Origin of the sequence: Mesorhizobium sp. LSHC412B00, assembly GCF_000503035.1 — a bacterium.
GTDB lineage: Bacteria > Pseudomonadota > Alphaproteobacteria > Rhizobiales > Rhizobiaceae > Mesorhizobium.
The window spans coordinates 174,178-230,181 of the sequence record NZ_AYWB01000007.1 but is presented as its reverse complement, the minus strand read 5'-3'; the positions used below and the strand labels follow the sequence as shown (position 1 = coordinate 230,181).

Sequence of the window (56,004 nt, the reverse complement as noted above, 5' to 3'; positions counted from 1 at the left end):
CCGAGCGAAGGGCCGCTCAACCAGATGCTCGGCCTGATCGGCATGGGACCACAGCCCTTCCTGTCGTCGCCGCGCTCGGCGCTGATCTCGATCATCTTCCTCAATGTCTGGCAACAGGTCGGTTACTTCACCGTTTTGGCGATCGCCGGGCTGACGCAGATCCAAGGCAGCCTCTACGAGGCGGCGAAGCTCGATGGCGCCAGCCGCTTCGAGCAGTTCCGCTTCATCACGCTGCCGCTGATGCGGCGCACGCTGTTGTTCAGCGCCGTCATCGCCATCATTAACGCCGTGCAGGTGTTCGAGCCGGTTGCCCTGATCACGCAGGGCGGGCCGGTCGGCTCGACCAATGTGCTGACCTACCACATCCGCCGCGTCGGCATCGAGCGTGCGCAGGGTGGACTGGGTTCGGCCATGGCGGTGATGCTGATGCTTTCGCTGATCGTCGTCGTCTGCGCGCTGTTTGCCTTCGCCAACCGGAAGAACGACGAATGAGTGCGGAATCGTCGAGCCGGCTGTCGCGCAGACGCCTGTCCGGCCGCAAGGCGCTGCTGGCGACGCTGATGCTGCTGGTCGCCGTCGCCTCGGCCTTCCCGCTGGTATGGATGGTGCTGTCGAGCCTCAAGACGCCGGCCGAGAGCATGCAGGTGCCGCCGGTGTGGATCCCCCTTACGCCGAGCTTTGACGCCTATGAGAAGGTGTCGGGCGTGGTCAATGTCGGCCGCTCGATGTGGAATTCTCTGGTCATCGCCTCGATCACCACCGCCGGCATTCTGCTGACCAGCATGATGGCCGGCTACGCCTTCGCCAAATACCACTTCCCCGCCAAGTCGCTGCTGTTTTCTGTGCTGATCGCCACCATGTTCCTGCCGCCGATCGTGACGCTGATCCCGCTCTATCGCCTGGTCGGCTCGATCGGCCTCAACGCCAGCCTCGCCGGCATCATCGTGCCCAATCTCGCCAATGCTTTCGGCATCTTCCTGATGCGCCAGTTCATCTCCGGCGTGCCCGACGAGCTCATCGACGCCGCGCGCATGGACGGCGCCTCGGAGTTCTTGATCCTCTACAAGATCGTCGCGCCGAGCGTCGCCCCCGCAATCGCGGCTCTGGCCCTCTTCGCCTTCGTCTATCACTGGAACAGCTATCTGTGGCCGCTGACCGTGCTGCAGGGCAATGCCGACGCCTATCCGATCGTCATCAGCCTGAGCCGGTTGCTGAGCTACAACAGGGGCGCGGTCAACACCGGCCTGGTGATGGCCGGCGCGACGCTGGCCGTGCTGCCGCCGCTCATCCTGTTCGCCGTCCTGCAGCGCTTCTTCGTCGATTCCATCGTCGGCTCGGCGATCAAGGGATAGCTGCACCAAGCCTTCAAGCGCTCGGCCTGGTTCCGCCACAGATCAGATAGTAGCACTCGTCATAGCGCATGTAGTCAGCCGCGCCCTTGTCCGGCCATTCGCCCGTGTCGAAACGGATTTTGAGTAGGCTTCTGCACTGCGCCACCTTCGCTGCATTGCTGTCCGGGAACAGGGTGACGAGCAGGCCTTGCGGAGCGCCGAAGGAAACCGCCGAGAGAACGAGGCAGCCGAGGCTGGCAGCAAGGAAGAGAGACAAGTTGCGCATTGTTACCGAATACGGCTGGGCCGATGCTCTGACAATGAACAACCCATATCATGATTAACACATGCATAGCAGCGTTTTGCCCAGTAAAGCGACCGAAGAGTACTTGGCGCCCCGCCGCTGCCAGGTCTGCTGCGGCGGCGGTAGCGCCTTCGGCAGGTCAATCCCTTAGGGCAGCGTCAGTCCCCCACTCCGTCTCGGCTTCGCCGAGCCACCTCTACCCCCATGTTCATGGGGGAGAGGAAACGCCAACCGCCGGAGTCACTGCATCGAAAGACTTGGGTTTCATTTCCCATCAAAAAGCTTGGGATTTCCTCTCCCCCACGAATGTGGGGGAGAGGTGGATCGGCGAAGCCGAGACGGAGTGGGGGACCGCCCTAGGCGGCTGGCCTCTACATCCGCATCAGCCCCTCACCCAAACCGCGCCGAAGTCCATGTCCCACCCGCCGCATTCGACTCCACCGCCGCAGCAACAAACTTCACCCCGCGCGCGCCATCCACAACGTCGGGCACCTGCGCCGCACGCGCCGGATCGACCACCCCACCAGAGCGATGGGCGCGAATGATATCGGCGGCGTCGCGGTAGAAATTGGCGAAGGCCTCGATATATCCCTCCGGATGCGCCGCCGGCATGCGCGACACGCGCTGGCTCTCAGTGGTCGAGCCATGGCCGCCGCGCACCAGCGTGCGGGTCTCCTCGCCGTAGATGGAGAAGCGCAGTTCTTCCGGCCGGCCGCCCGACCATTCGAGCCCGGCTTTGTCGCCATAGATGCGCACCGAGAGATCATTGTAGTGGCCGGGCGAGGTCTGGCTGGCCAGGATCGTGCCGCGCGCGCCGCCGGTCCAGCGCAGCAGCACATGTGCATTGTCGTCGAGCCGACGTCCCGGCACGGCGGTGAACAGATCCGCCGACACCGCCTCGGCCTCGCAGCCGGAGATATAGCTCGCCAGGTTGAAGGCGTGCACGCCGATATCGGCCAGCACCGCCGACTGCCCGGCGCGCGCCGGATCGGTGCGCCACTCCGCCTGCTTCTGGCCCTCGGCGTCGATCGGCTTGGTCAGCCAGTCCTGGATGTAGGCGCCATGCACGGACACGATGCGGCCAAGCGCGCCCGCCGCCACCATCTCGCGCGCCTGGCGGACCATGGCGTAGCCGGTGTTGTTGAGCGTGACGACGAAGCGACGCTTTTTCTCCCGCGCCAGCGCCACCAGCGCCTCGGCCTCATCCAGCGTCGTCGACAGCGGCTTGTCGCAGATGACGTTGATGCCGGCCTCCAGAAAGGCCGTGGCGATCGGCGCGTGCAGATGGTTGGGCGTGACGATGACCACCGCCTCGATGCCGTCCGGCCGAGCAGCTTCCGCCTTTGCCATGACATGGTAATCGGCATAGCTGCGCTCCGGCGCGATGCCGATCTCGGCGGCCGACGCGGCGGCGTTTTCCGGGTCCGACGACAGCGCGCCGGCGACCAGCACGATCTGGTCGTCGAGGCGCATGGCCAGCCGATGCACGGCGCCGATAAAGGCATTGCGGCCGCCGCCGACCATGCCGACCCGCAGCCGCTTGCCGGCTGATCCGTCCGATGTTGCGTAGACCATTTTCAAGCTCCTCCCGGCACACCGCTTTCGAATACGATTTCCAATTTTCATATTGTAAAACGATCGTATCGCGCTAGCCTGAAATCATGAGTGGGGCAAGCAAGGCATCCGGACGGTCCAGCACCGACGAGGCGGCGACGCGCAAGCGCGGACGCTCGCTGGCCGCGCTTGGCTACATCCAGCCGCAGACCTATGAGGAGCTACGCGCGGTGCTGTCGTCGGGCACGGTGCATTTCCCCAAGCGGCTGCGCCAGGTGGCAATCTTCCTGTGGCAGCATCCGAGCGACGTCGCGCTCGGCACCATCGCGCAGGTTGCGGCACAGGCCGGCGTGCAGCCCTCGACGCTGGTGCGCTTTGCCCAGATCTTCGGCTATTCCGGCTTTTCCGATTTCCAGGGCCTGTTCAAGGAGCACATCAAGGGCTCATGGCCGGAAGGGCGCGGCGAACCGCGCACCGAGACCGAGCCGAATCTGCATTTCCTGCACGGCATGGTCGGCGCATCGCAGGCCTCGCTGGGCCGCATCGAGACCGGCTTCGACGTCGAGAGTTTCGACAAGATGGTGGCGCTGCTGGCGGCCGCCGAGCTGATCTATGTCATCGGCTCCAAGCGCGCCTTTCCCGTCACCGCCTATCTCTCCCTGACACTGTCGCAGCAGGGCGTGCGCAATGTGCTGGTCGACAATGTCGGCTCCTCCGCACTCGACCAGATCGGCTGCATCAGCGGCCGGGATGCCGTGCTCGCTGTCTCGTTTAGCCCCTACAATTCGATCACGCCCGATCTCGTCGCGGTGGCGCATGAGCGCAAGGCGCGTATCGTCACCGTCACCGACAGCACCTTCAGCCCGCTGATCCCGCTCTCGGACAGCTGGCTGGAAGTGGTGGAATCTGACTTTGCCGGCTTCCGCTCACTGGCGGCCTCGCTCGCCGTTGGGATGGCGCTGGTCCATGGCGTGGCGGCGCGGCGCGACGAATGAGGCGTCACTGGTCCAATTGACAATCGGGAATTGCCGTTCCATATTTCTCAAAATAGAAACTTTATTCCCGGGAGGAGGAATGGAGATCCGGCTTGGCGGCAAGGTGGCTCTGGTCACCGGGTCGACGCAAGGCATTGGCCGCGCCATTGCCGAGACGCTGGCGCGTTCCGGTGCCGCCGGGCTGTTGGTCACCGGGCGCGAGAGGGCGCGTGGCGAGGCCGTGGCGGCCGAGCTTTCGCAATTGGGCACGCCGACCATCTTCGTCGCCGCCGACCTTGCCGATCCTGACGCCCCCACCCTTCTGGCGCAGGCCTGCATCGAGCGCTTCGGCCGCATCGATGCGCTGGTCAACGCCGCCGGCCTGACCGATCGCGCCTCTTTCCTCGACGCCAGCCTCGACGACTGGGCGTCACTGTTTGCCGTCAATGCGCGCGCGCCGTTCTTCCTGATGCAGGCGGCGATTGCCGACATGAAGCAGCGCGGCCAAGGTGGCGCCATTCTCAACATTCTGTCGATCAACGCCCATTGCGGCTCGCCGGAGCTTGCCGTCTATTCCGCCACCAAGGGCGCGCTGGCGACGCTGACCAAGAACGCCGCCAACGCCCACCGTTTCGACCGCATCCGCGTCAACGGCATCAATGTCGGTTGGACGGACACGCCGGCCGAACGCATCATGCAGGCGGAGACTTTGGGCAACGGCCCTGGCTGGCTCGAGAAGGCCAACGCCGCGCAGCCTTTCGGCCGGTTGCTGACGCCGGACGACATCGCCAGCCTCGCCGTCTTCCTGCTGTCCGACGCCGCCGGCCCGATGACCGGCGCGGTTGTCGACCAGGAGCAGGCGGTGATCGGAGCGAACCGGTGAGCGCTTCCATCGAAACGCTTGGGCCGGCGCTGCTCGATCGCTTGCCGGCATCGGTGCAGACACCGTCCTATGACCGTACGCTCCTGGCGCCCGGCATGGCGCATCTCGGCGTCGGCGCCTTCCACCGCTGCCACCAGGCCGAATACACCGACGATCTCATCTCGCTGCGCTTCGACCGCTGGGGCATCGTCGGCATCAACATCCGTCCGCCCAGCCTTGCCGACACGCTGGGACGGCAGGGCGGGCTGTACACAAGGCTGATCCGCGAGAACAGCCACATCGAGGCGCGCGTCATCGGCAGCATCGTCCGGGTGGTCGACAGTCAGGACAGTGCGGCACCGGCGCTCGGCGTGCTGATCTCACCCGATATCGAGCTGGTGACGATGACGGTGACCGAAAAAGGCTATTGCCACATCCCGTCCAGCGGCGAACTCGACCTTGGCCACCCTGATATCGTCCACGACCTCGCCAACCCCGAGACGCCACGCAGCGTGCCCGGCCTGCTGGTGCGGGCGCTGGAGCAGCGCCGGGCCACGCATGAGCGACCCATAACGTTTCTCTCCTGTGACAACATCCCGACCAACGGTACTATCCTGAACAATGTCGTGCGGACGTTTGCCGAACGGCGGAGCAAAGGGCTGGCCCGCTGGATAGAGGCCAATGTCGCCTTCCCCGCGGCCATGGTCGACCGCATCGCGCCGGCGGTGACGCAGGATGACCTCGATAGTGTCGAGCAATGGTTCGGCTACCACGATGCCGCCGTCGCTGTCGGTGAGCCGTTCCGGCAATGGGTGATCGAGGAAAAATTCGCCGGCCGCATGCCGCGCTGGGATCTGGTCGGCGCCACCTTCGTCGACGATGTCACGCCGTTCGAGCATCTCAAGATGCGGGTGCTGAACGGCGCCCAGACGACGCTCGCCACGCTCGGCGTGCTGGCCGGGCTCGAGCACACATCGGATGCCATGGCCGACCCGCTGCTGTCGGACTTCATCCGGCGCATGCTGGTCGAAGAGACTGTGCCGACGCTGATGCCGGTGCCGGGCATCCTGCCGCTCGCCTATGTCGAGCAGAGCCTTGCCCGGCTGAAGAACACCGCGATCCGCCACCGCAACCACCAGGTCGCAACCGACGGTTCGCAGAAGATCGTCCAGCGCCTGCTCAACCCGATCCGCGACCGGCTTGCGATGGGCCAGAGCATCGGCCTGCTGTCGGTGCCGGTCGCCGGCTGGATGGCCTATCTGATCCAGGCCTCGGAACGTTTCGGCAGACGCTGGCCGGTGTCGGATCCCTATGCCGGCAAGGTCGCCGCAATCGCCGACGCGACGGGTCCCGATGCCAGCGCGCTGGTGTCCGCCATCCTTGCCATCGACGGGATATTCGACCCCGGCCTTGCCGCTGACGGGACGTTCCGCGCGGCCGTCACATCGGCGCTGGGCGACCTGCTGTCGGACGATCCGATGGCGGCTGTCCGGCACAGTCTCGAACAAGATGAGGTCGCGAGGTTGAAGCGATCCAAACAATCGGCATTATAGTCGTCGGGTCTAGGGAGGCAGAATGAAACTAGGAGTGCTTACAGCACCGTTTGCGGAGACGCCGCTTGGCGAGGTCGCCGGCTGGGCGCACTCGGCCGGCTTCGAGGCGCTGGAAATCGCCTGCTGGCCGAAGACCTCCGGCGCTACGCGGCGCTATGCCGGCACCAGCCATATCGACGCCGCCTCCACCTCGCCCGCGCAGGCCAAGGACATCGTCGCCTCGCTGACGGAAAAGAAGCTGACGGTCTCCGGCCTCGGCTACTACCCCAACCCACTGCATCCGGACCCTGCCCATCGCGAGGCCGTCATCGGCCATCTGAAGAAGGTCATCGTGCTGGCCGCCAACATGGGCGTGCCGGTGGTCAACACCTTCTGCGGCGGCGATGCCTCGAAGACCGTGGACGTCAACTGGCAGGACGCGCTGAAAGTCTGGCCCGAGACCGTCGCCTATGCGCGCGATCACGGGGTAAAACTCGCCTTCGAGAACTGCCCGATGATCTTCAGCTATGACGAATGGCCGGGTGGGCACAACATCGCCTATTCGCCGCTGGTCTGGCGGCGCATCCTCGAAACCTGGGGCGGCGAGGTCGGCATGAATTTCGACCCCTCGCACCTGGTCTGGCAAATGATCGACCAGGGCCGCTTCATCAAGGAGTTCGGCCCCTACATGCTGCATGTCCACGCCAAGGATTTGATGATCGATCATGATGGTTTGTATGAGCGCGGGATTCTTTCCGCCGGGATAGGCTGGCAGGTGCCGCGCATGCCGGGATTGGGCGATGTCGACTGGAGCGGCTTCTTCTCCGGCCTCTACCGCGCCGGCTATGACGGCTCGGTCATCATCGAACATGAGGACAGGCGGTTTGAAGGCAACGACGATGCGGTGAAGCGGGGCTTCCTGCTCGCCCGCGACGTGCTGCGCCCCTTCGTCAAATGACGAGGTGAATGACTTGGTCCGATCCTGCCGAAGGGTCTGGCCCTGAGACGAAAAACAACAATGTGGAGGAGTACTGACATGAAGAAAATACTGACCATGGTCCCGTTGCTTGCGGGCGCTGCCTTGCTGGCATCGATGGGCGTGTCGTCGGCCGAAGCCAAATATACGATCGGCATTTCCAACACCGTGCAGGGCAATGGCTGGCGCGAGGAAATGGTCTGCGCCATGAAGGCGCAGGCGCTGGCTTCGGGCGAAGTGACGAAGCTCAACATCGCCCACCGCAACACCGATGCCGCCGGCCAGCTCGAAGACATCCGCAATCTGATCAGCGCCAAGGTCGACGCCATCGTCGTCAACCCCGCTGATCCCGCCGGCATCAAGGCGGGCCTGGAAGAAGCCACCAAGGCCGGCATCGTCGTCGTTGCCGTCGACCAGGCGGTGACCGAACCGTCGGCCTACATCATCTCCAACAACCAGGAACAGTATGCCTATCTCGGCGCCAAATGGCTGTTCCAGCAGATGGGCGGCAAGGGCGAAGTGTTCTACATGCGCGGCGCCGCCGGCGCCTCGGCCGATAGCGATCGCGACAAAGGCTTCAAGAAGGCGCTGGCCGAAAACCCCGGCGTGAAGGTGGCGCAGGAAGTCTTCACCGGCTGGCAGCAGGATCAGGCCAAGCAGCAGATGCTGTCGTTCCTGGCCACCGGCACGCCGTTCAACGGCGTGTGGACGTCGGGCATCGACAACGTCATCGTCGACGCGCTGGTCGAATCGCAGGCGCCGCTGGTGCCGGTGGTCGGCGCCGACAATGCCGGCTTCGTCGGCCAGCTGAGCTCGGTGAAAGGTCTCGTCGGTGCAGCCGTCACCAACCCCGGCTCGATCGGCGGCGCGGGCGTGACGCTGGCGCTGCAGATCCTCGATGGCAAGAAGCCGGCGCAGCAGACAGTGCTGGTCGACCCGCAGCTGTGGGACAACGCCACCGACGAAGGCAAGGCCAAGCTGAAGGCAGCCGCCGACCCGTCGCTGAGCCCGGAATGGCCGGTCTCGATCTCGATCCCGGAGTGGACGACCTACACGAAGGACCAGATCGTGGCCTGCAAGGGGCCGGGGGAGTAAGCCTGGTTTGAATGAACTGGCGAGGACGGCGAACGGCCGTCCTCGTCACACAGACTAGCGCTCTACGGCGCCCCCTCTGTCCTGCCGGACATCTCCCCCACAGGTGGGGAGATTGGCTGTCATCTCGGCTTTCGCTAATTTTCTACGTCGCAAGACGAGGGGCGGCGCCGGAACTGCCAATCTCCCCCCAAGTGGGGGAGATGTCCGGCAGGACAGAGGGGGACGCCGTAGAGCGCCGACATTAGTTTCTGGAACCGTCAATTTTGACAACAAACCATTTGACCACCAGCCCCCTCCTCGACGCCACCGGCGTCGCCAAGAACTACGGCGCGGTTGCAGCGCTTCGCAACGCGTCGCTCTCCGTGCTGCCGGGCGAGGTCCACGCGCTGATGGGCGCCAACGGCGCCGGCAAGTCGACGCTGGTGAAGATCCTGACAGGCGCCATTCCGGCGAACGCCGGCCGCATCCTGATCCGCGGCGAGGCGCGCGACATTCGCTCGCCCGCCGCCGCGCGCCGCGCCGGGCTGCTGCCGGTCTACCAGGAGCCGTCGCTGATCCCCGATCTCGACGTTCTGTCCAATCTCAGGCTCACCGGCACGCCGGTGGAGCCGTTCCGCGCCTGGGTGCGCGAGCTCGGCATCACCGACCTCGATCTGCGCGACACCGCGCGCGACATCCCGCTGGCCGTGCTGCGCGTGCTCGACCTGGCGCGGGCGCTCGCCGTCGAGCCCGACGTGCTGCTGCTTGACGAGATGACGGCGGCACTGCCCGCCAACCTTGCCGAAAAGGTGCTGGAAGTGGTGCGCCGCCAGGGCGATGCCGGCCGCGCCGTGATCTTCATCTCGCACCGCTTCGTCGAAATCTCGGCGCTGTGCGACCGCGCCACCGTGCTGCGGGACGGCGAGACCGTCGGCGTCGTCGACATCGTGCCGGGCGTGGAAGAAAAGATCGTCGAGCTGATGCTCGGCACCCGCGTCGTGAAAACCCATGTCGCTGCCCGCAGTGCCGCCGAGAAGGCCGCGCCCGCAGCTGCCCGGCCGCGCATCTCCGTGCGCAATCTCCGCGTCGGTGCCAAGCTCAGTGACGTCTCCTTCGATCTTGCCGACGGCGAAGTCGCCGGCGTCGTCGCGCTCGAAGGCCAGGGCCAGGACGAGTTGTTCGCCGCCCTTGCCGGCTCGATCCGGCCTTCCGGCGGCACGATCGAAGTCGATGGCCAGCCGGTGAAATTCGCCCACCCGATCGACGCCATCCGCGCCGGCCTAGCCTATGTGCCGGGCGACCGCTCCGAGGCGCTCGCCATGCAGCGCTCGGTGCGTGAAAACATCGCCCTGCCCTTCAGTGCCGCGCTGCGCAACTGGGGGCCGATCAACATGCGCCGCGAGCGCGCGACCGTGCTCAGCGCCATCGAGCGGCTGCAGATCGACACCCGTGCACAAGGCGAAGTGCAGCGCCTGTCCGGCGGCAACCAGCAGAAGGTGACCATCGCCCGCTGGATCGCGGCGGATGCCCGCACCATCCTGTGCTTCGACCCGACGCGCGGCATCGATGTCGGCACCAAGCAGGAGATCTACAAGCTGCTGCGCGAACTCGCCGGCAACGGTAAGTCGGTGCTGTTCTACACCTCGGAACTCGAAGAGGTGCAGCGCGTCTGCGACCGCGTCATCGTCATCTTCGGCGGCCGCCTCGTCGACATTTTTCCGGTCGAGGAGGCCGACGAGCCGGCGCTGATGCGCGCCGCCTACGGCCTGCCGCGCGGCGCCAAGGCCGATATCGGCATATTGGCTGATCCGACCGCGAACACTTCGGCTTCGCCGGAGGCCGCGCCATGAGCCATTTCCTGCGCCGCCAAGGCTGGGTCGTCGGCCTGTTCGCCCTGCTCATCGTCCTGTTCATCGCCACCAGGATCATCCAGCCGGCCTATGGCAGCAATGATTTCGGCTCGCTCGCCCGAGCCGTTCTGCCCTATGCCTTCGCAGTCGCCGCGCAGACGGTGGTCGTCATCGCCGGCGGCATCGATCTGTCGGTCGCCGCCATGATGGCGCTGACCAGCGTCACCGCGGCGTCGATGATGAATGGCGCGAGCGAGGAATACGCGCTATTCGTGGTGCCCTTCGTGCTCGCCATGGGTTTCGTGCTCGGCGCGCTCAACGGCCTGCTCATCGTCGTCACCCGCGTGCCCGACATTGTCGTCACCCTCGCCATGCTGTTCGTGCTGCAGGGCGCCGCCCTGCTGGTGCTCGACGCGCCGGGTGGCGGCATCGCCGAATGGCTGAAGGCGCTGATCTCCGGCACGGTACCGATCCCCGGCCTGCCCGACGCCGTCGATGCCTGGGTCCCGAAGGCGCTGCTGGTGCTGATCGTGTGCCTCTGCGTCATCTGGATACCGCTGAGGCGCTCGCGCCTCGGCCTCTCCATCTACGCCATCGGCTCCAGCGAACTGGCGGCGTTCCGCTCCGGCGTGCCGGTCAAGCGCACTCGCATCATCGCCTATGCGCTGTCCGGCCTGTTCGCCGCCTTTGGCGGCCTGGCGCTGACCATGAGCACCGGCATCGGCGCCCCCATCCCCGGCCCCTATCTGCTCGCCAGCGTCGCCGCCGTGGTGCTTGGCGGCGTCGCGCTCGGCGGCGGCAAGGGCGGCCTGCTCGGCCCGATCGTCGCCGTCTTCGTGTTGCGCCTGGTGCGCACGGATTTGACGCTGCTTGCCATCGACCCGAATGTCACCGCCATCATCGAGGGGCTGATCATGGTGGCGGTGGTGATGTTCGGCGCGTTTATCACGATGCGGGGGCGNCCGCCATCATCGAGGGGCTGATCATGGTGGCGGTGGTGATGTTCGGCGCGTTTATCACGATGCGGGGGCGGCAATGATGGGAGGGCTGTCGCAGAGAGACGTCGGCGTTCCTTCGCGCCCCCCTCTGTCCTGCCGGACATCTCCCCCACGAGGGGGGAGATCAGGTGTCATCGCCGCTTTCGCCAGCCTTCAACGGTGCAAAAAGGAGCGAGGCGCTGAAGCTGCCAATCTCCCCACAAGTGGGGGAGATGTCCGGCAGGACAGAGGGGGGCGCCGTAGAGCGCTAGCCTCGCAAAACGCCACCCCAAGAGCCGCCCCATGAGCACCACCGCCATCACCCCGGTCCCCTTCGGCCGCCGCATAAAGCGCTTCATGGCCGATCGCCCGCTCATCCCGCTGATCGTCCTGCTCGCCATCCTGGTTATAATCCTGCAGATCCTGCGCCCCGGCATCGTCAACGAGCGCTGGATCGCCAACACTATTAAATTCGCCATACCGCTGGCGATCCTGGCGGGATGCCAGACCATGACCATGCTGACCGGCGGCATCGACCTGTCGGTCGGCACGGTGGCAACGATGAGCGCCTTCATCATGGCGACGCAAGTGGTCAACCAGGACCCGGCGGTGGCGTTCCTTTTGGCGATGATGCCGGCGGTGCTGATCGGCCTCGTTAACGGCATCGGCGTCGGCGTCTTCCGCGTCCACCCGCTGATCATGACGCTGGGCACCAGCCTGATCGGCACCGGCTGCCTGCAGGTCTACCAGCGCACGGTGATCGCGTCGGGCGCAAAAATCCCCGACTTCCTGGCTTGGCTCGGCACCGGCGTGACATGGGGCTTCCCCAACGCGCTGCTTTTGTTCGTGCCGCTCGCCGCCCTCATCGTCTTCACGCTCGCCCGCACCGGCTTCGGCCGCCTGCTCTACGCCGTCGGCGACAATGAGCGCGCGACCCGCCTGTCGGGCGTGCAATACTGGCAGGTCATCACCGCGCTCTACGTCACCTCCAGCGTGCTCGCCGGCATCACCGGCCTGCTCTATGTCGGCCTGATCAAGGCGCCGTCGCTGTCGCTCGCCGAACCGCTGGTGCTGCCCTCGGTCGCCGCCGCCGTCATCGGCGGCACCTCCATCTTCGGCGGCCGCGGCGGCTACACCGGCACCATCATCGGCGCCCTGATCCTGACCGTGCTGACAACACTGCTGACCATCCTGCAGATGCCGGAGGGGGCACGGCGGATCTTGTTCGGGCTGATCGTGCTGTTCGTGACGGCGGCGTATTTGCGGATTGTGGAGGAGCGGTAGGGGCTGGCGCCCGACGCTGCATTGGGCGAAGCTTCCCCATCCAAGGTTCAGGCCAAGCGCACGGGAGCAAGTTCCCCCTCACCCGGATTGCCAACCGAATTGCGAAGGGCAATTCGGGGCAATCCGACCTCTCCCCGAGGGGAGAGGAGGGCGCCAGCGTCAACGCCAGCCTCTTCTCCCCAGCGGGGAGAAGGTGGCCGCGAAGCGGCCGGATGAGGGGGCTGGCGCAGCCATAGGCGATTATCATCGCCCCAGACGAGCTTACCCCACCGAGAACGCGAGGGAGCGCCCCCTACTTCAACGAAATCGCCATCCCGCTCAGATCCGCATTCACCTGCAACCCCACCTGCCGGCCCGTAAGCTCGAGCTGGGCGCCCTTGTCGTTGGTCATGACGATCACCTGCGCCCCCTTGCCGAGCGCGCCGCCACCGCCGGCCGCGCCATAAACGCCGGTCGCATCCCGCACCCTGCGGATATGGCGCACGGTGCCCCGGAAATAGGTCTTGGAAACCCCGAACGCGAAGCCGCCCGAAACGCCGCCGATCGTGATGGGATAGGAGCGGCCATGGAAGGTCAGCGTGCCCTCGCCGCCCGAGCCGCCGACGAAGAAGGCCGCCTTGTAGACGGCAAAGCGGATCGTGCCGCTATCGGCATGCGCGGCGCTGGCAGCGCTGACGGACACAGTTGTGATGGCCGCAACCGCGAGCGAACGAAAGCTGGACGAGATGGTCATGGTGGGAGCTCCTCAAGTGCGCCGCTCACCCAACCGGCAGGGCTCGTCGGCGTGGTAACCAACTTGAACAGTTTAGGCTTGGATTTGGTTCCAGGGAGAGCCCTCGGTGGGTCAAGGCGCAAAGCTGGTGGGGAGAGCGGAGGAGCGCTTCATACAGAGCTGGCAATGCCAATGCCTCGGGGCAAGGGCTATCGCATATGAGCTTGTACGAAGAGGACCACCACTCTAACTTGCCGGGGCGAGCCAGGGTTTCGCCCGTCCTTCGGACCCTCACAAGGCGGAGGGAACGCTGCCGCACGCCCAGCCCTTTTTAAGTCGACTTAGACGGTTTTGCGGAAATCAGCGCCAACCTAGTCTCCCTCCCCCTTGTTGGGAGGGATTGAGGGTGGGGGTATTCGTAGGGCGCAAGCCTCCGCTATTGTCCCTGTGCAAACCAATCCCAGCCCTACGGATATTTCCCCGGCTTTGGTGCGTAGATTTGCGGATCGAAGTCCAAATCCTTCGGCAGCGGCAGGCTCGAGCACTGCAGATGCATCTGGCGCGCCAACAGCCTTCGCTGCTTCTGCTCGTTCTCCTTGATGGCCGCCACGAGGCCCATGCTGTAGGGCCCCAGCACGACGCCGGCGGCCCATCCCGGATGCTCCCTCTCGCGCGCGTCGTAATTCATGGCATCGGTGCGGGCCTGCTGGCATTCCGGCGTCGCCCATTTCGGGTCTTGGGTCGAGAGCGAGGCTCCATACTGGACCGGAGACGATACGCACCCTGCCACTGTCGCAGTCAACGCGACAACCATTGCAATTCTCATCCGCAAGCCCCTCCTAATGTAGGACGCGACTACAAGACGATTCCAGCGGGAAAAAGGCAGCTTCAGGATGCGGATTTTGCAGGGGCCGCTCACCCCAGCAGGTTGCGCGCCGTGCGCATGAAGATCTTCGAACCGATCGGGATCAGATCGTCGGGAAAATCATAATCGGGGTTGTGCAGCGAAGGATGGCGCTCGCCGGCGCCGAGAAAGAACATGGCTGAGCTCGCCTTGTGGCCGAAGATGCCAAAATCTTCCGAAGCGCGCATCGGCAAGGCTTCCTCGCTGCGCGCGACGCCCTCTTCGTCCAGCGCGCGGTTGAGATGTTCCACCGCGTCTGGAGCGTTGACGCTGGCGACGAAGATCTCGTGATAGTCGCAGCGCACGGAAAGGTGGTGCTCGGCCGCGATCCTGGTGGCCAACGCTTCCGCCGCCGCGACCAGTTCCGCCATGCGCTCGTCGCGCCTTGTACGCAGCGTCGCCCACACCTCGGCGTGAGCAGGCGCGATGCCGAACACGGCCTCGCCCATCGTCGCATGGGTGACGGTGACCATGCTGAAATCATCGTCGGCAAAGGTGCCGCGGCCGAGCGCCGGCAGCAGCGGCATGAGCTTGCTCACCGCCAGCATCGGCGACACGCCGGTTTCGGGCATGGACGAATGCGCGGTTTTGCCGTCCAGCACGATGCGTATGCCGCGCGAGGCGCAGTTGACCACGCCGGGCTTGAGGCGAACCTCGCCGAACGGCACGCCCGGCAGATTGTGCAGGGAGAAAGCAAAATCCGGCGCGATCTCGTCAAAGCGCGCATCGGCGACGACGCCGGCCGCGCCATTGCCGGTCTCTTCCGCCGGCTGGAACATCAAGACGACGCGGCCGCGCGCCGGCCGTTCTCGTCCGAGCTGGCGGCCGAGTGCGGCCAGGATCGCGGTGTGGCCGTCATGGCCGCACATATGCGATTTTCCCGGCACCTGCGAGGCATGCTCGACGCCCGAAAGCTCCTCGATCGGCAGCGCATCGATCTCCGAGCGGAACAGCACCGTCGGCCCGGCCTGGCCGCTGTCATAGACCGCCGCCACGCCATGACCGCCGAGGCCGGTCAGCACCTTGTCCGGCCCTGTATCGGCGAGGAAGCTGACGACTTCCTTGGCGGTCTGTTCTTCCTCGTTGGAGATTTCAGGCCGCTGGTGCAGCTTGCGGCGCCATGCCGTCAGCTCGATGATATCGCGATTGGTCAGGGTCATGGCTTGGGCTCCGCTTTGGTGCTGCAGGTTACACAAACACGATAGGGTTTTTCTCACGCCGTGCCATACTGATCAATTCCACTAGTCCATCGGCAAATTCCCGAACCCATGGGTCGGTGCTGGATTCGATCAGTCGCAATTCGCGCTCAAGCTCGCCGAAGCTCGGCTCCTCGATGACGTCTCCAACACCGCTGGCTGAAAGGAGGACCATCCGTTCCAGCGCTGACCCTTCGCCGAGAAGACCGGCAATCAGCTCCCCGAGCGCCGCAATGTGGGCTATGTTTCCGACACGCCAGTCACGCGTTGTGACATCGTCCCAGGTGAGAGTCACGTCTTCGGGATGGATCACCTCGCATTCGCCGTTTTCCGGATCCCGCTGAAAGCGATAGCCGGGGAATTCCCGCTCCATGGTCGAAACGCTTTTAAAAACCGCCAAGTCGAGACCCATGCTCCCTCCCGCCTAACCGAAGATCATCCTTACATTCGGCTCCAACAATCGGTCAAAGCTCTTTTGGACCTATTCTCGAAACATTGGAGAAGAGATGGCCGACCGGTTGCACACTAAGGTCGTCAATCTCATCTCCGACATCTGGCGGCCAATCCTGAGGGGCATGGTGCTCGAGTCCGTGCCAATCTTCAGCAACTAGGCTCCATCCACCCGAAGGAAAGGTTTCGGAGCAACAATGGCCAGGCGGTTTGCGTTTCTCTTGGTTCGCGACTTCACGCTGTCGCCGCTGTCGCTGTTCATCGACACGCTGCGGCTGGCCGGCGATGAAGGCGACCGCAGCCGCCGGATCGAGTTCGACTGGGAGATCGTCGGCGAGCGTGGCCTGCCGATCCGGGCGAGTTGCGGTGTCGAGTTGCTGCCGACCAAGGCGATCGGCAATCCGCAGGAGTTCGACAATGTCGTCGTGGTCGGTGGCCTGCTCGACACCAACCGCAGCCTCAGCTCCGAAAAGGAGGCCTTCCTGTTGCGGGCGGCCGAAAAGGGCGTGCCGCTGACGGCACTCTGCACCGGCAGCTTCGTGCTCGCGCGCTACGGTCTGCTCGATGGCTACAGTGCTGCCGTCAGCTGGTTTCACATCAAGGATTTCCGCAGCCAATTCCCTGATGTGAACGCCCATGCCGACAGCCTGTTTTCCGTCGATAGGGGCCGCTCGACCTGCGCCGGAGGCACGGGTGCGGCCGACCTTGCCGGCCATTTCGTGTCGCAGTTCATCGGCCGCAAGGCTGCGGAAAAAGCCGCCAAGATCCTCGTGCTCGACCGCATCCGCTCGAGCCTGGATGTGCAGCCCGTCGGCGATCTCTTTCCGGCCGCGTCGAGCCGAGCGGTGAAACGGGCGCTGCTTCTGATGGAAAGCAATCTCCAGGAGACGCTGTCGGTCGCCGAGATCGCAGGCCGGTTGAATTTATCCCGGCGCCAGCTTGAGCGGCTGTTCGGCGCCGAGCTCGGCATCGGCCCGATGGCCGCCTATCTTGCGCTGCGCGTACATCAGGCCAAGTCGCTGCTGGAGGGGAGCGACTTGGCAATCGGCGACATCGCCTACCGCTGCGGTTTTCCCAATGCCGGCCATTTCAGCCGTGTCTTCCGCCATCAGACCGGTATCAAGCCGACCCATCTCAGGCATCCGAACCGAATGTCCGGTGTCTTTGCCGACGGCAAGGGGAGCGGTCCCTAAGCCTATATTGGGGCGTGCGATCTCGCCGTTGGTATGATAATATCATACCAACCTGATAGGAGGGATCCATGTCCGCCACCGAAAAACGCACCTTCAGCCTGCCGGCCGAGCAGGCTGCTTTCATCGACCAGCTCGTTCGGTCCGGCACATACGCGACCAGCAGTGAAGTGATCCGCGCCGGTCTTCGCGCATTGCAGGAACGCGACGCCGCCGTGGAGCGCTGGCTGCGTGAGGAGGTCGCGCCGACCTATGATAGGTGGAAGGCAGACCCCTCCCAGGCCATCCCGGCCGACAAGTCTTTTGACAGCATCCGCGCACATCACGCAGCTCGCCTCAAGGGGAACGTGTGAAGCGCCGGCATGTTGTCCTTTTGCCGGAAAGCCCAGACGGACCTGTTATGGATATACGATACGGTCGCTCACGCATCCGGCAACCTCACCGCCCTTCGCTACATCGAGCGGATCGAGCGATTTTGCCTGGGTCTCGACTATGCCTCGGAACGCGGAACCGTAAGGGATGATGTGCGGCCGGGGCTTCGCATCGTTGGCTTCGAGCGCCGCCTGACTGTGGCCTTCACCGTAGAAGGCGACCAGGTGGTGATTCTCAGGGTGTTCTACGGCGGCGTCAACTGGGAGGACGAGTTGGCGCCTATCGCTCCGTGAACGCCCGCGCGAACGAGTCCAGCATCGGCCGCGCCAGATATTCGAGGAAGGTTCGGTCGCCGGTACTGATAAACGCCTCGACCGGCGTTCCCGGGTAAAGCTGCTCGGCTTTCACGCCCTGCGGCAGCGTGTCGGTGATCTTCAGCCTGGCGCGGAAATACGCCTCATGCGTGGTTTCATCGATCAGCCGGTCGGCGGAAATTTGCGTCACCGTAGCCGGGACCTCAGGGGTGAGGCGCGCGTTCAGGGCGGACAGCCTGAGCTTCGCCGGCTGGCCGACGCGAACCAGATCCACGTCCTTCGGCCGCAGCTTCGCGTCGACGATGAGGCCCGACGCGGTCGGCAGGATCTCCATGATCTTCTGCCCCGGCGCAATCACGCTGCCTTTGGAGTTGTAGGTCGACGATACCACGATGCCGGCTGCCGGCGCCTTGATCGTCGTGCGCCCCAGCACCGCCTCGGCTGCGGTGATCTGTTCGCCGATGTCGGCCAGGCTGGTGCGGACCTCGTCGAGCTTGGTCAGCGCGTCCTCTACGCGTTGCGTCGTCGCCCGCTCGATCTGCGCCTGGGCTTCGACGATCTGCGTCTTGGTCGCTGCGATATCCGCCTCCAGCGCGCCGGCCTGGCCGACCAGATCGGCCTCGCTGCGCAGAAGCTGCGAATATTCGCTGCGGTTGGTGAGACCCTTGTCGAGCAGGCCGGTCTTGATGCCGAGTTCCTTCTTCACGATCTCGGCCTGTTGCTGGATGGCCAGTTTCTGCGCGTCCAGTCCCAGCGCCGACTCACGATGCATGGCGACGCGCTGCGCCAGGATCGACTGCTCGGAGCGGAACCGGGCGAGCCTGGCCTCGAACTCCTTCTGCTGTTCGTGCACCAGATTGTCGAAATCCCTCTGGAACGGCGCGGGTGCTGCTTCGGCGATCGGCGCCAGCCTGTCCGATCCGTCGCGCTCGGCCTCCAGCCGCGCGGCACTTGCCCTGAGCGCGATCGACTGTCTGGTCAGCCGGTTGAGGTCGGCCTCGGCCGCCGTGCGGTCGAGGAGGACCAGCGGTTCGCCTTGTTGCACGCGGTCGCCTTCATGCACCAGCAACTGCTCGATGATGCCGCCCTCGGGGTGCTGGATGAGGATGTTGCCGCCCGTTGCCGAGATCGTGCCGGAGGTGATCACCGCGCCGGAGAGCGGCGCGTTCGCCGCCCAATAGCCGAAGCAGCCGACGAAGAGCGCTATGGCCACGTAGCCGACGACGGCCATGCGGCGGAAGTCGGTGCGCGGTCGACCTTCGAAGGCGAGGCTCTGCTGCATCATCGTCTATGACCCGAAGCGGACGCTGTGCGGGCGCACGGTCGGCACGAACGAGCCTGTCACCACCGCGCTCCCGGCCTTGCCGGCCGCCGGTTGCCTCAGCACCTCGCTCGCAGGGCCGAAAGCTTCGACCATGCCGTTGCGCAGGACCATGACGCGGTCGCAGGCCGCGGCGATCGAAGGGCGATGCGTGATGACGACTGTCGTGACGCTTACACTTCGCGCGGCCGAAAGCATCCCTTCGAGCGCCGCCTCCCCACTGCCGTCGAGATGGGCGTTGGGCTCGTCCAGCACCAGCATGCGTGGCTTGCCGTAGAAGGCGCGCGCCAGCCCTATCCGCTGGCGCTCGCCGCCCGACAGCACGGTATGCGACGGGCCTATCATGGTCTGATAGCCGTCGCGCAGCGTGAGAATCAGCTCATGCGCCTCGGCGCGCCTGGCCGCTTCGACGATCGCGGCGTCATCGGCGTCGGGTTCGAAGCGGGCGACATTTTGCGCGATCGATCCCGGGAAAAGCTCCACCTCCTGCGCGAGATAGCCGATATGCCTGCCAAGCTGGGTTTCGCCCCAGCTCCTCAGGTCGGCGCCGTCGACCCTGACCGCGCCGCCGGTCGGCTGCAGCGCGCCCACAAGCAATTTCGCCAGCGTCGATTTGCCGGCCCCGCTCGGGCCGACGATCGCCACCGCTTCGCCGGCGCCGATGGCAAAATTCAACCGCTTGAGGATGGGCTCCGTGCCGAAAGCCGCAGTCGGCGCGATGAAGAACAGATCCTGCACCGAAATCGCGCCCAATGGATCGGGCAGTGCGAGCTTGCGCCCCTGCGCTGGTTGCGCCGCAAGGGCGGTGTCCAGCCGCTTCCAGCATCGCTTGGCGTCGACGATCTGCCGCCAGGATCCGATCAGCTGGTCGAGCGGCTGCAGCGCGCGCGACGACACCAGCGACGAAGCGAAGATCATGCCGGCGGTCATCTGCCCTTGTAGCACCAGCCACGCGCCGGCGCCGAGGATCGCCAGTTGCAGCATCATGCGCAGCGCCCGCGACGTCGCGCTGAAGATCGCATTGGCGCTTCCGGAACGGTCATGCAGGGTCAGCGCCTCAGCAACGTGCCGTCCCCAGACCGCGGCGGCATTTTGCACCATGCCCATGGCGCGCAGCGTGTCGGTGTTGCGGGCGAAGGCCTGCTCCGCCTGGCTGGCCACCGCCGAGCGTTCCGCCGACATGGCATCGTTCCTGCCGATGGCAAGCTGGTTGGCCACGACCAAGAGAAACAGCAGCACGGCGCCGGCGAGCGTCAGCCAGAACAGGACGGGATGGATGAAATAGAGCAAGGCCAGGAAGACGGGCGCAAACGGCAGGTCGAACAACACCGCCACGCCGCGCGACCTGATGAAGGCGCAAGTCGTGGCAAGGTCGTTCAGCGGCGACAGCCCGCTGCCGGCATGTCTGGCGCCAAGCGAGGCGGCGAATGTCCGCGCGCCCAGTTTCTGGTCGACGGTGGCCGCAACACGTTGCGCGTAGACGGCGCGGACCGCGTCCAGCAGGCCGAGGAAGGCGAGCGCGAGGACCGCCATGGCCGAGAGATAAAGCAGCGTCTCGACGCTGGAGGACGGCAACACCCGGTCATAGACCTGCAGCAGATAGAGCGGGATCACCAGGAGCAGGATGTTGATCAGCAACGAAAAGATGCCGATATCGGCGATGCCGCGCAGGAAAACCGGGCGCAGGCCGATGGCCGCATCGCTGAGTGGCGCGCGGTCCCGTGACATCTAGACGGCGTGCTCGGCTGTCGTGCTCAGATGGCTCTGCTGCAAATCGTTCAGCGTATAGGCGTGGATATAGTCGATCTTCATTTGCGCGGGCGTCGCCAGATGGTCGGGCGGCGCGCCGGCTTGACCGCCGACCGCAAGGTCGACCAGCATATACATGGGCTTGTTCATATCGGACGGCGTCGCCGCTTCCGCGACCTGGACGCCATCATAGGTCCAGACCAGCTTGTCCGGCGTCCACAACAGGCCATAGGTGTGATAGCCGTCGGTGTTGGAGACATTCACCGTCGACCCGACCGTGGTGTGGGTTCCCGTCTCATTTGTGTGCGCGGTCATGAGAAGCGCATTCGGGTTCTGCCCATACATTTCGATCACGTCGAGTTCCGGGGGCCATGAACCGTCTTCGGGCAGAAGCCAGAAGGCCGGCCACGCGCCGGCATTTTCCGGGAGATCGGCCCGCATTTCGAAATAGCCATAGGTCTGCGAGAAGGTGTCGTGCGTCGTCAGTATGCCGGAAGTGTATTCGTAATTGTTGATCAGCGGCTTGATGTCGTCGGGCGCATGCGCCGCGGTTATGGTGAGCACGCCGCTTGCGACGCTGAACGGATGGACCGAGCTGGTCGGCGCATAATTGGCGTCGATATACCATTGCAGCTCGCCGTTCTGGGGCTGCGAGCTGCCGTTCTGCGCCCCCCACCAGAAATTGGAATCCCAGATGCCGCTCTGGCCGTTCCACAGGCTCAGCGTGTTGAAATCGTCGTTGAAGGACAGCGTCATGCCGGTCTTGTCGATCGGCAGCTCGAACTGGCCGGGCTGAAACTTGTCGATCGTGGTGTTGTGGAACACCAGCACCTCGCTCGAGCCGAGGTTCAGCTGCACGTTCGATCCCACCTGGACCATATTGGCGTGGACGGCCTCGAACGAGGTGAAGGCATAGCCGTTGAGGCGCACCGTGTCGGTCGCGCCGAAATCGGAGATAAGGTCGCTGCCATTGCCCTTGGTGATGATGAAGGTGTCGGCGCCGGCGCCGCCGATCAGCACGTCATTGCCCTTGCCGCCGTCCAGCGTCTGGCTGCCAGCGCCGCCCGTTATGATGTTGTCCTGAGCATTGCCGAAGGCATAGTGGCCGTCGCCGGTGACGACGAGGTTCTCGAAATTGGCGGGCAGCTTGTAGCTCATCCAGGTATCGATCGTGTCGACGCCCGCGCCGTAGTTCTCGACCGCTTTGTTGATCGTCGAATAGAGATGGTAATAGTCGTCGCCCGCGCCGCCATACATGGTGACCTTGACGTTGGTGTCGCCCCAGAAGGAATCGTTGCCCGAGGTGCCGTAGCGGTAAGGCGCGCCTCCAGTCGCCGAGAACCAATGGGTGGAAGCGCCGGTATAGGGAAGTGGAATGCCTTTGGCGTTGAGGACTGTGGTCATTCCGACACTCCTTGCGCGTGCTGCCTTGGTCGTTCGACAACCTTCGAGCGACCATTTCGGATCAACTCTTAAATTGATCCGTCGTTCCAGGGAATCATTCTATAGTACACCAAGGAGATCGTCGCCCATCATTTAATAGATAATGCCGAAGGCGTTAAGCTGATCCTAATACAACTTTATAGGAGAGACTTACAATTTTAATAAATTGTGAGATCCGCGCCGAAAGGTTAGGCAACCTGTCAATGATTCATGCAATTTGACGCGACACGACCGCCTGCCTGAGGCGGCGACTCGAAGTCGCGGGCGGATGGCTGCCGGCAACGGGCTCAAGAAAATTTGACAGGCTATGTCGGACCGGGTGAGGTTCACCCGTCCTTGGGGCATCGAACAACGAAACCACAAAGGATACCGAAGAGATGCCAAGCACCGTACGTTTGCACCGCGTTCTGACGACCAGCCCGGAGAAGGTCTACCGCGCATTCACAGAAGCCGACGCGCTGGCGAAATGGCTTCCGCCGAACGGCTTCACTTGCACCGTGCACAGCTTCGACGCGAAAGTCGGTGGCGCCTTCAAGATGTCGTTCCGAAACTTCACGACGGGCGGCAGCCATTCCTTCGGCGGCGAATATCTCGAACTCGTTCCCGGCGAGCGCCTGCGCTACACCGACAGGTTCGACGACCCCAATTTGCCCGGCCAGATCGAAGTGACCGTGCTGCTGAAGAAAGTGTCGGTCGGCACGGAACTCGACATCACGCAGGCCGGCATTCCGGACGTTATTCCGGCCGAAGCCTGCTATCTCGGCTGGCAGGAGTCGCTGCGCAATCTGGCAAAGCTCGTCGAACCCGAGATCAATCAGTAGAGCCCATCGGATCGGCGGCGCCGCCCAGCCAGTCCGCGCCGCCGACAATGCCGAGCCGAGGACTCATCCCTCACGGCCCGGTGCAGATCGGCAACGGTTGTGGCGGCGGTGGCGGGTTGTCCTTGGCGTATTGCGCGATGATCGGCTCAAGGCTCTTTCGCGGCCAGAATTTCGGCTTGCCGATCTCCTTCAGGCAGGACGCATTCCAATAGGCGCCCGATTTACCAACGGCGGTGATGTCGCGCGATTCCGGGTAGATATAGAGCGTCGTCGGATTGCCCTTCACCATCGAAATGATCTGGTCGGCGTCGGACGGCGACCAGCTGGTGCAGCCATTGCTGCGGCCGCCGGCATAATCCACCAGCTTGCCGTATGGCACGAAGCCGTCATGGTCGGCATAGGAGCTGTTCGGGTTCTTGCGCAGGCACATGCCGCGCAACAGCCGCGCCGCGTGGCCACCGATCACCCGCTGCCTGGCATTCGCCGTCTCCCCCTCACCGTCGAACTGGATGAAGGTGCGCAGCAGCGCCTGGTCCTTTTTTGCGCCGATGCGGTAAAAACCCTTGAATGAGGTCTTTGCCTCGCCGGTCATATAGGCGCCACCGGTCGTCAAGGACGAGTCCAGGGCATTGCCGAAGTTTTTCGCGCAGCGTTTGCCGTTGGAGAAATCGACCACGCCTTTCAAATTGCGGCCGCCGCCATGGCCCGACGAGATCGCCCTGAACGACTGCTTGGCCTCGCAAATGACGTAGTAGCGCCGCCCTAGCACGCCATTGCCGAGATCGCCGGGGCGCGTCGCATCCATGGCGAAATAGCAGCCATTGTGGACCGCGCCTTGCGCGACCTTCTTCAGGTAAAGCGCGCGCGCCCGCTCCAGCACCACTTGCGAAATCTCGCCGTCGTCATTGCCGACATGGGCCTGCAGCCAGGCCGGTATATCGGAGGACGCGGCAAAAGACCGGGCAGACATCGTCAAGGCGATGCCGGCGACGGCGAGGAGGCCAAAGACAAAGACAGCCAGAGATTTCAACCGCACCGGACAACCCTCCCGCCCGAACCGTTCTGCGATTCTCGGAAACCCATCATAAATCGTCGCGCGCCGATCGGCGAAACACATCTTGTTCAGAACCGCGCAAGCAAGTCAGGTAGCTGCCTGTTCGCCTTTCACAGCGCCAGGCTGCCCTGTTCCGCCTCCGCGGCATTGGGGTCGCCCGGCGCCGTCGCCCAGGCGAGCTCGACCAGCGTCACCGTGCGGCGGCCGGTGCCGTCGAGCTGGCAGACGATGAGGCCCTGCTCCTCGATATAGCTGAGCAGCCGCCGGGCGCGGCGCAGCGAATGCGAGCCGTAGGCGCGCGCGATCGCCGCGTCGCTCGGGCACGGCCAGCCCTCCTTGGCGGCGCGGGCGATCATCATGAACACGCCCTGCATGTCCTCGGGCAGCAGCGAGGCGCGCACGGAAACGTCCTGCCAGGCGTCATCGCCTGCCATGTCGGCGCCGAGCCCGGCGCGGGCACGCGTCAGCATGCGGCGGAATTCTGAGAGGTCCGGCACCACCGAAGCGAGGCCTTCGATGCGGCAGCGGACGACGAACTCCTGATAAAGCACGCCGATGACGCGGAAACCCGCATCGGGCTGCGCCAGGATGGCGCGCAGGACACGGTCCACCCGCTCTCGCCGGTCGGCGATATCCTCGGCGCTTACCGCCGGTTCCGCAGGTTCCGGGCGGATCTCCATCGCCGCCGATTTGGCCGCCATCAGCTGGTCGAGCAGCTCCGGCGACGCCATCCGGCGCGGCGCGCGCATAGTCTCGGGCGGCGGCGCCGCCAGGATGATGGCGCGCGCGTCTTCAAGCGCTGTTTCCGGCATTGCCATCAGCCGCGGCGTACCGTTGCGCGGGCTGGTCTCGGTCTGGCCGATGCGCACGCCCAGCGGACGGCGCGACAGCGCTGGGCCCAACGCCATGAAGTGCCCGCGCTCCAGGTCTCGAAACGCCTCGGCCTGACGCCGTTCCATGCCCAGAAGGTCGGCGGCGCGCGCCATGTCGATATCGAGGAAGGTACGGCCCATGAGGAAATTGGACGCCTCCGCCGCGACATTCTTGGCGAGCTTTGCCAGCCGCTGCGTGGCGATGATGCCGGCAAGGCCGCGCTTGCGGCCGCGGCACATCAAATTGGTCATGGCGCCGAGCGAGAGCTTTCGCGCCTCGTCGGACACTTCGCCGGCCACGGCGGGCGCGAACAGCTGCGCTTCGTCGACCACCACCAGCATCGGATACCAATGCTCGCGGGCAACCTCGAACAACCCGCCGAGAAAGGAAGCGGCGCGCCGCATCTGGTTCTCGGCATCGAGCCCTTCGAGGTTGAGCACCGTGGAGACGCGGTGGATGCGCGCCCGCTCGCCGGCTGCTTGCAGGCCACGCTCCGTATGCTCCTCGGCATCGATGACCAGATGGCCGTAATGGTCGCCCAGCGAGACGAAATCGCCTTCCGGGTCGATGATGGTCTGCTGCACCCAGGGCGCGCTCTGCTCCAGGAGCCGGCGCAAAAGGTGCGATTTGCCGGAGCCGGAATTGCCTTGCACCAGAAGCCGGGTCGCCAGCAGCTCCTCAAGGTCGAGCGCCGCCGGCGCACCCGCCGTCGTCTGTCCCATCTCGATGGCTACGGTCATGTCACGACTCTCCTTGCGGACAGGGCTTATCAACCCGGCCGCGAGCCGTCGAGCGCGCCATGGCAACTCGCCCGCTGTTCCACACCTATGCTGCCAAAGCGCCACACATCAGCCCATCTGCCCAAAGGGAAGCACATCAAGCGGAGTTGACCGGCGGCAGAAGCGGCGCGTCCAGCCCGTCGAAGGGATCGCGCCAGGCATCGATGGCTTCGAGCCGGCGATACCAACCCAGAACAGAGGGATAGTCCGCCAGCGGCAGGCCGGCTGCATCGTTGAACGGCAAAAACGTCGCCATACGGAAATCGGCATAGGAGAGCGACTTGCCCACAAGCCATGGCCGCTTGGCGAGCTCCGCCTCGAGAATCGCTGCCGCGATGCGGAACTCCGCCAGCCCCTCCTCGACCTTGCCCTGGTCGACGGGCCCAATCCCGTAGCGCTGCTTGGTTCCGCGCTCGAAATGCACGATGTCGCAGGCCCGGACGAAATTCTCCTTGCCCCAGCTCAGCCAGCGGATCATGTCGGGTTGGTCATCGCCGCCGCGCCAGAAATCCGAACCCGCTTCGCGCGACAGAAGGCAGGCTATGGCGTCTGCTTTCCCACAGGCTGCCGCCCGGCCATGCCAATATCGGCAGGGTAAGATTGGGATTGAGCTGACGAAACCGCTCAGCCTGCCCGGGCGCCATGGGTGCCGCAAACTCACACTCGACCTTGGCCTGCAGATGACGTGCAGTTGCAACCGCGAGGCGCGGATTGGGATTGCGGCTGAAGTACAGTTTCATGTCCCGTCCTGGATGCTGTGGGCTCGATCCTATCAAACTCGCAAACGTGCCCTCCCGGCAATCTGGTCGGACCACGATTCCGCTGGCACACGCCGTCGTTCGGCGTATTATTTCCTTCGGGAGAGGGTTCTTGGCAGGAGGAAGCCATGAACGTAGTGCAGAGCGTACCTGTCATCGACGTGACAACCCAGAACCTTGTTTCCTCTGCGCTTTCCAGATTCCGCGCCGGCGATACCGTCTCGACCAGGGCGGCGCTCGACGCTATCCGCCGCATGGATCCAACCTGTGTCGACAGCGACGACGATCTCGTCGAACTCGTCGTCATGGCGGCAATTGGTAAGACCATGGCGGTCGTGTTCGACCACCGCTCCCGCTAGCCCTGTGGGACGAACCTGTGCCGTTCAACTCGCTTGAGCTCGAGTGGATTCGGTTGGCGAGCTTTTACAACTGCAGCCCGGGAGGCGCACGTCTTCGTGCGCGAAGGCCGGCAATAGCATAAGCGGGCAAGACTCAGATCCCCAAGGGATGCGGCATGTAGCCGACGAAGCCGCCGATCTTCCAGTGGCCCGCCACCTTCCTGCAAAAATACAGCGTCTGCCATTTCAGCTTGTCGACGCTGCCATCGGCCTTGGCCACCGAGCCGTTGAACTTCTTGTGCAGCACGGCGCGGTCGCCATCGACATCGATGTCGCGCATGTTGGTGACGCGAAACAGCGCCTCGCGCAGCGGCTCGGCGAATCTGGCCGCCGCCGTCTCCTTGGCCTGGCGCAGCCATTCGTCGCGATAGACGGCAAGGCTCGGGAATTGCAGACGCCAGGCGTCGGCATCGCTGAGGAAATGCGCATGCATGCCGAAGAAGCTGTCGGCGAGGAAATCATCCTCGACCATCGACCAGTCCTGACGGATAAAGGCGTCGATGTCGCGCCGCACCAACATTTCCCAGAGCGCGTGGCGATCGGCATCGCCCTCTGGAAACGGGTTCTTGTCGAAGGTCATTGAAATCTCCTGTCGGGAAAATGCGACGCGCAAGATGCTGGCGAGCCTGCGATAAAGCAACACGCGTTTGGAAAAATGCTGCTTTCCAAAAAGCCCCCTATGAGGATCACCGGGACAGGCGTAGAGCGGTCGTCGAAAACGGGGCGCGGCCCGCCATTCTGAACAGGAGTTTCCTTTGCCTAAAGAGTGTTTTGGAACATCCCACGTGCCGCTGTCGCCGGCCGTGCGCGCCGGGGATTTCGTCTACATCTCAGGTCAGGTGCCGGTCGACAGCGACCGCATCGTGGTCAAGGGCGGCATCACCGAGCAGACCGAGCAGGTGCTGCAGAATGTGAAGGCGGCACTCGCGCTGGCCGGTTGCACCATGGACGATGTCGTCAAGACCACGGTCTGGCTCGAGGACGCGCGCGACTTCGGCGCCTTCAATGCCGTCTACGCCAAGCACTTCCCGAAAAATCCGCCGGCCCGCACCACGGTCGAATCGCGGCTGATGATCGACATCAAGATCGAGGTCGAAGCCGTCGCCTACCGGCCGGTTTGACCAGTCGGGGCATGATCCCGAAAGTGGAAACCGGTTTTCTCGGACAAACGGAAACCGTTTTGTCCAGAGATCATGCCCCAAAACGAAGAGAGGCAGGCGCCGATGCAGTTCGATCTCCTGATCAAGGGCGGCCGCCTGATCGATCCGGCCTCGGGCCTGGACGCGCCGCGCGATGTCGCCGTTGCGGGCGGTCGCGTCGCGGCCATCGAGACTGCCATCGACGCCGAGCATGCTACGCAGGTCGTGGATGCCAGGGATTGCATCGTCACGCCCGGCCTCATCGACCTGCACAGCCATGTCTATTGGGGCGGCACCTCGCTGGGCGTCGACGCCGACCGGCTGGCGGCCAAGAGCGGAACCACCACCTTCATCGATGCCGGCAGCGCCGGCGCCGGCAATTTTCTGGGCTTTCGCCGCCATGTCATCGAGCGCTCGAAGGTGCGTATTCTCGCCTACGTCAACATCTCCTTTGCCGGCATATTCGGCTTCTCGCAAAGCGTCTCGGTCGGCGAATGCAGCGATCTCAGGCTCTGCGAGCCACGCGAGACGGTGGCCGCGGTGCGCGAGCACGCCGATGTCGTCGTTGGGGTAAAAGTGCGCTCCGGCAAGCATGCCGGCGGCGCCAGCGGCATCGCCCCGGTCGATCTTGCGCTGGAAGCCGCCGACCAGGTCGGTCTGCCGCTGATGGCGCATATAGACGAGCCGCCGCCCGGCCGTTCCGAGGTGCTGCCACGGCTGCGCCGCGGCGACATCCTCACCCATTGTTTTCGGCCATTCCCCAACGCGCCGGTGTTCGCTTCCGGCGCGGTGCGGCCGGACATGCGGCTGGCCCGCGAACGCGGTGTCATCTTCGACATCGGCCACGGCATGGGATCGTTCGACTTCGCCGTGGCGAAAGCGATGCTGGCCGAGGGCCTCGCGCCCGACGTCATCTCCAGCGACGTGCATCTCTACTGCGTCGACGGTCCGGCCTTCGACATACTGGTCTGCATGTCGAAGCTGATGGCGCTGGGCATGCCGCTGGTCGAGGTGCTGCGCGCCGCCACGCAAAGGCCAGCCGAGGCGATCGCCAGGCCGGAGCTTGGGACGCTGAAAGTTGGCGGTGTCGGCGATGTCGCGGTGCTGAGACTGCGCCCCGGGCGCTTTACCTTCGTCGATGCGGTCGGTGCGGCGCTGATCGCGGATCAGCGGCTGGTCTCAGAAGGCATTGTTATCGGCGGTGTCTGGTGGCCGAACGAGGCGCCCGACCACAACGAGACCGAGCGCTTCGAGCCGCATGCGGCACATACGCATGTCGAGGTCGCGGCACGGCATTTCGGGCGTGGATAATCTCCCTCCTTGAGGGGGAGATGGCCGGCAGGCCAGAGGGGGTCGGTTCGACCGGACGCAAGCTCCTCGCGGCAGCTGGAGGTCAGCGCTCCACGCGCGGCGACCCCCTCTGTCGCCTTCGGCGACATCTCCCCCTCGAGGGGGGAGGAGATCGCTAGCGCCCTGCGTTACTCACCGCCCCAAACACCGGCGTCGCAATCCCTTCCATCCGCGCCTTGATCTGCAGCGCCACATATTTCGAGTAAAACCGCGACAGCGCCAGATTGCCGCCGTGGAACCACAGCGCGTCCTGCGCCGTCGGCTTCCACATGTTGCGCAGCTCGCCTTGCCAAGGACCGGGATCGCCCTTGACGCCGGAGCCGAGGCCCCAGCATGGCCCGACCTTGTCGGCGACCTCGCGCGAGACGATGGCCGCCACGGTCTCGTTCATCGACTGGTAGCCGGTACAGGCGACGATCGCATCGACGGCCAGCTCGCTGCGGTCGTCGAACAGGATGCCGGTCGGCGTCAATGAACTGATGCCGACGCCGCTCTTCACTTTGATCTCGCCATTGATGATCAGTTCGCAGGCGCCGACATCGATGTAGTAGCCGGAGCCGGTGCGGTAGGCCTTCATCAACAGCCCGGTCTCGTCCTCCCCGAAATCGATGGCGAAGCCGGCGGCGCGTAGCTGGTCGTAGAAGTCTGCGTCGCGTGCCTTGATCACCTCGTAAAGATCCCGCTGGCCCTTGGGTACAAGCGCGAACGGCGTGGACGCGACGATCAGGTCGGCCTTGTCGGTGCTGATGCCGCGCGCCAAAGCCTTTTCCGAGAAGATCTCGAAGCCGACTTCCATCAGAGTGTCGGATTTCACCACTGTCGTCGGCGACCGCTGGATCATGGTGACGTCTGCGCCGCTCTCCCAGAGGTCGACGCTGACATCGTGCCCCGAGCTTGCCGCGCCGATGACAGCGACACGTCTGCCGCGGAATTTCTCGCCGCTTGCATACTGGCTGGAATGCAGGAGTTCGCCCTTGAAGGTCTCGGCGCCGGGCAGCGCGATCTGGCGTGGCGGGCCATAGGCGCCGGTGGCAAAGACAATGTGCTTCGGCTTCAGCGTGATCTGCCGGCCGACGCGGTCGACCACCACAGTCCACACCTTCTCGGCCTCGTCATAGCTGGCGCTGAGGCATTTGGTGGCGACCCAGTAGTTGAGCTCCATCACCCTGGTGTACATCTCCAGCCAGTCGCCCATCTTGTCCTTGGGCGTGAACACCGGCCAGTTCTCCGGGAACGGAATGTAGGGCAGATGGTCGTACCAGACCGGATCGTGGAGCACGAGCGAGCGATAACGGTTGCGCCAGGAATCGCCGGGGCGCGCATTTTTCTCGATGATGATGGTGGGCACACCGAGCTGCCTCAGCCGCGCGCCGAGCATGATGCCGCCCTGCCCGCCGCCGATCACCAGGCAATAGGGCTGCTCGGTGGCGCCGAGGTCGCGCGTCTCGCGCGCCCGCGCCTCCGCCCAGGTTTCGCGCTTCGGATCGGCCTTGTGACGGATACCAAGCGGCCGCGCCGGTCCCTTTTGTTCCTCGAACCCCTTGAGCTCACGCACCGCCGTGAACAAGGTCCGGCAGCGGCCGTCCGTAAGGCGCACAATCCCTTCGCCCCGCGCGACCGCCGTTTCGAACGTGAACCAGGCCTCGACGGTGCCCTCATCCGAGGTCGCCTCGCCGGACAGCGTCCAGTGTGAGGGCTTCGTTTCCGCCAGCGTCGCTTGCAGCATGTCGCGGATCTCATCGCGGCCTTCCATCGTGGTGATGTTCCAGGTGAAAGCCAGCAGATCGCGCCAGTAGCAATCCTCGACGAACAGGTTGGCGGCCGCCTCGGCGTCATCAGCTTCCAGCGCCCGTGCAAGCGCGCAAAGCCATGTCGCCGCCTGTTTCGATGGTGCCATGTCGAGCATCTGTTTTTCCCTCGTTTTGCGTTCCCATTGTTTCGAAAGACGGAGCCGCCGCAAGAGGGGTCGCGATATCATGGCGTCGGTTTCTAGCGGCCCGGAACGGAGCCATCTCCCGGAAATCTTTATAGGAATTTTATATCTTTCCTCCCGGCCCCGTCTCGAACCTTTATGGCGATCGGGTCCATATTCCATCTCGAGCAAAACGCTGCGGACGCCGTGACCCCAGAGTTACGGCGGGCCGTTCTCATGGAATTTCTGGCTCGCCAGTCGCTGGCGCCAAATACAAGCAGAAGCAAGGACCAACACAAATGGACATCGTCGTCATCGGGATCGAGGTTTTGTTCTTCGGTCTTTCCCTCGCCTACATCAAAGCTTGCGACGCTCTTTAAGCGGAAGGATCGCACCATGCTTGTCGATTACATCCTCGGTGGCGGCGTGACCTTGTTCCTGCTCGTCTACCTGACATACGCCCTCGTTCGCCCAGAACGCTTCTGAAGCAAGGCACGGAAACCCATGACACTCAACGGATGGATACAGATCCTGGTTTATTGCGGGATCGTCGTTTTGCTGGTGAAGCCGCTCGGCGGCTACATGTACCGCGTCTTCAATGGCGATCGCACCTTTCTCTCGCCCATACTCGGGCCCGTTGAGCGCGGCCTCTACCGCATTTCGGGAACCAGCGAGCGCGAGGAGCAGCACTGGACGACCTACGCGGCAGGAATCATCTTCTTCAGCCTTGCCAGCTTCCTGGTGCTGTACTTTCTGCAACGCCTGCAGGGCGTCCTGCCTTACAATCCGGCCGGGATGGCATCGGTCGAACCCAATCTCGCCTTCAACACTGCCGTCAGCTTCGTCACCAACACCAACTGGCAGAATTACGGCGGCGAAAGCACGTTGTCCTACCTCGTGCAGATGGCCGGCCTGACTGTTCAGAACTTCATGTCCGCCGCCGTCGGCATTGCCATTGCGGTGGCGCTGATCCGCGGCTTCGCCCGCGCCTCGGCCAAATCGATCGGCAATTTCTGGGTCGATATGACCCGCTGCACGCTCTACATCCTGCTGCCGCTCAGCATCGTGCTCACCCTTGTCTATGTCTGGCTCGGCATGCCGCAGACGCTCGGGCCTTATGTCGACGCCACCACGCTGGAGGGCGCCAAGCAGACGCTCGCCCTTGGGCCGGTCGCCTCGCAGGTCGCCATCAAGATGCTCGGCACCAATGGCGGCGGCTTCTTCAACGCCAATGCCGCGCATCCTTTCGAAAACCCCGACGCCATCTCCAACATGATCCAGATGGTGACGATCTTCGCGCTGGGTGCTGCACTCACCAACGTCTTCGGCCGCATGGTCGGCAACCAGCGCCAGGGCTGGGCGATCCTGGCCACGATGGGTGTGCTGTTCATCGCTGGCGTCGTTATCTGCTACTGGGCGGAAGCCGCGGGCAATCCGCAGATCGGAAGAGCACACGTCTGANAAGGAGAGCCGCTTCGGCATTGCCGCTTCGGCACTATTCGCCGTCATCACCACGGCTGCGAGCTGCGGTGCGGTGAACGCCATGCATGACTCGTTCACAGCACTTGGCGGCCTGGTCCCGATGCTCAACATGCAGCTCGGCGAAGTCATCGTCGGCGGCGTCGGCGCCGGCTTCTACGGCATCGTCATGTTCATCGTCATCACCGTGTTCGTCGCCGGCCTGATGGTTGGCCGCACGCCCGAATATCTCGGCAAGAAGATCGAGGCCAAGGAGGTCAAGATGGCAATGCTCGCCATCCTCGCTCTGCCGTTGGTCATGCTGGTCTTCACGGCAATAGCGGTCGTGCTGCCAAGCGCCGTCGCCTCGATGGCCAATGGCGGTCCGCATGGCTTCTCCGAGGTTCTTTATGCCTACACTTCGGCGGCGGCCAACAACGGCTCGGCCTTTGGCGGCCTTTCCGGCAACACGCCCTGGTACAACATCACGCTCGGCATCTCCATGTGGGTGGGTCGCTTCTTCGTCATCATTCCAGCGCTTGCCATTGCCGGCTCGCTAGCGACGAAGAAGACGGTTCCGGCTTCCGCCGGCACCTTCCCGACCGACGGCCCGCTGTTCGTCGGCCTGCTCGTCGGCGTCATCCTGATCGTCGTCGGCCTGACCTTCTTCCCGGCACTGGCGATCGGACCGATCGTCGAGCACCTGGCTGCCATCAACGGCCAGACATTCTGAGGCTTGTCATGTCCTGGTTCTACCCAAAACGCATGAAGGCCCGGCCGCGAGCCGGCCCACGAGCCGGCAATGAGGGGGAGGAAACGCCCCCTCCCTTCCCCAGCGTATCTACCTTCCTCGGCCTCGCGGCAGTCATGATCGTGATCTGGCTGCTGGCCTATGGTCCGCCGCCCCTCTTTTCGGCATCCGATCGGTCGGTGCCGGCCAACAGTTCAGATACTGGAGCCACCAAATGAGCCAGTCCAAATCCGCGAGCATCATGGATGCCCGCATCCTGTGGCCGGCCATCGGCGGCGCCTTCAGGAAACTCGACCCCCGCACGCTGGTCAGGAACCCGGTGATGTTCGTCGTCGCCATCGTCTCGCTTCTTACCACGGTCCTGTTCGTCAAGGATCTCGCCACCGGCGGCGGCGATTTCGGCTTTACGCTGCAGATCATCATCTGGCTGTGGTTCACCGTGCTGTTCGCCAACTTCGCCGAGGCCGTCGCCGAAGGCCGCGGCAAGGCGCAGGCCGATTCGCTGCGCAAGGCGCGCACCGAAACCCAGGCCAAGCTGCTTGCCGGCGAAGACCGCTCCAGGTTCAAGCTGGTGCCCGGCACCAGCCTGAAGGTTGGCGACATCGTGCTGGTCGAAGCCGGCGACATCATCCCGTCCGACGGTGAAGTGATCGAAGGCGTGGCCTCGGTCAACGAGGCGGCAATCACCGGCGAGTCCGCACCCGTCATTCGCGAATCCGGCGGCGACCGTTCGGCGGTCACCGGCGGCACGCAGGTTCTGTCCGACTGGATTCGCGTGCGCATATCAGCGGCCTCCGGCCACACCTTCCTCGACCGCATGATCTCGCTGGTCGAGGGTGCCTCGCGCCAGAAGACNGCCAGAAGACGCCCAACGAGATCGCGCTCAACATCCTGCTCGTCGGCATGACGCTGATCTTCGTGCTGGCCACCGCCACGATCCCGAGCTTTGCCTCCTATTCCGGCGGCTATATCCCGGTGACGGTGCTGGTCGCGCTGTTCGTCACCTTGATCCCGACCACCATCGGCGCCCTGCTGTCGGCCATCGGCATTGCCGGCATGGACCGCCTGGTGCGCTTCAACGTGCTGGCCATGTCCGGCCGTGCCGTCGAAGCGGCGGGCGACGTCGATACGCTTTTGCTCGACAAGACCGGCACCATCACGCTCGGCAACCGCCAGGCCACCGAATTCCGCCCGGTCAAGGGCGCCACCGAACAGGAACTGGCCGATGCCGCGCAGCTCGCCTCGCTCGCCGACGAGACGCCTGAGGGACGCTCGATCGTCGTGCTGGCCAAGGAGAAATACGCCATCCGCGCCCGTGACATGGCAACCTTGCATGCCAGCTTCGTGCCCTTCACCGCGCAGACCCGGATGAGCGGCGTCGACATCGATGGCTCGTCGGTGCGCAAGGGCGCCGTCGATTCGGTTCTCGCCTATGTCAGCCAGTCGTCATCGGCCACTCACGGCACGCGCCCCGGCAGCGACACCGTCAAGGATCTCCAGGCGATCGCCGACGAGATCGCCAAGTCGGGCGGCACGCCGCTGGCCGTCGAGCGTGACGGCCGCCTGCTCGGCGTCGTCCACCTCAAGGACATCGTCAAGGGTGGTATCCGCGAGCGCTTTGCCGAACTGCGCAAAATGGGCATCCGCACCGTGATGATCACCGGCGACAATCCGATGACTGCGGCGGCGATCGCAGCCGAAGCCGGCGTCGACGATTTCCTCGCCCAGGCCACGCCCGAGGACAAGCTGAAGCTGATCCGCGACGAACAGGCCAAGGGCAAGCTGGTCGCCATGTGCGGTGACGGCACCAACGACGCGCCGGCCTTGGCGCAGGCCGATGTCGGCGTCGCCATGAACACCGGCACGGTTGCCGCCCGCGAGGCCGGCAACATGATCGACCTCGATAGTGACCCGACCAAGCTGATCGAGATCGTCGAGATCGGCAAGGCGCTGCTGATGACGCGCGGCTCGCTGACGACCTTCTCGATCGCCAACGACGTCGCCAAATACTTCGCCATCATCCCGGCCATGTTTGCCGTCTTCTACGTTGCGCCGGGACATACAATCGGCCCCCTGCAAGCGCTCAACATCATGCATCTGGCGACGCCGCAGAGCGCCATCCTGTCGGCCATCATCTTCAACGCGCTGATCATCATCGCTCTGATCCCGCTGTCGCTTAAAGGCGTCAAATACCGCGCCATCGGCGCCGGCGCGCTGCTCAGCCGCAACCTGCTGGTCTACGGCCTCGGCGGCATCATCGTTCCCTTCGTCGGCATCAAGGCGATCGACATGATCGTCACCGGCCTCGGCCTCGCTTAAGGAAATACGTCCATGCTCACTCAGATAAGACCCGCTGTTATCATGATCGTCTTTTTCACCGTTTTGACCGGCCTGATCTATCCCCTGGGCATGACCGGCATCGCCCAGGCGCTGTTTCCGCACCAGGCCAATGGCAGCTTGATCGAGAAAAACGGCACGGTCATCGGCTCCGAACTGATCGGCCAGGGCTTTGCCGACGACAAGTATTTCCATGGCCGCCCCTCGGCTGCCGGCGACGGATACAACGCCGCAGCGTCCAGCGGCTCCAATCTCGGTCCAACCAACCCCAAGCTGATCGACCGCATCAAGGCCGACGCCGAAAAGCTGAAGGCGGAGAACCCGAACCAGCCGGTGCCGATGGATCTGGTGACGACGTCCGGCAGCGGCCTCGACCCCGCCATCAGCCCGGACGCCGCCTATTTCCAGGTCGCTCGGGTGGCCAAGGCCAGGGGCTTCGACGAAGCCAAGGTCAAGGCGCTTGTCGACAGCCATGTCGAAGGCCGCGAACTCGGCTTCCTCGGCGAGCCGGTCGTCAATGTGCTGGCGCTCAACCTGGCACTGGACGATACCAAGCAGTGAGAGACAATCTCTGAAGCCAGGGGCCAGGGATCGACACGATCCTCGGCGCCGTTCATGATCGAGCCTGATGCCGGACGCCAGAAGCAACTATACCAGACCCTCTCCGGACGCGCTGCTCGAGCATGCGGAACGGGAAGAGCGCGGCCGCCTGCGGATATTTCTGGGTGCTGCACCCGGTGTCGGCAAGACCTACGAAATGCTGATGGCCGGCCGCGCCATGCTTGCCGACGGCATCGACGTGGTCATCGGCATCGTCGAAACCCACGGCCGCAAGGAAACCCTGGCGCTGGTCCAAGGCTACGAGGTCATCCCGCGCCAGAAGGTCGACTACAGAGGCCGCGTGCTGGACGAGATGGACATCGATGCCATTCTCGCCCGCCGGCCGGCGCTGGTGCTCGTCGACGAACTCGCCCACACCAATGCGCCAGGCAGCCGCCACCCCAAGCGCTATCTCGACGTCCAGGAAATCCTGACGCGCGGCATCGATGTCTACACCACGCTCAACATCCAGCATGTCGAGAGCCTGAATGACGTGGTGGCGCAGATCACCCGGGTCAGGGTGCGCGAAACGGTCCCGGACTCCCTCATCGACCAGGCCGATGACATCGAGATCATCGACCTCACGCCCGACGACCTGATCAAGCGGCTGAAAGAGGGCAAGGTCTATTTCCCCAACACTGCCCAGCGCGCAGTCGAAAACTATTTCTCGCCGGGCAATCTGACCGCGCTTCGGGAATTGGCGCTGCGCCGCACCGCCCAGCGCGTCGACGAGCAGTTGCTCAACCACATGCAGTCGCACGCGATTCCCGGCCCTTGGGCGGCGGGCGAAAGGGTGCTCGTCTGCGTCGATGCGCGTCCGGGCGGAGCGTCTCGTGTCCGCTATGCGCGCCGGCTGGCCGACCGGCTGCGCGCACCGTGGACGGCGCTGCATGTCGACACGCCGCGTTCGGCCGCCATGTCGGAGGAAGACAAGGACCAGCTGGCCACGCTCTTGCGCCTGGCCGAGCAGCTCGGCGCCGAGGTGACGACCATTCCGGGCCAGAACGTCGCCCAGGACATCGTCCGCCACGCCACGGCCAACAACTTCACCCATATCGTCGTCGGCAGGCCGACCCGCTCGCGCTGGCGCGAACTGATCGAGGGTTCGCTCACCTACGATCTGATCCGCAATGCCGGCGATATCAGCGTCCATGTCATTTCAGGAACGGAGCGCGACAACGAGGCCACGTCGAGGGTCAAGGCGGCGGCCGAGCAGACGCCATTTCAAATCTGGCCTTATCTTTTCTCGACCGTCTATGTCGCCGGCGCGCTTGCCGTCAGCGCCATCCTCGATCAGTTCCTCGACGTTCGCAACCTTGCCAGCGTGCTGCTGCTGGCGGTGCTGACATCGGCAGTGACCTTTGGCCTGTGGCCGGCGCTGTACGCCTGTTTCCTCAGCGCCATTGCCTTCAACTTCTTCTTTCTCGAGCCGCGCTACACGATGACGATCCGCGATCCGGAGAGCATCGTTGCCTTCGCCGTCTNCCGTCTTCCTCGTCGTTGCCGTCATCGCCAGCAATCTGACGGCGCGTGTGCAGCGTCAGGCAGCCGCCGCCCGTTCACGCGCCCGGGCCACCGAGGACATCTACCTCTTTTCAAAGAAGCTCGCCGGCGCCGGCACGCTCGACGACGTTTTGTGGGCCACAGCCTTCCAGATCGCCTCGATGCTGAAGCTGCGCGTGGTGCTGCTTTTGCCGGAAGAAGGCACGATCACCGTCAAGGCCGGTTATCCCCCCGATGACACGCTGGCCGAGGCCGACATCGCGGCTGCACGCTGGGCTTGGGAACACAACCGGGCTGCCGGCCGTGGCGCCGATACCCTGCCCGGGGCAAAACGCCTCTACCTCCCCTTGCGCACCGCACGCACGGCCGTCGGCGTCGTCGGCCTCGACAATGACAAGCAAGGCCCGCTGCTGACGCCCGAGCAACAGCGCCTGCTCGACGCGCTGGCCGACCAGGCGGCGGTTGCCATCGAGCGCATCCAGCTGGTCGCCGATGTCGACCGCGCCAGGCTGGCGGCCGAGGCCGACCGCTTGCGCTCGGCACTGCTGACGTCGATCTCGCATGATCTGAAGACGCCGCTGGCGGCCATCATGGGCGCGGCCGGCACGCTCAGGGAATTTGCGCCGGCACTGCCCGAGAACGATCGGGCCGAGCTGCTGACCACCGTGCTCGACGAGTCCGAACGGCTGAACCGCTTCATCGCCAATCTGCTCGACATGACGAAGATTGAATCGGGCGCCATGGAACCGAATTTCGCCCTGCACTATGTCGGCGATGTCGTTGGCTCGGCCTTGCAGCGGGCACGCAAGATCACTGCCGGGCACAAGACCGAGGTTGATATTCCGGCCGACCTGCCGATGCTGAAGCTTGATCCCGTGCTGTTCGAACAAATGCTGTTCAATCTGCTCGACAATGCCGCGAAATACGCGCCACAGGGATCGACAATCCGGCTGCAGGGCTGGGCCGACAATGGCTCCGTCGCGCTGCAGATCATGGATGAGGGACCGGGCATTCCGCCCGCCGACCTGGAGCGCGTCTTCGACAGCTTTTACCGGGTGCGCAAGCGCGATCAGGTCCAGGCCGGCACCGGGCTCGGCCTGTCGATCTGCCGGGGCTTCATCGAGGCGATGGGCGGCACGATCATGGCGGCGAACCGCAGCGATCGCCCGGGCGCAGTCTTCACAATCCGCATGCCGAGGTTGGTACAATCGTCCGATACGGACGTATCAGGTGTGGACGAGCAAGCATCTGGTGATCCGGCATGACAAATTCCAACGTCAGCATACTGGTCGTCGATGACGAGCCGCCGATCCGCAAACTGCTGCGCGTCGGCCTCGGCAGCCAGGGCTATGCGGTCAGCGAGGCGCCCAATGCTGGGGCCGCGATCGAACTCGTCGATGCACAAAAGCCGGATCTGATCCTGCTCGACCTCGGCCTGCCCGGCATGGGTGGCCTCGATCTCCTGCGGAAATGGCGCGGCGACGGCCTCGACGTGCCCGTGGTCATCCTGTCCAGCCGCACCGACGAAGCCGGCATCGTCGCGGCGCTCGAACTCGGCGCTGACGACTACATCACCAAGCCGTTCGGCATGAACGAGCTGGTCGCCCGCATCCGCGTCGCGCTGCGCCACAAATTCCAGCAGCAGGGCGAGAAGCCGGTGTTTCAGACCGGCGATCTCTCGGTCGACCTGGTCAAGCGCATCGTCAAGGTCGAAGGCAAGGAGATAAAGCTCTCCCCCAAGGAATACGACATATTGCGTATTATGGTGCAGCATGCCGGCAAGGTGCTGACCCACCATTTCATTCTGAAGCAGGTGTGGGGCGATTCGACCGACGTGCAGTATCTCAGGGTCTATGTCCGCCAGCTCCGGCAGAAGATCGAAAAGTCGCCCGACCAGCCGCGCTACATCACCACCGAGACCGGGGTGGGGTACCGGCTGCGCGAGGTTGAGTGACCGGACGTTTTCCGCTCAGTCCGCCGAGAGTTCCGCGGTCCGTGCCAGTGCGCCGCCGAAGCCGTTGAGCGGGATGGTGAAACTCACCGCTTGACCGGTGTCGGCCGCGAAGGCGTCGATCTTCAGCGTGGTGGCTGCCTTGAGCAGCGGCGTGACGCTGGCATCGAACGCCACCGGCACCAGGCAGCCGACGGCCTGGCAGGTGTTGAACGGCAAGCTGCCTTCCAGCTTCTGGTCGTCGATGGTCAGGCTGACTCCTTTGGCGAGCGCCAGGCCGAACGGCAGCGCCAGCGTTCCGGCGGCATCCTCGCCGCTCTTGCTCGACAGCTCGATCGCCAGCAGGCGCTGGTTGGACTGCTTGTTGAACTGCTGATGCGACAGGCTGCAAACCTTGGCCGTGCCGGTTACCTGGCAATTGACCGTCCAGTCGCCATGTGTCTCGGACAGCGCCGAGGCGCCGCCAGGCAATGTCGGGCCGGCAGCAGGGGCGGGCGCTGCGGCGGCAGGCGCCGCCTTGTCGGTCTTGGTTTGCGCCGCGACTGCCACCGGGCCAAGAATACAGATGCTGCCCAGTAGCGCCGCGAAATATACTTGCCTGCTTTTCATCAATATGCTCCCGATTGTGCCTCGAGTCAGCCGCGATTGAGGCCGAGATCCGCGCCCGATAGAGCGGTCAATCGATCTTTTCTGTCAAGTGCGGCCGGGCCGCTTCCTCAGGGATTTCGCCAACCCGTGGCAGATCGGCCCATGGCAGACCGGCCCATGGCAGATCGAGACGAACGCCCTATATAGAGAGGAGGTTATATCTGTACGGGAATGAACTGATGTCGACGCTTCGCCTATCGACAGTTCTCATGTCGGCAATGCTGGCGGCGGCAACGCTCGCCGGCATCATGCAATCTGCTGCGGCTCAGTCCGTCAATCCCAGCGCCAACCGGCTGATCCAGCAGAACCAGCTGCAGCAATTGCGCAACAGCCTGCAGCGGCAGCAGTTCCAGCAACAGCAGCAGCAATATCGCGAGCAGGACCGTCGGATCGTGCCGCAGCCGCGCCCCGAAGTGCCCGTCGTCCGGCAAGCTTGTCCGATTCAGATCGTCAACAACCAGATTGTGCGTGTTTGCCGTTGATATCGGTCGCTTGCGATTTACTTAGTCGACTTATTTACTAAAAATGCTCATTGCCTCGCGGGCATATCAGGGTTTGCAGGCGGCGTGCGGCGGTGCGCCCGCCGACCGGATTTTCAGCACATGGCGACGACGAAGAAAAAGGCGGTACGCAAGGCAAGGCGAGGCGAACGCATTCGCCAGGTCGCCGCCATTCCCTTTCGTCTGGACGTTTCAGGCAATTTCGAAGTGATGCTGGTGACGTCGCGAGCGACGAAGCGCTTTATCGTGCCCAAGGGCTGGCCGATGAAAGGAAAGAGCGGGCGCAAGGCCGCCACCATCGAGGCGCGCGAAGAAGCCGGCGTGCTCGGCAAGACCCGCAAGGCGCCGGCCGGCAGCTATTCCTACTGGAAACGGCTGGAGCACAATTTTGTGCGCGTCGACGTCGTCGTCTATCTGTTGGAGGTGTCCGAGGAACTGGCCAACTGGCAGGAGGCCAAGAGCCGCCAGCGGGCATGGCTCAAGCCGCAGGACGCGGCGTTGCTCATCGATGAGCCGGATCTCTCGACGCTGATGGCCAACCTGGCGCCGCCTCAGCCTGCGGTGCCGGACCCGGCCTGACCAACCTCACTTGCCCTCGTCCCCTTCAGCGGGACCCTCATCCCCCTCAGCGGGAAATGGCCGCAGCGGCGTGCCCGTATAGGCCCACAGCCATTCGCGCGGCAGCGGCCCTTTGTTGCGCTCGCTTTGCTGCGACTGTTCCCATGCATGCGCCAGGATGCCGACCGAGCGCGAGAGCACGAACAGGCCGCGCGTCAACGGCGGCGGAAAGCCGAGCTCGCCATAGATGACGGCGGTGGCGCCGTCGATGTTGAGCGGTATTTTCTTCCCCTTGCGCCGTGCCACCTCTGATTCGACGGCCTCGGCGATGTCGGCAAAGCGTCCGCTGACGACGCCGCGCGCGGCAAACTCGCGCGTCACTGCGATCAGGCGCGGCGCGCGCGGATCGACCGGGTGGAAGCGATGGCCGAATCCCGGCACATAGCCTTTCTCCTCGGCGAAGAAACGGTCGAGCCGTGCGGCTACGGCTTGGTCCAGCGCAACACCCTGGTCAAGTGCCACGGCAATGTCGCCATAGAAGGACAGCGCCTGTTCGCCGGCGCCGCCATGCACGTCACCCAGCACGTTGACGGCGGACGCCATGGCGCTGTTGATGCCGACGCCGCAGGTGATGGCCATGCGGGCAATGGCGATCGACGGCGCCTGCGGCCCGTGGTCGACGGCCGCCCCCAGCGCAATGCCGAGCAGCGCCGCCTGCTCCTCGCTCGGCAATTCGCCGCGCAGCATCAGCCAGATCGTGGCCGGAAAGCTGACGCGGCCGATCAGCTCCTGGATTTCATAGCCGCGCAGCCGGATAATGCCGGGGCTCATCTCGATGATGCCGGTCTGCCACCATTCCTCGCCGCGTTCGCGGCCGGTTTTTCTCTCGCTCACGCGCTTCTCCTGGCGCGCGGCGGCAGGGTGGAAAAAACCTCGTCCATATGCTCGCCCAGCACAGGCGGCGGCAGGACCGGCAAGGGTGCCGCGCCATCGACCATGAAGCCGCCGCGCACCACGGTCAGCGGCTGCGCCATGCCGGGCAGACCCTGGAAACGCGTGGTCATGTCGCGCTCGACCACCTGGCGCTCGCCAAGCACTTGGGGGATCGTCAGCACCCGGCCCGCCGGCACGCCGGCGCGGTTGAATTTTTCCTCCCAGGCTGCGGCCGAGGCGCTCGCCAAGGCCGTCTCGATCAGCACCTTCAGCACAGCGCGGTTCTGCTTGCGCGTCTCGCGCTCGGCAAAGCGCGGATCGTCGGCCAGTTCCGGCTGGCCGATCAGCCGGCAAAGCGTGACGAACTGCTCCTGCTTGTTGGCGGCGATGTTGAGCAGGCCGTCGCCGGTGCGAAACGCGCCGGAGGGCGCAGCCGTCATGTTCTCATTGCCCATCGGCTGCGGCTCGACGCCGGCGGTCAGATAGTTGGACACCGGCCAGCCCAGCGCCGACAGCGTGCATTCGAGCATCGAGACATCGAGAAACGCGCCCTCGCCCGAGGTCTTCTGCTTGACCAGCGCCGCGGCGATGGCGAAGGCCCCGACCAGCCCGCCCAGCGTGTCGGCGACGGGATAGCCGACCCGCAAGGGTGCGGTCTCCGGCGTGCCGGTGATGCTCATGATGCCGGACAGCCCCTGGATGATCTGGTCGTAGGCCGGATTGTCGCGCATCGGCCCGGTCTGGCCGAACCCCGATATGGCGCAATAGACGAGACCCGGACGAACCGCTTTCAGCGCCTCATAGCCAAGCCCCAGCCGCCCCATCACGCCCGGTCGAAAGTTCTCGACCAGCGCATCGGCGGAGGCGACGAGATCGAGGAAGCGTTCGCGGTCGGCTTCGCTTTTGAGATCCAGCACCACCGATCGCTTGCCGGCATTCTGCGCCAGGAACGACGCGCCCATCCCCGCCTCGTTGAGCGCCGGCGAGGCGCCGAGCTGGCGCGCCAGATCGCCGCCTTGCGGCGTCTCGACCTTGATGACATCGGCGCCGAGCAGCGCCAGCTGGTAGGCACAATAAGGGCCCGCCAGCACATTGGTCAGGTCGAGAATGCGGATGCCGGCAAGCAGATCGGTCATGATGCTCCAGGTCGCTCAGGCATCGCCCGGCACATGCTCGGGTCCGCGCCGGCGCCGATGCTCGATGAAGGCCCAGATATGCGGACCGGCGAGCCCGATGAAGGCAAGGATCAGCAGCACCAGCGACAGCTTGTGGGTGTAGAACACCGACCAGTCGCCGTTCGAGATCGTCATCGCCCGGCGGAACTGCGTTTCGGCAAGCGGCCCCAGGATCATGCCGATGATGACCGGCGCGGTCGGGAAATCGAAGCGCCGCATCAGGAAGCCGGCGGCCCCCAGGAGATAGAGGATGACGAGGTCGATCGGCGATTGCGAGATGCCGTAGGTGCCGACGGTGGCGAACACCAGGATGCCGGCATAGAGCTGCGGCGCCGGGATTTTCAACAGCCGTACCCACAGCCCGATCAGCGGCAGGTTGAGGACGACCAGGATGACGTTGGCGATGAACAGGCTGGCGATCAGGCCCCAGACCAGATCGGCCTGCGTCGTCAACAGCAGCGGTCCCGGATTGATGCCGTAGCTCTGGAAGGCCGACAGCATGATTGCGGCGGTCGCCGAGGTCGGCAGGCCAAGGGTGAGCATCGGCACCAGCACGCCGGCGGCAGACGCATTGTTGGCGGCTTCCGGTCCGGCAACGCCCTCGATGGCGCCGACCGTGCCGAACTCCTCCTTGTGCTTCGACAGCTTCTTTTCGATGGCGTAGGACAGGAAGGTCGGGATCTCGGCGCCGCCGGCAGGCATGGCGCCGATCGGGAAGCCGATGAAAGCGCCGCGCAGCCATGGCTTCCACGAGCGCCCCCATTCGGCCGCGGTCATGTAGAGCGAGCCCTTGAGCGGCACGATCTCGTCCTTGCCGGCATAGCGGCGCGAGGCCATGTAGAGCGTCTCGCCGACGGCAAACAGGCCGACCGCGGCAATGATGACATCGACGCCATCGAGCAGTTCGTTCATGCCGAAGGTGAAGCGCGGCTGTCCCGTCTGCAGGTCGACGCCAATCATGCCGATGACGAAGCCGATGAACAGGCTGGTGAGGCCGCGCACGGAGGACGAGCCGAGCACCGCCGACACCGTGATGAAGGCAAGCACCATCAGCGAGAAATATTCGGCCGGCCCGAAGGCGAGCGCGAACTTCACCACCACCGGGGCCAGGAAGGCGACGCCCATCGTGCCGATGGTGCCGGCGACGAAGGAGCCGATCGCCGAGGTCGCCAGTGCCGCGCCGCCGCGACCCGAGCGGGCCATCCTGTTGCCTTCCAGCGCGGTGACGATGGTGGCGCTTTCGCCCGGCGTGTTGAGCAGGATCGAGGTCGTCGAGCCGCCATACATGGCGCCGTAATAGATGCCGGCAAACAGGATGAAGGACGCCTCCGGCGCCACCTGGTAGGTGATCGGCAGCAGCAGCGCGATGGTCAGCGCCGGCCCGAGGCCGGGCAGCACGCCGATGGCCGTGCCGAGCGTGGTGCCGACCAGGCACCACAGCAGGTTCATCGGCGAGAAAGCGACGGAAAATCCGTGGGCGAGATGGCCGAGCGTCTCCATGGCGTCAGCCCCTCGCAGTGGCGATGATCGCGTCGATCACCGTGTTCAGCTGGTTTTCGATGAAGCCGGCGCCAATGTTGACGCCGAGCGCCCTGGCAAAGCCGAAATAGGCGGCAAGCGCCAGGATCAGGCCGGTCAGCGCATCGCGCAGCGTGTGCTTGCTGCCGAAGCCATAACAGACGAGCACGAACATGATGACCGAGGCGGCGGTGAAGCCGAGCGGCTGGATCAGCACCAGATTGGCGACCAGGCCGGCAACGACGATGCCCATGGCCTTCCAGTCGGTCGGCGTTTCCTTTTCCTCCTGCGGCTGCCAGCCGCCGCGCAGCGCGGCGACGATGAGCAGCAGCGAAAGCACGATCATGCCTGTCATGGTGATGTAGGGGAAGATGGTCGGCCCGACCTTGGAATAGAGCGGCGAAACCGGGATCGCCAGGGTCTGCCACGCCACGGCCGCGGCACAGGCGAGAAGCCCGATGCCGATCAACAATTCGGGCATGGCAAGGCGCGGGGGCGCCGGCTGCTGGTCGCTGGTGCTCATCGATGTCCTCCCGAGATGGCCGGCATCCTCCCGCCGGCCGCATCCGCAGTTTCACTCCCAGCGCATGATATGTCCATGCCGCAGGCTAATGTCGGAAGGGGCGGCCGTGGCCGCCCCTGAAGACATCAGGCGAGGCCGAGATCCTTGAGGATCGCGGTGATGCGGGCGGTGTCGTCGACGAGGAATTTCGCATAATCGTCGCCGGTCAGAAGGATGGGGGTCCAGTTGCGGTTCTTGCATTCGGCTGCCCAGGCATCGCTCTTGGCCATGGTCTCGATCATCGTGACCATCGCCGCCTTGTCGGCGTCGGAGACGCCTGGCGGTGCGAATACGCCGCGCCAGTTGAACAGTTCGACGTCGATGCCGGCTTCCTTCATCGTCGGTGCGTCGATGCCGTCCTGGCGCTTGTCGGCGGAGATCGCCAACAGCCGAAGCGCGCCCGCCTTGACCTGCTCGGAGAACTCGCCGAAGCCGGAAATGCCGGCCGCCACCTGGTTGCCGAGCAGCGCCGACAGCGCCTCGCCGCCGCCGGCGAAAGGCACATAGGAGAGGTTGGTTGCCGGAACGCCGACCGTCTTGGCGATCAGCCCGAACAGGATGTGGTCGGAGCCACCGGCCGAGCCGCCGGCCACCGGAACCTTGGTCGGATCCGCTTTGAGCGCGGCGACGAAATCGCCGGCCGTCTTGAACGGCGAATCCGCCGGCACCACCAGCGCCTCGAACTCGCCGGTGAGGCGAGCGATGGGCGTCACTTCGGAGAGGTTGTTGGCCGATTTGTTGGCGATGATGGCGCCGACCATGACCATGCCGGCCACCATCAGCGAATTGCCCTTGCCCTTCCACTGGCTGATGAACTGCGGCAGGCCGACAGTACCGCCGGCGCCGCCGACATTGGTGATCTGCGAGCCGGAGATCAGTTTTTCACTGCGCAGCACCTGGTCGATGGTGCGCCCCGTCTGGTCCCAGCCGCCGCCGGGCGCGGCCGGCACGAAGATCTGGATCTGCGGTGCATCCTGACCGAGGGCGGGCGTCAAATGCGTTGCAACGAATCCGGCAGCGCCTGCGGCCGCGGTGCTCATCAAAAATCTGCGTCTGTTCAGCATGGGATTCCTCCAAATCACGACACCTCCTCCGGTGCCTGCCAGAAACGTAGCCTGAAAACAGACCCGCTCGGCAAAAATTCATGCCGATTTCGGTACGTTCTGTCAACAGGAACGCTGTTCTACTAGACAGAACCATGGATGTGCGGCACAATCGCTTCGGCCGGCCTTTGTCCGAGCAGGTAAACTGGAATGAAACTGTTCGTGAGATGACCGAAGCGCGATCCCAGCCGTTGCCGGCCGATGGTGTTGCCGCGCTCGACCGCGCGATCGCCATTCTCGACGCGTTCGCGACCGCCGACCGCTCGCTCAGCCTGGCCGAGATCGCGGCGCGCACCGGGCTCTACAAAAGCACCATTTTGAGGCTGGCGAACTCATTGCTGCGCGGGCAGTTGCTGGAGCGGCTCGACGATGGCCGCTACCGCATCGGACCCGCCACCTTTCGGCTTGGCGCGCTTTACCAGCGCTCGGTCGTGGCGGTCGACATCCTGCTGCCGATCATGCGTGATCTTGCCGAACGCAGTTGGGAAAGCGTGGCGTTCTATGTCCGCTCGGGCGACGCCCGCACCTGTCTCTACCGCGTCGAATCCAAGCATCCTATCCGCTACACGATCCGGGAAGGCGACCTGCTGCCGTTGCTCACCGGCTCGGGCGGCCGCGTGCTGGCAGCGTTTTCAGGCCAGCCGGGCGAACCATACGAGACCATCCGCAACGCCTGCCACTATCTGTCGATCGGCGACCGCGACCCTGAGACGGCGGGCGTCTCGGTGCCGGTGTTCGGACCGGGCCGCGTTCTGCTCGGCGCCTTGACGCTCGCCGGCCCGTCGACACGCGTCGATACGGCGTTCCTGCGCCGCATGACACCGGACCTGCTGGAGGCCGCCGCTCGCGCCACCCGCGCCTTCGGCGAGGATGCCTCGATGCTGGAGCAGGCAGCGCGCCTAGCCGGCGCTGAAACCGTGATCGGCCTCAGTTCGCCTTGACCAGCACCACACGGCGGTTCTTGGCGCGGCCGGTTTCGCCGTCATTGCTGGCGACGGGCGCCATCATGCCGGCGCCGGCGGCGGTCAGCCGGCCGCCATCGATGCCGTATTTCGAGACCAGCGCCGCCTTCACCGACTGCGCCCGCCGCGACGACAGATCGATATTGTAGTCGAAGGCGCCCTGGTTGTCGGTATGACCGACGACGATCACCGCCATACCGGGCTCGTTGGTCAGAAGCGTCGAGATCTCCTTCAGCGTCGGTTCCGATTCCGGCTTGATGTCGGCCTTGTCGGTGTCGAAGAAGATGCCGTAGAGCGAGATGGAGCCGGTGGCCGACAGCGAATCCGCCATCTTGGCCGCTTCGACCACCACCATCTTCTTGTCGCGCGCCTTGGGCTCCAGCACCTGAACGACGGCGATGGTGCGGCCGTTGAGTTCCTTGCAGTAGAGGTCGTCGATCAGCGAATAGGCCTGAACAGTGACATAGGCGTCGCCGCCATCCTGCGGCACCTTGGCAGCGAAGAAGCGCTGGTCGTTGATACCGGTGGTTACCGCACAGGCGCCATTGGAAAAGGCCGCGTCCTTGACGTCGCTTTCATGGAAGAAATACATCATCAGGCTCATGTCGCCGCCGCCACCGCTCGACGACCGGTCGGCGGCGCCGCCGCACTCTTCCTTCTTGCATTCGAACAGGACTTCGCCGCCGGCGGCCGCGATCACATCCTGGTAGTTGCGCAGCACTTCGAGCGGGGAGCGCTCGGCCGGCAGCACATAGGCGATGCGGGTCAGCGCGCCTTCGACCTCGGCCTTCATGTCCGGCGCGAACACACGGTTGTTCATCGTGTCACGGGCATCCGGATCGGCGCTCGGCTTCAGCGGCGACAGCGGCACTGTAAAATCGGTATAGGCGAATTTTTCGTAGGAGACGATGAACGACCCCTCATAGCGCTTGGCCAGATGATTGTCGGCACCGCCCTCGATGTCGGCGGTCGGCACCGTCGCATCGGCGCCCGCCAGTTGCACGGCCGCCAGGAGCAGCAGCCCCGCCCAGAAAAGCTTCAGAAATATCGCATTGATCGCACGCATGGTCGGCTCCCCAAAGAGCAATTCCAGGAAAAGTGTGAGCGGTTTTCCCACAGGAATTGCGTAGCTAGATTAGAATAGCCAACCCTAGCAGAACGTGGAAATTGCGTCGATGAAGCGCTTCACACCCGCCGTTCGAGCAGGATCGTCGGCCCATCGTGATAAGTGGTTTCCAGGACCTTGGTGTAGCCGCACTTTGCCGCGACGTTCAACGAGCCGGTGTTTTCCGGATCGATGATGCAGACGGTTCTCGCGCCGGCAAAGGTTTCGTCGCCCCAGGCCAGGGCCCTTCTGACGACTTCGCTGGCAAGACCCTTGCCATGCGCTTGCGGCGCCAGCGCCCAGCCGGCTTCCGGAATGCCCTCGAGCGACGGCTCGATGTCGCGCTTCAGATCGTGGAATCCGGCCTCGCCGATGAAGCGACCGCTGGCCTTGTCCTCGACCGCCCAGAAGCCGTAGCCAAGCAGCGACCACAGGCCGGCATGCCGCAGGAACCGCATCCAGCTTTCCTCCCGCGTCCGCGGCTTGCCGCCGATGAAACGGGTGGTGACGGGGTCGGCCCACATGACAGCATAGTTGTCGAAGTCTTCGATCCGGTGCGCCCGCATGATGGTCCGTTCCGTTTCGAGAACCGGGACGCCGGCTGTTTTTGGACTGCCCATGAAACTCTGCCTCCGTTGACGGTCAGCGCTTAGCAAACCAGCGCGCCCGGACAAGGGCCAAGCCGGATCATCATTCAGCCAGGGAAGCTTCCGAACGGCCTGGCGCGACCAGGCGGTCGAAGCGAACAGCGTCGGCTTACTTTCAGCCGTGCCAGACCATCTTCATGTAGAGCCCACCGCGCCGCAATTCGTCCAGCATCTGGTCGAGCCGCTTCTGCCTGGTGTCGCTGCGTTTGGCGCGGGCGACCCAGCCGAGATAATCGTTCTTCTGGTAGTCCGGCCGCGCCTCGTAGGCCGCTGTCAGTCCTTTTTCGGTCAGGGCGATGCGGATGTCGTCCGGCATCGGGTACAGGGCGCGCTTCAGTCCGGTCATTTCAGAAAACCCCAGCTGTCAGGATGGCGACGCCGATGGTCCAACCCAGATCCGCCTCTGGGAATTCTGCCGAACGATGCTACCTTTCGCAACCGGTCCGGCAAGGGCCGGTCTCGATACCGCCAATGGGAGGAGAACGCCATGGACACCACCGATCTCGTGCTTGCCATTTTCCATCATCTGCTGGTGTTCTCGCTGGCCGGCATCATTGGCGCCGAATTTGTCCTGATCCGCGGCGACCTCTCCGCCGCCACGCTGAAGCGGCTTGCCGGCATCGACCGCCACTACGGCATCCTCGCGATGTCGATCATCATCGTCGGCATCGGCCGCGTCGTCTACGGCCTGAAGGGCTGGGAGTTCTATGTCTACAACTGGGTGTTTTGGACCAAGATGGCGGCATTCGGCATCGTTGGCCTGCTGTCGATCATCCCGACCATCCGCTTCATCTCCTGGAACCGGCAAGCCAGTGCAAATCCCGGCTTTCAGGTGCCGGTTGCGGAACTCGCCTCGGTGAAGACCTATGTGCGCGCCGAAGCCTTCATCTTCCTGCTGATCCCGATCTTCGCGGCGGCGATGGCGCGCGGCTACGATTATTGAAGCAACGCCAACACCAAACCCATCTCCTCCGGGCATACTCCCCACTGATCGCCATGGTTGCGCACGACTGTATTTTGCAGTTTGCGTCAGGCGACAATCTGTTAGCTTGCCTTTGTTGCACCCTCGCTGCCTGACCTGCACAGCGATCGGAGATTGATATCCTGGGAGGAGAATTACGATGAGGAAAATTGTAGCCGCCCTGGCCGCCGCCGCGGCCGTCACGCTTTATTCGTTCACCGCCAGCGCACAGACCTATCCCGAGCGCACCATCACCGTCGTCGTGCCGTTTGCGGCCGGCGGTCCGACCGACACGGTTACGCGGCTCGTCGCCGAAGCCATGTCGAAGGATCTCGGCCAGCAGATCATCGTCGAAAATGTCGGCGGCGCCGGCGGCACGCTGGGCGCCGGCCGCGTCGCCAACGCCGACCCGGATGGCTACACGCTGCTCCTCCATCACATCGGCATGGCGACCAGCGCGACCCTCTACAGAAAACTCGCCTACGACACGCTGAACGCCTTCGAGTATGTCGGCCTCGTCACCGAGGTGCCGATGGCCATCGTCGCCCGCAAGGACCTGGAGCCGGCCGACCTGAAAGGGCTGGTCGAATACGCCAAGACCAACAAGGACACCATCACCGTCGCCAATGCCGGCATCGGCGCCGCCTCGCATCTGTGCGGCATGCTGTTCATGAGCGCCATCGGCACGCCGCTGGTCACCGTGCCCTACAAGGGCACCGGTCCGGCCATGACCGACCTTCTCGGCGGCCAGGTCGACATTATGTGCGACCAGACCACCAACACCACCAAGCAGATCCAGGGCGGCACGATCAAGGCCTATGCCGTCACCACGCCGGAGCGCCTCGACGTGCTGAAGGACGTGCCGACGACCATCGAAGCCGGCCTGCCCGCGGTGCAGGTCGGCATCTGGCACGGCCTCTATGCGCCGAAGGGCACGCCGGCCGAGATCACCGGCCGACTGTCGAAATCGCTCCAGGTCGCGCTGAAGGACCCCAACGTCATCGCCCGCTTCGCCGAACTCGGCACCAAGCCGTCGTCCGAGGCCGACGCGACGCCGGCAGCGCTGAAGGCCAAGCTGGAAGGCGAGATCATGCGCTGGAAGCCGATCATCGAAGCCGCCGGCCAATACGCCGACTGAGGCTTGAACGGGGCGCTGCCGGCGCCCCGTTTTCGCTTCGACGTCCGTTTTCACATTTGCAACGGCAAGCCCGTTGCAAGGGTCAGGGGAGGACCGCCATGAAACCTTTCGCCATCGACAGGGCAAACGGCCTGTGCGCCGCGCTGTTCATCTTTTTCGGCGCCTTTTTCGCGATACAATCGCTCGGCCTCGAAATCGGCACCGCCTTCCGCATGGGACCGGGCTATTTCCCGCTGGTGCTGGCGATCGTGCTGATCGTGCTCGGCGCCATCATCCTCGTCCAGGCGGTGCGCGTCGAGGGCGAGCCGATCGGCCCCATTGCGTGGCGCGGCATGCTGTTCATCCTGCCGGCGCCGATCTTTTTCGGCATGACCGTGCGCGGCCTCGGCTTCGTCCCGTCGATCTTCCTGACGGCGTTGATCGCCTCTTTTGCCAGCGCCCGCATGAAGCCGCTGACGGCACTTCTGCTGTCGGCCGGCCTGACGCTGTTTTCGGTGCTGGTCTTCAGCTACGCGCTCGGGCTGCCATTCCAGCGCTTCGGCCCCTGGTTGCCCCAATGGCTGGCATTGTGAGGCGCTGAGATGGACCTCCTCAGGAACCTCGAACTCGGCTTTTCGACGGCCACCACGCCGGCCAATCTGGGTTTTTGCCTCATCGGCGTTCTGCTCGGCACGCTGATCGGCGTCCTGCCCGGCATCGGCGCCACCGCAACCATCGCCATGCTGCTGCCGATCACCTTCCAGATCGGCGACCCGGTCTCGTCCCTCATCATGCTGGCCGGCATCTACTACGGCGCCCAGTATGGCGGTTCGACCACCGCCATTCTCATCAACATGCCCGGCGAATCCTCCTCGGCCGTGACCGCCATCGACGGCTACCAGATGGCCAGGAACGGTCGCGCCGGGGCGGCTCTGGCGATCGCCGCGATCGGCTCGTTCTTCGCCGGCACGGTGTCGACCTTTCTCGTCGCCGTCTTTGCCCCGCCGCTGACGGCAATAGCCCTGCAATTCGGCGCGGCCGAATATTTTTCGCTGATGATCGTCGGCCTCGTCTCGTCCATCGCGCTCGCCCACGGCTCGATCGTCAAGGCGCTGGCGATGGTCGTGCTCGGCCTGCTGCTCGGCATTGTCGGCACCGACATCTACACCGGCACGCCGCGCTTCACGCTCGGCATCCGCGAATATGCCGACGGGCTGAACTTCGTCGCGGTGGCGGTCGGCGTCTTCGGCGTTGCCGAGATCCTGCGCAATCTCGAAAACGAGCACGAGCGCTCGGTGATGATCAAAAAGGTCTCCGGCCTGATGCCGACCCGCGACGACTTCAAGGCGATGGCCGCGCCCATCGTGCGCGGCACGATCATCGGTTCGGCGCTCGGCATCCTGCCCGGCGGCGGCGCGGTGCTTGCGGCCTTTGCCTCCTACACGGTCGAAAAGCGCGTGTCGAAACACCCGGAGGAGTTCGGCAAGGGCGCCATCGCCGGCGTCGCCGGACCGGAATCGGCCAACAATGCCGGCGCCCAGACCTCCTTCATTCCGATGCTGACGCTGGGCATTCCGGCCAATCCGGTCATGGCGCTGATGATCGGCGCCATGATCATCCAGGGCATCGTGCCCGGCCCCAATGTCGCGATCGAGCAGCCGGCGCTGTTCTGGGGCATCATCGCCTCGATGTGGATCGGCAATCTGATGCTGATCGTGCTGAACCTGCCGCTGATCGGGCTGTGGGTGAAGCTGCTGACGATCCCCTATTATGTGCTCTTCCCGATCATCATGGCGTTCTGCTCGATCGGCGTTTACAGCGTCAACACCAACGCCTTCGATCTCTACGCAGTCGCCTTCTTCGGCCTGCTCGGCTACATCCTGACCAAGCTGCGCTGCGAACCCGCACCCCTGCTGCTCGGCTTCGTGCTCGGCCCGCTGCTCGAGGAAAACCTGCGCCGCGCCATGATCCTGTCGCGCGGCGACCCCTCGACCTTCGTGACGCGGCCGATCAGCGCCGGCCTGCTGCTCGTCGCACTGGCCGTGCTCGTCGTCGTCTTCCTGCCGTCGGTCAAGAAGAAGCGCGAAGAGGTGTTCGTGGAGGAAAGCTAGTTGTCGGGACGCCGGGCGCCGCGATTTCCACGAGCGGCGCCGGCACGTCTGTCGTCTTCACCTCGGCCTTGCAGAGATCGGCGATGACGCAGGCCGGGCAATCGGGCTTGCGCGCCTTGCAGACATAGCGGCCATGCAGGATCAGCCAGTGATGCGCATGGCGCATATACTCGTCCGGGATGATCCGCAGCAGCCCTTGCTCGACCTGTTCGGGCGTCTTGCCTGGCGCCAGGCCGAGGCGGTTGCCGATGCGGAAAATATGGGTGTCGACCGCCATCGTGTGCTGGCCGAACGCCATGTTGAGCACGACATTGGCGGTCTTGCGCCCGACCCCCGGCAGCTTGACCAACTCATCGCGCTCGCTGGGCACCTCGCCGCCGTAATCGCGTATCAGCGCCTCCGAGAGCGCCACGACATTCTTGGCCTTGTTGCGCCAGAGTCCGATGGTGCGGATGTACTCGCCAACCCTGGCTCCGCCCAGCGCCAGCATCTTTTCAGGTGTGTCGGCGACCTTGAACAACGCCCGCGTCGCCTTGTTGACGCCGGCATCGGTCGCCTGCGCCGACAGCACCACGGCCACCAGCAGCGTGAAGGCGTTGACGTGCTCGAGCTCGCCCTTCGGCTCGGGCCGCTGCACCGAAAACCGCCGGAAGATCTCATGCACCTCGGCGGCGCTGTAGAGCGAACGGAGCCGCGCCGGCCGCGGTCGCGGCTTGGCATTCGAGCCGTCGCGCCGCCCGGGCGGCAGTTCACTTTTGGATAGGGAAAGATTTTTGGACTTGGGGCTGGCCATTTCCCTCCTATAATATCCTGGGATGAGCGACACAAACGCCTCGTTTCAGGCCGACGAGCCATTCTTCCAGGCGCTGCTGACACCGCACCGCTCGCTGGGCCGCACCGGCTTTGCCGTGCTGATGGGCGCGCTGCTGTTCGGCTGGGTGGTGACCGGGGCGTTTTTCCTGTCGCGCGGCGCCTGGCCGGTGTTCGCCTTCTTCGGCCTCGACGTCATCGCCGTCTACATCGCCTTCCGCGCCAACTATCGTGCCGCCCGTGCCTGCGAGGAAGTGTCGGTGTCGCGCACCAGCCTCGACATCCGCAAGACGGCGCCCTCGGGAAAGTCGGAAGCGCATCGCTTCAACCCGTTCTGGGCGCGCTTTTCCGTCGCTCGCCATGCCGAGATCGGCATCACCAGGATGACGGTGGAAGCACAAGGACAGAATGTGCCGATCGGGTCATTCCTGGACCCTGACTCCCGCGAGAGTTTTGCCACTGCATTTTCACGTGCTCTGACAAAAGCCAGGACGCGTTAGAGTCGGCGCGTCAGAACCGGTAGCGTAAAATCCTGCCGACCTTGCGCAATGCGGGAATGTGTCTCCAGAGCCCGATGAACAGTTTTGCGGATCAGCTCATATGCGCTGTGCGTTCCGCGCTGTAGGCCGAGATATCGTCGACAAAGCGCAGCTTCGGAACGGCACGCTCCAGTACCTGCGGGTCGTCGATCGCCCAGTGAACCTCGGCGCCCGTCGCCCTGATGGTCGGATTGAGGCGCAGCATCTTCAGGCCGAAGTGGCTGTAGGCGTCGAACATCAGCTCGCCGCCGGCAAGATGCGCGACAAGGCGTGACAGCAGCCGTGGCCCCTCCTCTACCGGGAGATAAGGCGTCAACCCCTCCATCACCACGACGGCCGGACGATTGCTCGGCACTTCTGCCAGCCAGTCTGGGTCGGTTACCGAAGAGCCGACGAGGTGGTAGTGGTCCCGGGACGGGTAAAGCTTGCGCCGGAGCGCGATGACATCCGGAAAATCGACATCGAACCACTCCACGCCTTCGGGTGGATCGACACGGAAAATGCGCGTATCGAGCCCGCAGCCGAGATGCAGCACGATGGCGCCGGGATTTCTGGCGATGAAGTCCTGAACGCGGACATCATACGTCTTGGCCCGGATCGCCAGGCCGATGCCGAGATTGGTGTCGACCTTGAGGCGCGAGAAATCATAGTCGATCTTGCGCACGGCCTCGTCGGCGAAGCGATCCCCGAGCAGCGAATGCG

52 protein-coding genes and 4 pseudogenes (2 of these 56 cut by a window edge) are annotated in these 56,004 nt (G+C 64.5%); 31 read left to right on the top strand and 25 right to left on the bottom strand.

The features are described from left to right. Both X757_RS149160 and X757_RS149165 read left to right on the top strand, forming a co-directional pair. Window positions 1–492, top strand: partial view of a carbohydrate ABC transporter permease gene (locus tag X757_RS149160; protein ID WP_023726491.1) — the 3' portion only. Its footprint begins 399 nt before the window's first position; 492 of the gene's 891 nt are visible here — the last part of the coding sequence; the start codon falls outside the window, past its left edge; the stop codon is at window positions 490–492. Beyond that, window positions 489–1,352 carry a carbohydrate ABC transporter permease gene (locus tag X757_RS149165; protein ID WP_023726490.1) on the top strand — a complete coding sequence of 288 codons (864 nt, stop codon included), beginning with the start codon at window positions 489–491 and terminating at the stop codon, window positions 1,350–1,352. Before X757_RS149160 ends, X757_RS149165 begins: the two co-directional genes overlap by 4 nt. 13 nt (window positions 1,353–1,365) lie before the next feature. Here the strand turns inward: X757_RS149165 and X757_RS149170 are convergent, their stop codons facing one another. Beyond that, the gene (locus X757_RS149170) at window positions 1,366–1,617 is read right to left on the bottom strand and encodes a hypothetical protein (RefSeq protein ID WP_023683121.1); all 252 of its coding nucleotides are present in this window, start codon (window positions 1,615–1,617) and stop codon (window positions 1,366–1,368) included. A gap of 408 nt (window positions 1,618–2,025) precedes the next feature. Beyond that, window positions 2,026–3,210 carry a Gfo/Idh/MocA family protein gene (locus X757_RS149175; RefSeq protein ID WP_023726489.1) on the bottom strand — a complete coding sequence of 395 codons (1,185 nt, stop codon included), beginning with the start codon at window positions 3,208–3,210 and terminating at the stop codon, window positions 2,026–2,028. Window positions 3,211–3,296: 86 nt separating this feature from the next. Between X757_RS149175 and X757_RS149180 the strand changes: the two genes are divergently transcribed. From X757_RS149180 to X757_RS149215, 8 genes are all read left to right on the top strand, one after another. Then, window positions 3,297–4,184 carry a MurR/RpiR family transcriptional regulator gene (locus X757_RS149180; protein WP_023726488.1) on the top strand — a complete coding sequence of 296 codons (888 nt, stop codon included), beginning with the start codon at window positions 3,297–3,299 and terminating at the stop codon, window positions 4,182–4,184. A gap of 79 nt (window positions 4,185–4,263) precedes the next feature. Beyond that, window positions 4,264–5,046 (top strand): SDR family oxidoreductase, encoded by a 783-nt coding sequence (locus X757_RS149185; protein ID WP_023726487.1) that lies wholly within the window; start codon window positions 4,264–4,266, stop codon window positions 5,044–5,046. Next, complete coding sequence (locus X757_RS149190; RefSeq protein WP_023726486.1) at window positions 5,043–6,578, top strand: mannitol dehydrogenase family protein; 1,536 nt, start codon at window positions 5,043–5,045, stop codon at window positions 6,576–6,578. The genes X757_RS149185 and X757_RS149190 overlap by 4 nt, the downstream gene beginning before the upstream one ends. A 22-nt stretch (window positions 6,579–6,600) precedes the next feature. Continuing rightward, complete coding sequence (locus X757_RS149195; RefSeq protein ID WP_023726485.1) at window positions 6,601–7,515, top strand: sugar phosphate isomerase/epimerase; 915 nt, start codon at window positions 6,601–6,603, stop codon at window positions 7,513–7,515. 78 nt (window positions 7,516–7,593) lie between these two features. Continuing rightward, window positions 7,594–8,628, top strand: a complete 1,035-nt coding sequence (locus X757_RS149200) for an ABC transporter substrate-binding protein (RefSeq protein ID WP_023683115.1) — start codon at window positions 7,594–7,596, stop codon at window positions 8,626–8,628. A gap of 278 nt (window positions 8,629–8,906) precedes the next feature. Beyond that, the gene (locus X757_RS149205; RefSeq protein ID WP_023726484.1) at window positions 8,907–10,457 is read left to right on the top strand and encodes a sugar ABC transporter ATP-binding protein; all 1,551 of its coding nucleotides are present in this window, start codon (window positions 8,907–8,909) and stop codon (window positions 10,455–10,457) included. Continuing rightward, a complete protein-coding gene (locus X757_RS149210) occupies window positions 10,454–11,440 on the top strand; it encodes an ABC transporter permease (RefSeq protein WP_023726483.1) in 987 nt (328 codons plus the stop codon). The genes X757_RS149205 and X757_RS149210 overlap by 4 nt, the downstream gene beginning before the upstream one ends. A gap of 297 nt (window positions 11,441–11,737) precedes the next feature. Next, complete coding sequence (locus X757_RS149215) at window positions 11,738–12,718, top strand: ABC transporter permease (protein WP_023726482.1); 981 nt, start codon at window positions 11,738–11,740, stop codon at window positions 12,716–12,718. Between the two features lie 292 nt (window positions 12,719–13,010). Here the strand turns inward: X757_RS149215 and X757_RS149220 are convergent, their stop codons facing one another. From X757_RS149220 to X757_RS149235, 4 genes are all read right to left on the bottom strand, one after another. Beyond that, complete coding sequence (locus tag X757_RS149220; RefSeq protein ID WP_023686526.1) at window positions 13,011–13,451, bottom strand: hypothetical protein; 441 nt, start codon at window positions 13,449–13,451, stop codon at window positions 13,011–13,013. A gap of 445 nt (window positions 13,452–13,896) precedes the next feature. Further along, window positions 13,897–14,256, bottom strand: coding sequence for a hypothetical protein (locus X757_RS149225; RefSeq protein WP_023726481.1), 360 nt, complete (start codon window positions 14,254–14,256; stop codon window positions 13,897–13,899). A gap of 89 nt (window positions 14,257–14,345) precedes the next feature. Beyond that, on the bottom strand, window positions 14,346–15,494 hold the full coding sequence (locus tag X757_RS149230; RefSeq protein ID WP_023726480.1) for an amidohydrolase: 1,149 nt from the start codon (window positions 15,492–15,494) through the stop codon (window positions 14,346–14,348). A gap of 28 nt (window positions 15,495–15,522) precedes the next feature. Next, window positions 15,523–15,942 (bottom strand): hypothetical protein, encoded by a 420-nt coding sequence (locus X757_RS149235; RefSeq protein ID WP_023683109.1) that lies wholly within the window; start codon window positions 15,940–15,942, stop codon window positions 15,523–15,525. A gap of 235 nt (window positions 15,943–16,177) precedes the next feature. On the opposite strand from X757_RS149235, the gene X757_RS149240 reads away from it, so the two are divergent. From X757_RS149240 to X757_RS149250, 3 genes are all read left to right on the top strand, one after another. Further along, window positions 16,178–17,173 carry a GlxA family transcriptional regulator gene (locus tag X757_RS149240; protein ID WP_023726479.1) on the top strand — a complete coding sequence of 332 codons (996 nt, stop codon included), beginning with the start codon at window positions 16,178–16,180 and terminating at the stop codon, window positions 17,171–17,173. Window positions 17,174–17,241: 68 nt separating this feature from the next. Then, window positions 17,242–17,523, top strand: a complete 282-nt coding sequence (locus tag X757_RS149245; RefSeq protein WP_023669694.1) for a type II toxin-antitoxin system ParD family antitoxin — start codon at window positions 17,242–17,244, stop codon at window positions 17,521–17,523. A gap of 9 nt (window positions 17,524–17,532) precedes the next feature. After that, window positions 17,533–17,835 carry a type II toxin-antitoxin system RelE/ParE family toxin gene (locus tag X757_RS149250; protein ID WP_031196911.1) on the top strand — a complete coding sequence of 101 codons (303 nt, stop codon included), beginning with the start codon at window positions 17,533–17,535 and terminating at the stop codon, window positions 17,833–17,835. On the opposite strand, the gene X757_RS149255 is transcribed toward X757_RS149250, so the two are convergent. The 3 genes from X757_RS149255 to X757_RS149265 are packed head-to-tail and all read right to left on the bottom strand — an operon-like array spanning window position 17,822 to window position 22,330. Beyond that, window positions 17,822–19,141 (bottom strand): HlyD family type I secretion periplasmic adaptor subunit, encoded by a 1,320-nt coding sequence (locus tag X757_RS149255; protein WP_023686534.1) that lies wholly within the window; start codon window positions 19,139–19,141, stop codon window positions 17,822–17,824. The two genes, X757_RS149250 and X757_RS149255, sit on opposite strands and share 14 nt — an antisense overlap. Before the next feature lie 3 nt (window positions 19,142–19,144). Further along, entirely contained in the window at window positions 19,145–20,905 is a 1,761-nt protein-coding gene (locus X757_RS149260; protein WP_023726478.1) for a type I secretion system permease/ATPase, read from the bottom strand. After that, the gene (locus X757_RS149265; protein ID WP_023669698.1) at window positions 20,906–22,330 is read right to left on the bottom strand and encodes a family 16 glycosylhydrolase; all 1,425 of its coding nucleotides are present in this window, start codon (window positions 22,328–22,330) and stop codon (window positions 20,906–20,908) included. It abuts the gene before it with no gap. A 416-nt stretch (window positions 22,331–22,746) separates the two neighbouring features. Between X757_RS149265 and X757_RS149270 the strand changes: the two genes are divergently transcribed. Then, a complete protein-coding gene (locus X757_RS149270; RefSeq protein WP_023683102.1) occupies window positions 22,747–23,190 on the top strand; it encodes an SRPBCC family protein in 444 nt (147 codons plus the stop codon). Between the two features lie 70 nt (window positions 23,191–23,260). Here the strand turns inward: X757_RS149270 and X757_RS149275 are convergent, their stop codons facing one another. From X757_RS149275 to X757_RS01000000164875, 3 genes and pseudogenes are all read right to left on the bottom strand, one after another. After that, a complete protein-coding gene (locus X757_RS149275; protein WP_023726477.1) occupies window positions 23,261–24,226 on the bottom strand; it encodes a hypothetical protein in 966 nt (321 codons plus the stop codon). Between the two features lie 128 nt (window positions 24,227–24,354). Then, a complete protein-coding gene (locus X757_RS149280) occupies window positions 24,355–25,857 on the bottom strand; it encodes an ATP-binding protein (protein ID WP_023726476.1) in 1,503 nt (500 codons plus the stop codon). A 136-nt stretch (window positions 25,858–25,993) separates the two neighbouring features. Continuing rightward, a pseudogene (locus X757_RS01000000164875) lies at window positions 25,994–26,636 on the bottom strand (glutathione S-transferase family protein). A 146-nt stretch (window positions 26,637–26,782) separates the two neighbouring features. Between X757_RS01000000164875 and X757_RS149285 the strand changes: the two are divergent. Next, on the top strand, window positions 26,783–27,013 hold the full coding sequence (locus X757_RS149285) for a hypothetical protein (protein ID WP_023726475.1): 231 nt from the start codon (window positions 26,783–26,785) through the stop codon (window positions 27,011–27,013). A gap of 133 nt (window positions 27,014–27,146) precedes the next feature. On the opposite strand, the gene X757_RS149290 is transcribed toward X757_RS149285, so the two are convergent. Then, window positions 27,147–27,632, bottom strand: coding sequence for a hypothetical protein (locus tag X757_RS149290; protein WP_023726474.1), 486 nt, complete (start codon window positions 27,630–27,632; stop codon window positions 27,147–27,149). A 175-nt stretch (window positions 27,633–27,807) separates the two neighbouring features. On the opposite strand from X757_RS149290, the gene X757_RS149295 reads away from it, so the two are divergent. Together X757_RS149295 and X757_RS149300 are read left to right on the top strand one after the other, a co-directional pair. Then, complete coding sequence (locus tag X757_RS149295) at window positions 27,808–28,173, top strand: RidA family protein (protein ID WP_023707576.1); 366 nt, start codon at window positions 27,808–27,810, stop codon at window positions 28,171–28,173. A gap of 102 nt (window positions 28,174–28,275) precedes the next feature. Continuing rightward, window positions 28,276–29,502 (top strand): amidohydrolase/deacetylase family metallohydrolase, encoded by a 1,227-nt coding sequence (locus X757_RS149300; RefSeq protein ID WP_023726473.1) that lies wholly within the window; start codon window positions 28,276–28,278, stop codon window positions 29,500–29,502. A gap of 154 nt (window positions 29,503–29,656) precedes the next feature. On the opposite strand, the gene X757_RS149305 is transcribed toward X757_RS149300, so the two are convergent. Continuing rightward, window positions 29,657–31,447, bottom strand: coding sequence for an NAD(P)/FAD-dependent oxidoreductase (locus X757_RS149305; protein WP_023704186.1), 1,791 nt, complete (start codon window positions 31,445–31,447; stop codon window positions 29,657–29,659). A gap of 402 nt (window positions 31,448–31,849) precedes the next feature. On the opposite strand from X757_RS149305, the gene X757_RS13930 reads away from it, so the two are divergent. The 6 genes and pseudogenes from X757_RS13930 (at window position 31,850) to X757_RS149320 (ending at window position 40,056) form a co-directional block, all read left to right on the top strand. Further along, window positions 31,850–31,939, top strand: coding sequence for a K(+)-transporting ATPase subunit F (locus X757_RS13930; protein ID WP_023669708.1), 90 nt, complete (start codon window positions 31,850–31,852; stop codon window positions 31,937–31,939). A gap of 18 nt (window positions 31,940–31,957) precedes the next feature. Continuing rightward, window positions 31,958–33,644, top strand: a pseudogene (kdpA, locus tag X757_RS01000000164870) (potassium-transporting ATPase subunit KdpA). Window positions 33,645–33,876: 232 nt separating this feature from the next. Continuing rightward, window positions 33,877–35,981 (top strand): annotated as a pseudogene (gene kdpB, locus X757_RS01000000164865) (potassium-transporting ATPase subunit KdpB). Window positions 35,982–35,993: 12 nt separating this feature from the next. Then, complete coding sequence (kdpC, locus tag X757_RS149315; RefSeq protein ID WP_023686547.1) at window positions 35,994–36,560, top strand: potassium-transporting ATPase subunit KdpC; 567 nt, start codon at window positions 35,994–35,996, stop codon at window positions 36,558–36,560. A gap of 67 nt (window positions 36,561–36,627) precedes the next feature. After that, window positions 36,628–39,367: pseudogene (locus tag X757_RS01000000164860) on the top strand (DUF4118 domain-containing protein). Then, on the top strand, window positions 39,364–40,056 hold the full coding sequence (locus X757_RS149320; RefSeq protein ID WP_023726472.1) for a response regulator transcription factor: 693 nt from the start codon (window positions 39,364–39,366) through the stop codon (window positions 40,054–40,056). The pseudogene X757_RS01000000164860 and the gene X757_RS149320 overlap by 4 nt, the downstream one beginning before the upstream one ends. 15 nt (window positions 40,057–40,071) lie before the next feature. Here X757_RS149320 and X757_RS0134040 read toward each other — a convergent pair whose 3' ends face one another. Then, window positions 40,072–40,662: an invasion associated locus B family protein gene (locus X757_RS0134040; RefSeq protein WP_023669715.1), complete on the bottom strand. Its 591-nt coding sequence runs from the start codon at window positions 40,660–40,662 to the stop codon at window positions 40,072–40,074. 248 nt (window positions 40,663–40,910) lie between these two features. On the opposite strand from X757_RS0134040, the gene X757_RS149325 reads away from it, so the two are divergent. Both X757_RS149325 and X757_RS149330 read left to right on the top strand, forming a co-directional pair. Continuing rightward, on the top strand, window positions 40,911–41,183 hold the full coding sequence (locus X757_RS149325; RefSeq protein ID WP_023669716.1) for a hypothetical protein: 273 nt from the start codon (window positions 40,911–40,913) through the stop codon (window positions 41,181–41,183). Window positions 41,184–41,303: 120 nt separating this feature from the next. Then, complete coding sequence (locus tag X757_RS149330; RefSeq protein WP_023669717.1) at window positions 41,304–41,780, top strand: NUDIX hydrolase; 477 nt, start codon at window positions 41,304–41,306, stop codon at window positions 41,778–41,780. Window positions 41,781–41,786: 6 nt separating this feature from the next. Here X757_RS149330 and X757_RS0134035 read toward each other — a convergent pair whose 3' ends face one another. The 5 genes from X757_RS0134035 to X757_RS149345 all read right to left on the bottom strand — a co-directional run bounded on the left by X757_RS0134035 (window position 41,787) and on the right by X757_RS149345 (window position 47,011). Next, entirely contained in the window at window positions 41,787–42,653 is an 867-nt protein-coding gene (locus X757_RS0134035) for a citryl-CoA lyase (RefSeq protein ID WP_031196006.1), read from the bottom strand. Further along, a complete protein-coding gene (locus X757_RS0134030; protein ID WP_031196007.1) occupies window positions 42,650–43,828 on the bottom strand; it encodes a CaiB/BaiF CoA-transferase family protein in 1,179 nt (392 codons plus the stop codon). The genes X757_RS0134035 and X757_RS0134030 overlap by 4 nt, the downstream gene beginning before the upstream one ends. 15 nt (window positions 43,829–43,843) lie before the next feature. Then, the gene (locus X757_RS149335; protein ID WP_023686551.1) at window positions 43,844–45,367 is read right to left on the bottom strand and encodes a tripartite tricarboxylate transporter permease; all 1,524 of its coding nucleotides are present in this window, start codon (window positions 45,365–45,367) and stop codon (window positions 43,844–43,846) included. Between the two features lie 4 nt (window positions 45,368–45,371). Further along, window positions 45,372–45,908: a tripartite tricarboxylate transporter TctB family protein gene (locus X757_RS149340; RefSeq protein ID WP_023726471.1), complete on the bottom strand. Its 537-nt coding sequence runs from the start codon at window positions 45,906–45,908 to the stop codon at window positions 45,372–45,374. A gap of 125 nt (window positions 45,909–46,033) precedes the next feature. After that, window positions 46,034–47,011: a tripartite tricarboxylate transporter substrate binding protein gene (locus X757_RS149345; RefSeq protein WP_023726470.1), complete on the bottom strand. Its 978-nt coding sequence runs from the start codon at window positions 47,009–47,011 to the stop codon at window positions 46,034–46,036. A 206-nt stretch (window positions 47,012–47,217) separates the two neighbouring features. Between X757_RS149345 and X757_RS149350 the strand changes: the two genes are divergently transcribed. Further along, window positions 47,218–47,991 (top strand): IclR family transcriptional regulator, encoded by a 774-nt coding sequence (locus tag X757_RS149350; RefSeq protein WP_023686553.1) that lies wholly within the window; start codon window positions 47,218–47,220, stop codon window positions 47,989–47,991. Here X757_RS149350 and X757_RS149355 read toward each other — a convergent pair. From X757_RS149355 to X757_RS149365, 3 genes are all read right to left on the bottom strand, one after another. Further along, complete coding sequence (locus X757_RS149355; protein WP_031251331.1) at window positions 47,978–49,078, bottom strand: OmpA family protein; 1,101 nt, start codon at window positions 49,076–49,078, stop codon at window positions 47,978–47,980. The two genes, X757_RS149350 and X757_RS149355, sit on opposite strands and share 14 nt — an antisense overlap. Window positions 49,079–49,197: 119 nt before the next feature. Beyond that, window positions 49,198–49,737, bottom strand: coding sequence for a GNAT family N-acetyltransferase (locus tag X757_RS149360; protein WP_023726468.1), 540 nt, complete (start codon window positions 49,735–49,737; stop codon window positions 49,198–49,200). A gap of 142 nt (window positions 49,738–49,879) precedes the next feature. Then, window positions 49,880–50,110, bottom strand: coding sequence for a YdeI/OmpD-associated family protein (locus X757_RS149365; protein WP_023669726.1), 231 nt, complete (start codon window positions 50,108–50,110; stop codon window positions 49,880–49,882). 141 nt (window positions 50,111–50,251) lie between these two features. Between X757_RS149365 and X757_RS149370 the strand changes: the two genes are divergently transcribed. The 4 genes from X757_RS149370 to X757_RS149385 all read left to right on the top strand — a co-directional run bounded on the left by X757_RS149370 (window position 50,252) and on the right by X757_RS149385 (window position 53,953). Further along, the gene (locus X757_RS149370) at window positions 50,252–50,707 is read left to right on the top strand and encodes a DUF2214 family protein (RefSeq protein WP_023669727.1); all 456 of its coding nucleotides are present in this window, start codon (window positions 50,252–50,254) and stop codon (window positions 50,705–50,707) included. A 178-nt stretch (window positions 50,708–50,885) separates the two neighbouring features. After that, window positions 50,886–51,863 carry a tripartite tricarboxylate transporter substrate-binding protein gene (locus X757_RS149375; protein ID WP_023683081.1) on the top strand — a complete coding sequence of 326 codons (978 nt, stop codon included), beginning with the start codon at window positions 50,886–50,888 and terminating at the stop codon, window positions 51,861–51,863. Window positions 51,864–51,961: 98 nt separating this feature from the next. Next, the gene (locus X757_RS149380; protein WP_023683080.1) at window positions 51,962–52,435 is read left to right on the top strand and encodes a tripartite tricarboxylate transporter TctB family protein; all 474 of its coding nucleotides are present in this window, start codon (window positions 51,962–51,964) and stop codon (window positions 52,433–52,435) included. A 9-nt stretch (window positions 52,436–52,444) separates the two neighbouring features. After that, on the top strand, window positions 52,445–53,953 hold the full coding sequence (locus X757_RS149385; protein ID WP_023683079.1) for a tripartite tricarboxylate transporter permease: 1,509 nt from the start codon (window positions 52,445–52,447) through the stop codon (window positions 53,951–53,953). Here X757_RS149385 and nth read toward each other — a convergent pair. Further along, window positions 53,913–54,746: an endonuclease III gene (nth, locus tag X757_RS149390; RefSeq protein ID WP_023683078.1), complete on the bottom strand. Its 834-nt coding sequence runs from the start codon at window positions 54,744–54,746 to the stop codon at window positions 53,913–53,915. The genes X757_RS149385 and nth overlap by 41 nt on opposite strands. A 22-nt stretch (window positions 54,747–54,768) precedes the next feature. Between nth and X757_RS149395 the strand changes: the two genes are divergently transcribed. After that, window positions 54,769–55,263 (top strand): DUF2244 domain-containing protein, encoded by a 495-nt coding sequence (locus X757_RS149395; protein ID WP_023726467.1) that lies wholly within the window; start codon window positions 54,769–54,771, stop codon window positions 55,261–55,263. A 91-nt stretch (window positions 55,264–55,354) separates the two neighbouring features. On the opposite strand, the gene X757_RS01000000164855 is transcribed toward X757_RS149395, so the two are convergent. Then, window positions 55,355–56,004 carry the 3' portion of a class I SAM-dependent methyltransferase gene (locus X757_RS01000000164855; protein WP_245275069.1) on the bottom strand. 85 nt of this gene lie beyond the right edge of the window, so the window shows 650 of its 735 coding nt (coding positions 86–735); its start codon lies off the right edge, out of view; the stop codon is at window positions 55,355–55,357.

What these genes read in the sequence shown, in the direction of transcription:
- X757_RS149165 (WP_023726490.1), top strand. Translation starts at nt 489, where the DNA reads ATGAGTGCGGAATCGTCGAGCCGGCTGTCGCGCAGACGCCTGTCCGGC.
- X757_RS149170 (WP_023683121.1), bottom strand. Translation starts at nt 1,617, where the DNA reads ATGCGCAACTTGTCTCTCTTCCTTGCTGCCAGCCTCGGCTGCCTCGTT.
- X757_RS149175 (WP_023726489.1), bottom strand. Translation starts at nt 3,210, where the DNA reads ATGGTCTACGCAACATCGGACGGATCAGCCGGCAAGCGGCTGCGGGTC.
- X757_RS149180 (WP_023726488.1), top strand. Translation starts at nt 3,297, where the DNA reads ATGAGTGGGGCAAGCAAGGCATCCGGACGGTCCAGCACCGACGAGGCG.
- X757_RS149185 (WP_023726487.1), top strand. Translation starts at nt 4,264, where the DNA reads ATGGAGATCCGGCTTGGCGGCAAGGTGGCTCTGGTCACCGGGTCGACG.
- X757_RS149195 (WP_023726485.1), top strand. Translation starts at nt 6,601, where the DNA reads ATGAAACTAGGAGTGCTTACAGCACCGTTTGCGGAGACGCCGCTTGGC.
- X757_RS149200 (WP_023683115.1), top strand. Translation starts at nt 7,594, where the DNA reads ATGAAGAAAATACTGACCATGGTCCCGTTGCTTGCGGGCGCTGCCTTG.
- X757_RS149215 (WP_023726482.1), top strand. Translation starts at nt 11,738, where the DNA reads ATGAGCACCACCGCCATCACCCCGGTCCCCTTCGGCCGCCGCATAAAG.
- X757_RS149220 (WP_023686526.1), bottom strand. Translation starts at nt 13,451, where the DNA reads ATGACCATCTCGTCCAGCTTTCGTTCGCTCGCGGTTGCGGCCATCACA.
- X757_RS149225 (WP_023726481.1), bottom strand. Translation starts at nt 14,256, where the DNA reads ATGAGAATTGCAATGGTTGTCGCGTTGACTGCGACAGTGGCAGGGTGC.
- X757_RS149230 (WP_023726480.1), bottom strand. Translation starts at nt 15,494, where the DNA reads ATGACCCTGACCAATCGCGATATCATCGAGCTGACGGCATGGCGCCGC.
- X757_RS149235 (WP_023683109.1), bottom strand. Translation starts at nt 15,942, where the DNA reads ATGGGTCTCGACTTGGCGGTTTTTAAAAGCGTTTCGACCATGGAGCGG.
- X757_RS149240 (WP_023726479.1), top strand. Translation starts at nt 16,178, where the DNA reads ATGGCCAGGCGGTTTGCGTTTCTCTTGGTTCGCGACTTCACGCTGTCG.
- X757_RS149245 (WP_023669694.1), top strand. Translation starts at nt 17,242, where the DNA reads ATGTCCGCCACCGAAAAACGCACCTTCAGCCTGCCGGCCGAGCAGGCT.
- X757_RS149250 (WP_031196911.1), top strand. Translation starts at nt 17,533, where the DNA reads ATGTTGTCCTTTTGCCGGAAAGCCCAGACGGACCTGTTATGGATATAC.
- X757_RS149255 (WP_023686534.1), bottom strand. Translation starts at nt 19,141, where the DNA reads ATGATGCAGCAGAGCCTCGCCTTCGAAGGTCGACCGCGCACCGACTTC.
- X757_RS149260 (WP_023726478.1), bottom strand. Translation starts at nt 20,905, where the DNA reads ATGTCACGGGACCGCGCGCCACTCAGCGATGCGGCCATCGGCCTGCGC.
- X757_RS149265 (WP_023669698.1), bottom strand. Translation starts at nt 22,330, where the DNA reads ATGACCACAGTCCTCAACGCCAAAGGCATTCCACTTCCCTATACCGGC.
- X757_RS149270 (WP_023683102.1), top strand. Translation starts at nt 22,747, where the DNA reads ATGCCAAGCACCGTACGTTTGCACCGCGTTCTGACGACCAGCCCGGAG.
- X757_RS149280 (WP_023726476.1), bottom strand. Translation starts at nt 25,857, where the DNA reads ATGACCGTAGCCATCGAGATGGGACAGACGACGGCGGGTGCGCCGGCG.
- X757_RS149285 (WP_023726475.1), top strand. Translation starts at nt 26,783, where the DNA reads ATGAACGTAGTGCAGAGCGTACCTGTCATCGACGTGACAACCCAGAAC.
- X757_RS149290 (WP_023726474.1), bottom strand. Translation starts at nt 27,632, where the DNA reads ATGACCTTCGACAAGAACCCGTTTCCAGAGGGCGATGCCGATCGCCAC.
- X757_RS149300 (WP_023726473.1), top strand. Translation starts at nt 28,276, where the DNA reads ATGCAGTTCGATCTCCTGATCAAGGGCGGCCGCCTGATCGATCCGGCC.
- X757_RS149305 (WP_023704186.1), bottom strand. Translation starts at nt 31,447, where the DNA reads ATGCTCGACATGGCACCATCGAAACAGGCGGCGACATGGCTTTGCGCG.
- X757_RS13930 (WP_023669708.1), top strand. Translation starts at nt 31,850, where the DNA reads ATGCTTGTCGATTACATCCTCGGTGGCGGCGTGACCTTGTTCCTGCTC.
- kdpC (WP_023686547.1), top strand. Translation starts at nt 35,994, where the DNA reads ATGCTCACTCAGATAAGACCCGCTGTTATCATGATCGTCTTTTTCACC.
- X757_RS149320 (WP_023726472.1), top strand. Translation starts at nt 39,364, where the DNA reads ATGACAAATTCCAACGTCAGCATACTGGTCGTCGATGACGAGCCGCCG.
- X757_RS0134040 (WP_023669715.1), bottom strand. Translation starts at nt 40,662, where the DNA reads ATGAAAAGCAGGCAAGTATATTTCGCGGCGCTACTGGGCAGCATCTGT.
- X757_RS149325 (WP_023669716.1), top strand. Translation starts at nt 40,911, where the DNA reads ATGTCGGCAATGCTGGCGGCGGCAACGCTCGCCGGCATCATGCAATCT.
- X757_RS149330 (WP_023669717.1), top strand. Translation starts at nt 41,304, where the DNA reads ATGGCGACGACGAAGAAAAAGGCGGTACGCAAGGCAAGGCGAGGCGAA.
- X757_RS0134030 (WP_031196007.1), bottom strand. Translation starts at nt 43,828, where the DNA reads ATGACCGATCTGCTTGCCGGCATCCGCATTCTCGACCTGACCAATGTG.
- X757_RS149335 (WP_023686551.1), bottom strand. Translation starts at nt 45,367, where the DNA reads ATGGAGACGCTCGGCCATCTCGCCCACGGATTTTCCGTCGCTTTCTCG.
- X757_RS149340 (WP_023726471.1), bottom strand. Translation starts at nt 45,908, where the DNA reads ATGAGCACCAGCGACCAGCAGCCGGCGCCCCCGCGCCTTGCCATGCCC.
- X757_RS149345 (WP_023726470.1), bottom strand. Translation starts at nt 47,011, where the DNA reads ATGCTGAACAGACGCAGATTTTTGATGAGCACCGCGGCCGCAGGCGCT.
- X757_RS149350 (WP_023686553.1), top strand. Translation starts at nt 47,218, where the DNA reads ATGACCGAAGCGCGATCCCAGCCGTTGCCGGCCGATGGTGTTGCCGCG.
- X757_RS149355 (WP_031251331.1), bottom strand. Translation starts at nt 49,078, where the DNA reads ATGCGTGCGATCAATGCGATATTTCTGAAGCTTTTCTGGGCGGGGCTG.
- X757_RS149360 (WP_023726468.1), bottom strand. Translation starts at nt 49,737, where the DNA reads ATGGGCAGTCCAAAAACAGCCGGCGTCCCGGTTCTCGAAACGGAACGG.
- X757_RS149365 (WP_023669726.1), bottom strand. Translation starts at nt 50,110, where the DNA reads ATGACCGGACTGAAGCGCGCCCTGTACCCGATGCCGGACGACATCCGC.
- X757_RS149370 (WP_023669727.1), top strand. Translation starts at nt 50,252, where the DNA reads ATGGACACCACCGATCTCGTGCTTGCCATTTTCCATCATCTGCTGGTG.
- X757_RS149375 (WP_023683081.1), top strand. Translation starts at nt 50,886, where the DNA reads ATGAGGAAAATTGTAGCCGCCCTGGCCGCCGCCGCGGCCGTCACGCTT.
- X757_RS149380 (WP_023683080.1), top strand. Translation starts at nt 51,962, where the DNA reads ATGAAACCTTTCGCCATCGACAGGGCAAACGGCCTGTGCGCCGCGCTG.
- X757_RS149385 (WP_023683079.1), top strand. Translation starts at nt 52,445, where the DNA reads ATGGACCTCCTCAGGAACCTCGAACTCGGCTTTTCGACGGCCACCACG.
- nth (WP_023683078.1), bottom strand. Translation starts at nt 54,746, where the DNA reads ATGGCCAGCCCCAAGTCCAAAAATCTTTCCCTATCCAAAAGTGAACTG.
- X757_RS149395 (WP_023726467.1), top strand. Translation starts at nt 54,769, where the DNA reads ATGAGCGACACAAACGCCTCGTTTCAGGCCGACGAGCCATTCTTCCAG.